At 45.7% G+C, this 40501-nt stretch carries 38 protein-coding genes and 1 riboswitch; of the genes, 20 read left to right on the forward strand and 18 right to left on the reverse strand.

Annotation, left to right across the window (positions count from 1 at the left end; translation table 11 throughout):
• Positions 1 to 118 (forward strand): DUF1107 family protein (locus IQR33_RS29835; RefSeq protein ID WP_193844280.1); only part of this gene is annotated, 118 nt, incomplete at its 5' end.
• Positions 119 to 188: 70 nt separating this feature from the next.
• Here IQR33_RS29835 and msrA read toward each other — a convergent pair.
• Positions 189 to 827, reverse strand: a complete 639-nt coding sequence (gene msrA, locus IQR33_RS29840; protein WP_017633451.1) for a peptide-methionine (S)-S-oxide reductase MsrA — start codon at positions 825 to 827, stop codon at positions 189 to 191.
• Positions 828 to 994: 167 nt separating this feature from the next.
• Between msrA and IQR33_RS29845 the strand changes: the two genes are divergently transcribed.
• From IQR33_RS29845 to IQR33_RS29860, 4 genes are read left to right on the forward strand one after another with little or no spacing between them, the layout of a single operon-like run.
• Positions 995 to 2707: an autotransporter assembly complex protein TamA gene (locus tag IQR33_RS29845; RefSeq protein WP_005383121.1), complete on the forward strand. Its 1713-nt coding sequence runs from the start codon at positions 995 to 997 to the stop codon at positions 2705 to 2707.
• The gene (locus IQR33_RS29850) at positions 2704 to 6468 is read left to right on the forward strand and encodes a translocation/assembly module TamB domain-containing protein (RefSeq protein WP_193837532.1); all 3765 of its coding nucleotides are present in this window, start codon (positions 2704 to 2706) and stop codon (positions 6466 to 6468) included. The genes IQR33_RS29845 and IQR33_RS29850 overlap by 4 nt, the downstream gene beginning before the upstream one ends.
• 44 nt (positions 6469 to 6512) lie before the next feature.
• Positions 6513 to 6860, forward strand: coding sequence for a gamma-glutamylcyclotransferase family protein (locus tag IQR33_RS29855; RefSeq protein ID WP_054576638.1), 348 nt, complete (start codon positions 6513 to 6515; stop codon positions 6858 to 6860).
• 49 nt (positions 6861 to 6909) lie between these two features.
• Positions 6910 to 7272 carry a DUF2799 domain-containing protein gene (locus IQR33_RS29860; protein WP_017633454.1) on the forward strand — a complete coding sequence of 121 codons (363 nt, stop codon included), beginning with the start codon at positions 6910 to 6912 and terminating at the stop codon, positions 7270 to 7272.
• A gap of 73 nt (positions 7273 to 7345) precedes the next feature.
• Here the strand turns inward: IQR33_RS29860 and ppa are convergent, their stop codons facing one another.
• On the reverse strand, positions 7346 to 7876 hold the full coding sequence (gene ppa, locus IQR33_RS29865) for an inorganic diphosphatase (RefSeq protein ID WP_005379635.1): 531 nt from the start codon (positions 7874 to 7876) through the stop codon (positions 7346 to 7348).
• Positions 7877 to 8003: 127 nt separating this feature from the next.
• On the reverse strand, positions 8004 to 9020 hold the full coding sequence (gene fbp, locus IQR33_RS29870; protein ID WP_005383114.1) for a class 1 fructose-bisphosphatase: 1017 nt from the start codon (positions 9018 to 9020) through the stop codon (positions 8004 to 8006).
• A gap of 312 nt (positions 9021 to 9332) precedes the next feature.
• Between fbp and mpl the strand changes: the two genes are divergently transcribed.
• The 5 genes from mpl (at position 9333) to thiQ (ending at position 14906) form a co-directional block, all read left to right on the forward strand.
• A complete protein-coding gene (mpl, locus tag IQR33_RS29875) occupies positions 9333 to 10691 on the forward strand; it encodes a UDP-N-acetylmuramate:L-alanyl-gamma-D-glutamyl-meso-diaminopimelate ligase (RefSeq protein WP_054576639.1) in 1359 nt (452 codons plus the stop codon).
• A 5-nt stretch (positions 10692 to 10696) separates the two neighbouring features.
• Complete coding sequence (locus IQR33_RS29880) at positions 10697 to 11335, forward strand: flavin prenyltransferase UbiX (protein ID WP_033906022.1); 639 nt, start codon at positions 10697 to 10699, stop codon at positions 11333 to 11335.
• A 37-nt stretch (positions 11336 to 11372) separates the two neighbouring features.
• Positions 11373 to 11509, forward strand: a riboswitch (TPP riboswitch).
• 72 nt (positions 11510 to 11581) lie between these two features.
• The gene (gene thiB / locus IQR33_RS29885; protein WP_193837533.1) at positions 11582 to 12574 is read left to right on the forward strand and encodes a thiamine ABC transporter substrate binding subunit; all 993 of its coding nucleotides are present in this window, start codon (positions 11582 to 11584) and stop codon (positions 12572 to 12574) included.
• 41 nt (positions 12575 to 12615) lie between these two features.
• Complete coding sequence (gene thiP, locus IQR33_RS29890) at positions 12616 to 14202, forward strand: thiamine/thiamine pyrophosphate ABC transporter permease ThiP (RefSeq protein ID WP_086046505.1); 1587 nt, start codon at positions 12616 to 12618, stop codon at positions 14200 to 14202.
• Positions 14202 to 14906: a thiamine ABC transporter ATP-binding protein gene (gene thiQ, locus IQR33_RS29895; protein ID WP_005379648.1), complete on the forward strand. Its 705-nt coding sequence runs from the start codon at positions 14202 to 14204 to the stop codon at positions 14904 to 14906. Before thiP ends, thiQ begins: the two co-directional genes overlap by 1 nt.
• Positions 14907 to 14924: 18 nt before the next feature.
• Here thiQ and IQR33_RS29900 read toward each other — a convergent pair whose 3' ends face one another.
• On the reverse strand, positions 14925 to 15872 hold the full coding sequence (locus IQR33_RS29900; RefSeq protein ID WP_005379650.1) for a LysR family transcriptional regulator: 948 nt from the start codon (positions 15870 to 15872) through the stop codon (positions 14925 to 14927).
• A 92-nt stretch (positions 15873 to 15964) separates the two neighbouring features.
• Here IQR33_RS29900 and IQR33_RS29905 point away from each other — a divergent pair, with 92 nt between their 5' ends.
• Complete coding sequence (locus IQR33_RS29905) at positions 15965 to 17041, forward strand: alkene reductase (protein ID WP_047101924.1); 1077 nt, start codon at positions 15965 to 15967, stop codon at positions 17039 to 17041.
• Between the two features lie 63 nt (positions 17042 to 17104).
• Here the strand turns inward: IQR33_RS29905 and IQR33_RS29910 are convergent, their stop codons facing one another.
• The 4 genes from IQR33_RS29910 to argR form a co-directional block, all read right to left on the reverse strand.
• Complete coding sequence (locus IQR33_RS29910) at positions 17105 to 17542, reverse strand: universal stress protein (RefSeq protein WP_005379654.1); 438 nt, start codon at positions 17540 to 17542, stop codon at positions 17105 to 17107.
• Positions 17543 to 17587: 45 nt separating this feature from the next.
• On the reverse strand, positions 17588 to 20167 hold the full coding sequence (locus IQR33_RS29915; RefSeq protein WP_005383099.1) for a TRAP transporter permease: 2580 nt from the start codon (positions 20165 to 20167) through the stop codon (positions 17588 to 17590).
• 291 nt (positions 20168 to 20458) lie between these two features.
• Positions 20459 to 21427, reverse strand: coding sequence for a TAXI family TRAP transporter solute-binding subunit (locus IQR33_RS29920; protein WP_054579268.1), 969 nt, complete (start codon positions 21425 to 21427; stop codon positions 20459 to 20461).
• A gap of 405 nt (positions 21428 to 21832) precedes the next feature.
• Positions 21833 to 22303, reverse strand: coding sequence for a transcriptional regulator ArgR (argR, locus tag IQR33_RS29925; protein ID WP_005379659.1), 471 nt, complete (start codon positions 22301 to 22303; stop codon positions 21833 to 21835).
• A gap of 359 nt (positions 22304 to 22662) precedes the next feature.
• Here argR and mdh point away from each other — a divergent pair, with 359 nt between their 5' ends.
• Complete coding sequence (gene mdh / locus IQR33_RS29930; RefSeq protein ID WP_005379660.1) at positions 22663 to 23598, forward strand: malate dehydrogenase; 936 nt, start codon at positions 22663 to 22665, stop codon at positions 23596 to 23598.
• 113 nt (positions 23599 to 23711) lie between these two features.
• Entirely contained in the window at positions 23712 to 23903 is a 192-nt protein-coding gene (locus IQR33_RS29935; RefSeq protein WP_005379661.1) for a hypothetical protein, read from the forward strand.
• Positions 23904 to 23996: 93 nt separating this feature from the next.
• On the opposite strand, the gene ispB is transcribed toward IQR33_RS29935, so the two are convergent.
• On the reverse strand, positions 23997 to 24968 hold the full coding sequence (gene ispB / locus IQR33_RS29940; protein WP_005383097.1) for an octaprenyl diphosphate synthase: 972 nt from the start codon (positions 24966 to 24968) through the stop codon (positions 23997 to 23999).
• Positions 24969 to 25224: 256 nt separating this feature from the next.
• On the opposite strand from ispB, the gene rplU reads away from it, so the two are divergent.
• From rplU to folA, 6 genes are all read left to right on the forward strand, one after another.
• Complete coding sequence (gene rplU, locus IQR33_RS29945) at positions 25225 to 25536, forward strand: 50S ribosomal protein L21 (protein ID WP_005383096.1); 312 nt, start codon at positions 25225 to 25227, stop codon at positions 25534 to 25536.
• A 20-nt stretch (positions 25537 to 25556) separates the two neighbouring features.
• Positions 25557 to 25814, forward strand: a complete 258-nt coding sequence (rpmA, locus tag IQR33_RS29950; RefSeq protein ID WP_005383095.1) for a 50S ribosomal protein L27 — start codon at positions 25557 to 25559, stop codon at positions 25812 to 25814.
• Positions 25815 to 26026: 212 nt separating this feature from the next.
• Positions 26027 to 27202, forward strand: a complete 1176-nt coding sequence (gene cgtA, locus IQR33_RS29955) for an Obg family GTPase CgtA (RefSeq protein WP_005383091.1) — start codon at positions 26027 to 26029, stop codon at positions 27200 to 27202.
• Between the two features lie 195 nt (positions 27203 to 27397).
• Positions 27398 to 28198 (forward strand): threonine/serine exporter family protein, encoded by an 801-nt coding sequence (locus IQR33_RS29960; RefSeq protein ID WP_005379664.1) that lies wholly within the window; start codon positions 27398 to 27400, stop codon positions 28196 to 28198.
• Positions 28198 to 28671, forward strand: a complete 474-nt coding sequence (locus IQR33_RS29965; protein WP_005379665.1) for a threonine/serine exporter family protein — start codon at positions 28198 to 28200, stop codon at positions 28669 to 28671. The genes IQR33_RS29960 and IQR33_RS29965 overlap by 1 nt, the downstream gene beginning before the upstream one ends.
• Positions 28672 to 28680: 9 nt before the next feature.
• Positions 28681 to 29160, forward strand: a complete 480-nt coding sequence (gene folA, locus IQR33_RS29970) for a type 3 dihydrofolate reductase (RefSeq protein ID WP_054579267.1) — start codon at positions 28681 to 28683, stop codon at positions 29158 to 29160.
• Positions 29161 to 29424: 264 nt separating this feature from the next.
• Here the strand turns inward: folA and apaH are convergent, their stop codons facing one another.
• The 6 genes from apaH to lptD form a co-directional block, all read right to left on the reverse strand.
• Positions 29425 to 30231 carry a bis(5'-nucleosyl)-tetraphosphatase (symmetrical) ApaH gene (gene apaH, locus IQR33_RS29975; protein WP_054579266.1) on the reverse strand — a complete coding sequence of 269 codons (807 nt, stop codon included), beginning with the start codon at positions 30229 to 30231 and terminating at the stop codon, positions 29425 to 29427.
• A gap of 15 nt (positions 30232 to 30246) precedes the next feature.
• Positions 30247 to 30627: a Co2+/Mg2+ efflux protein ApaG gene (apaG, locus tag IQR33_RS29980; RefSeq protein ID WP_005379668.1), complete on the reverse strand. Its 381-nt coding sequence runs from the start codon at positions 30625 to 30627 to the stop codon at positions 30247 to 30249.
• Positions 30628 to 30702: 75 nt separating this feature from the next.
• On the reverse strand, positions 30703 to 31512 hold the full coding sequence (gene rsmA, locus IQR33_RS29985) for a 16S rRNA (adenine(1518)-N(6)/adenine(1519)-N(6))-dimethyltransferase RsmA (protein WP_005379669.1): 810 nt from the start codon (positions 31510 to 31512) through the stop codon (positions 30703 to 30705).
• Positions 31509 to 32507, reverse strand: a complete 999-nt coding sequence (pdxA, locus tag IQR33_RS29990; protein WP_054579265.1) for a 4-hydroxythreonine-4-phosphate dehydrogenase PdxA — start codon at positions 32505 to 32507, stop codon at positions 31509 to 31511. The genes rsmA and pdxA overlap by 4 nt, the downstream gene beginning before the upstream one ends.
• Entirely contained in the window at positions 32497 to 33780 is a 1284-nt protein-coding gene (gene surA, locus IQR33_RS29995; RefSeq protein WP_005379672.1) for a peptidylprolyl isomerase SurA, read from the reverse strand. The genes pdxA and surA overlap by 11 nt, the downstream gene beginning before the upstream one ends.
• Before the next feature lie 59 nt (positions 33781 to 33839).
• Positions 33840 to 36185 (reverse strand): LPS assembly protein LptD, encoded by a 2346-nt coding sequence (lptD, locus tag IQR33_RS30000; protein ID WP_005379673.1) that lies wholly within the window; start codon positions 36183 to 36185, stop codon positions 33840 to 33842.
• A 266-nt stretch (positions 36186 to 36451) separates the two neighbouring features.
• On the opposite strand from lptD, the gene djlA reads away from it, so the two are divergent.
• Positions 36452 to 37306 carry a co-chaperone DjlA gene (gene djlA / locus IQR33_RS30005; protein ID WP_005383076.1) on the forward strand — a complete coding sequence of 285 codons (855 nt, stop codon included), beginning with the start codon at positions 36452 to 36454 and terminating at the stop codon, positions 37304 to 37306.
• 142 nt (positions 37307 to 37448) lie between these two features.
• Here djlA and IQR33_RS30010 read toward each other — a convergent pair whose 3' ends face one another.
• The 3 genes from IQR33_RS30010 to leuC all read right to left on the reverse strand — a co-directional run.
• The gene (locus IQR33_RS30010; RefSeq protein WP_005383074.1) at positions 37449 to 38231 is read right to left on the reverse strand and encodes a DUF547 domain-containing protein; all 783 of its coding nucleotides are present in this window, start codon (positions 38229 to 38231) and stop codon (positions 37449 to 37451) included.
• A 335-nt stretch (positions 38232 to 38566) separates the two neighbouring features.
• Positions 38567 to 39169, reverse strand: a complete 603-nt coding sequence (leuD, locus tag IQR33_RS30015) for a 3-isopropylmalate dehydratase small subunit (protein ID WP_005383071.1) — start codon at positions 39167 to 39169, stop codon at positions 38567 to 38569.
• 11 nt (positions 39170 to 39180) lie between these two features.
• Positions 39181 to 40501, reverse strand: a 1321-nt coding sequence (gene leuC, locus IQR33_RS30020; protein ID WP_228014221.1) for a 3-isopropylmalate dehydratase large subunit, incomplete at its 5' end; no start/stop codon positions are given.

Consider the following 40501-nt stretch of genomic DNA (forward strand, 5'->3'; position numbering starts at 1 on the left):
TGGGGTTGGCTGTTTTCAGTTCGACAATGGCAAAGTGTTACTACCTGACGTCAACGATCATAAAAGGCTCACCATCTTTAAAGAAGTCAACCAAGTGATAGCATCATTATCGGCTTAGTTAGCTTGGTACCCACTTAGATTTAGAAAAGAGCGACCATATCGGTCGCTCTTTTTGTTGCTGGTTAGGTTTATCCTTGGAGGCTTGGTGGGAAGCAAACTCCCGTTCCTCCGATGCCACAGTAACCATCAGGGTTTTTCGCCAAATATTGCTGGTGGTAGGTTTCCGCAAAGTAATACGGACCTGCTGGTTGTATTTCGGTGGTGATGTTCGCGCGTTGCTCTTCTTGCAGTGCTTGTTGATACAAGAGTTTCGATTTCTCTGCGCTCTCGAGTTGCTCCGTCGAATAAGTGTAAATTGCAGAACGATATTGAGTACCTAAGTCGTTACCTTGACGCATTCCCTGAGTTGGGTCGTGTTTTTCCCAAAAAACAGCCAGTAGCTTTTCTAATGAGATGACGCGTTCATCGAAAACGACTCGAACGACTTCTGTATGACCCGTTTTACCCGTACAGACTTCTTCATAGGTGGGATTGGGTGTGTACCCCCCAGCGTAACCGACCGAAGTAGATACAACGCCGTCGAGTTGCCAAAATACGCGCTCAGCGCCCCAAAAACAGCCCATTCCGAGCAAAATCTGTTGTTGGTGTGACGTCAGAGGCGCCTTTAGGTTAGATTTATTTACAAAATGATGATCGTCAATCTGCATTGGTTGATCTCTACCTGGCAAGGCATCTTCTATACTGATCAATGTTTGTTTGTTGAGCATGGTATTTGTCCTTCAATACGTGTCTTAAATTTGCGAACTTTTTCATTTCGTCTGTATCTGATGCTGTGATGACATAGACCGCGTTAAACCTATTAATATTACAGACTTAGAATCTAATTGGCGTTATCATTATTTACGTTTACTTAACCTCATTCAGCCATAAAAGCATGATAAAAAAAGCTCTCCCCACCATTGTTGGCCTGTTTGCCTTTTCTCATGGTGCCTATGCCGATGTTTCTTTGACTTTGAAAGGCATTGATGGCGCTTTAGAAGAGAATGTCAGTGCGTATCTATCATCTATTCCAGAGAAGGATTACTCCACTTCTCTGCGTTTTCAAGCGAGATTAGATCAAAGTATCACTGAAGCGCTTAACGCGCTTGGGTATTATCATGCAAAAATTTCATACTCTATTCCTGAAGCGAATGATGAGTTAATTGTGCTCATCAAGCCGGGCTTGCCAGTGAAAGTGAAAGTCATGGATGTGGTCATCACTGGAGAGGCCAAGGACGATGAAGAATTTGCAAAACTTATTGAGCGCTCTCCGCTCAAAGTTGGCCAAGTTTTGAATCAAGGCCAATACGACAGCCTTAAGTCAGGCATTCGTAACTTGGCGCTTCAGCGTGGTTACTTCAATGGTGAGTTTACGCTAAGTCGATTAGAGGTTATCCCTGATCTGAACGAAGCTAATGTCCGTTTGCACTACAGCAGTGGAATACGTTTCAATTTTGGCGACGTTTCTTTTATTGGCAACCACATCTGGGAAGACCGTGTCGCATCACTACAACCTTTTAAAGAAGGGGACCCATACAACGTTTCGAAGCTGGGCGAGTTTAACCAGAAGCTATCAAATACGGAGTGGTTTTCCTCAGTTTTTGTTGAGCCTGAATTGGATAGGCTTGATGATGGCCGAGACTTGCCAATTAAAGTGTCTTTATCTCCTGCTTCGAAGAATCAGATCGAGACGGGTATTGGTTACTCAACGGATGTCGGCGTTCGAGGAACGTTGAAGTGGAAGAAACCTTGGGTGAGCTCCCGAGGACACAGTTTCAACACTGCTTTATCCCTATCTAAGCCAGAGCAAACTGTGACTGCTTCTTACAAAATTCCTTTAGAAGATGTCGCTAACGATTATTATCAAGTTCAATATGGGCTTAAAAACCTAGACAACCGTGACACGCAGAGTATCGAGTCTAACCTTGCAGTGGAACGTCATTGGTTAGCAGACGGTGGTTGGCATAATACCGTTTATGTTCGTCATTTGTACGAGAGCTTTACGCAAGGTTTACAAGATGATGAATTCAACTTCGTACTTCCAGGTGCGACATTTTCTCGGACTAGGGTTCGAGGGGGCAATATGCCAATGTGGGGAGACAAGCAAAGCATCACTATTGAGTATGGTGATACCGCTATGCTTTCTGAAACTAGAGTGCTCCGCTTAATTGGCTCGACTTCTTGGATTCGTGGTATTGGAGAGAATCATCGTGGTTTGTTCCGCTTAGAAGGTGGTGCGAATATTACCGATGAACTTGAAAAGCTATCACCGTCGCTGCGTTTCTTCGCAGGTGGTGACAATAATATTCGTGGTTACGGCTATGAATCTATTTCACCTGTGGATGAGAGTGGTGCTTTGACGGGTGGTAAATACATTGTTAGCAGTACATTAGAATACCAATATCGTGTTTATGGAAACTGGTGGGCTGCAACGTTTTACGATATTGGTGATGCGTTTAATGAAACACCAGATTGGAAATCAGGTGCTGGTGTTGGTATCCGCTGGGCGTCTCCGGTGGGCCCTGTTAGTTTTGATTTTGCATGGGGGTTGGATGCAAAACCAGAACGAGAGTTTCGTATCCACTTCTCATTGGGGCCTGAGCTATGATCAAAATGATGTTTAAGTGGACCAAATGGCTGTCGCTCAGTTTGATTGGTCTATTGCTGTTGCTCATCATTATTGTCGCGACAGTTTTATTTACCCACCCAGGCCTCAAATTTGCCTTGTGGGGAGCCGAAAAAGCACTACCACAATTGCAGATTGAAAAAGTGCAGGGTTCATTGTTTCCTCGCTTCGAACTGCATAACGTCAGTTTTTTCGATGAGTCTTTGAATATCGACGCCAAAGTCGAGCGTTTAGCATTGGCAGTGAACTTCCGCTGTTTCTTTGACCCTAAGGTCTGTGTCGATGAGTTAAGACTGCAGGGGCTTGACTTTAAGATGCCAGAGCTACCGCCAGCAAGCGAGGAGCAAGAGGAAACACCACCACTGCGTTCTATCAGTACGCCAGTGCCAATTTTTGTTAATAAAGTCAGCTTTAATGACATCAATGTCAATGTGCTGGGCAATCAAATTGATTGGCAAACATTCTCGACAGCTTTGTCGATGCAGGGTGATCGTTTGGTGATCGCACCTACCGCGTTGAAAGACATTAATGTGGCTTTAGCACCAAGTGAGGCTGAACCTGAAGCGGCTGCCGAGGAGCCGAAAGAAACTGACGTTACGCCGCAAGATATTGTGTTACCCGAAGTATGGATTCCACTGACGGTTGAAGCGCGTCGTCTTGATATTCACAATTTCAAACTGGCGGGTGAAACGCCAGTGATCGTCAATCATCTTGGTTTGGTTGCAAGAGCAGGCGGTGAACGTGTTGATGTCAAAACGTTAGAGCTCGACATGCCAGAAGTGGAAGGCAAGTTGAGCACACAAGTGACGCTTTCTTCTAATTACCCTATCAAAGCGCAACTGGACGCGTTAGTGAAGCAAGCGGATGCGAAGGGACAAAAACTGTCGCTTTCGGTCTCGGGTTCGGTTGGTGATTTGTCACTAAATGCTACGCTTTCTGAGCTTGTACAAGCGGAGATCAAAGGTGATATTCAACTGCTTAAAACGCAGTTACCGTTTGATGTCGAGATTAAAAATGTACAGGCGCAATGGCCGCTATTTGGACAAAGCGATTACCAGGTTTCTGTACCAAGCTTGGCGGCAAAAGGCTCACTTGATGGCTACGAAGTCGCATTAGAAACCAAAGCTTCGGGCAAAGATATTCCCGCCGTTGATGTCGCACTAAACGGCAAAGGTACGTTAGAGCAAATTGACCTCGAAAGCCTTGTAGTGAAAACCCTGGGAGGCGAACTCTCTGGGAAAGTCATGGCCAATTGGGCCGCGCCAATCAACTGGCAAGCTGACTTGAACCTGAAAAATATTCAACCAGGTTTACAATGGAAAGAAGCTGAAGGGGATATCAGCGGTAACCTTTCGACTTCGGGATCGTTAACAGAACAAGGCGGTTGGCAAGTCAGTTTGCCTAAGTTAGACATCGACGGCATTTTGCGAGGGTATCCGCTGAATGTTGAAGGGCAACTTGAAGCGTCTGATAAGAACGGCAAAGGCGAAGACATCCAACTTACCACTCAGGGTCTAGCGCTTTCTCATGGTCCAAACCAACTCAGTGCAAAGGGTAAGATAGATAAGCAAATTCTGATGGATGTTGAGGTTAACTTCCCTGATTTTGCGAAAAGTGTTCCGGATCTTGCAGGTAAAATGCAAGGTAAAGTCGCACTACGTGGTAGCTTGAAAGAACCAGACATCAATCTTGCTCTCGCTTTAAATCAGATAAACTGGCAGCAACAGGCGAACGTAGAAACGATCACTTTAAAGGGTGATGTGAAGCCTCTGCCAGCACCAAAAGCGAACATAAGCCTTATTGCGAACAACATTACCTATGACGACATAAAAGTTGATAGTGCTGACCTTGAAGTCTCTGGGGATGAAAAACTGCATCAACTGACGCTCGATGTAGTATCTGACCTGGTGTCGACCAGTTTAGAAATTGAAGGGACATTCCAGCAGAAACCAGAAATGATTTGGGATGGGGCGCTGCGCCGCTTGACGCTGAGCTCGCAACAAGGCCCGTGGGCGTTGCAAAAATCGACCGCGGTGAAGGTCAATATCGACAAACAGATCGCGAACGTTCAAGCGCATTGTTGGTTGCAAGCGGAGTCGAGCGTATGTCTAACCGAAGACATTAGTGTCGGTAAGAGTGGCCAGGCGAAGTTAGCCATCAATGATTTTGATTTTGACCAAATCAAACAATTCCTGCCGTCAGAAACCAAGCTGCAAGGCTCGGTTAATGCACAGGCTTTTGCTAAATGGGCACCAGAGAAAAAGCCTGAAGTAACCTTAAGTGTCAATATGCCAAAAGGCCAAGTTGAACAAGCGCTTGAACAGCCAATTAAAGTCGGTTGGGAAAGCTTCAACTTTAAAGCAGCATTAGCGAAAGACAAGCTTGATGCCGAGTGGCTATTTGATGTGAAAGATAACGGTGACTTGTCTGGTAAGGTTTCTTTACTGAATGTCTCGTCTGAAAAGCCCACTATTGATGGTAAGGTTTCACTCTCTACGTTCCACTTGGATTTCTTGGCACCGTTGATTGGTGAGTACAGCTTGTTTAAAGCAAACATGAATACTGACCTAGCGATATCAGGTGACGTCATGCATCCGAAGGTGAATGGTCAGTTCTTGATTGACCAAATGAAGCTACAGGGTGAAGTCACACCGATAGATATAAACTCAGGGCAGGTCGTCATCAACTTTAAAGGCCATCAAGCGGACTTGGATGCCGGAATTCTAACCCCGGATGGTGAGTTGAACGTTACCGGTGATGCCGACTGGCAGGACTTACAGAACTGGCGCACTAAAGCGCGTGTATTTGCTAAAGAGCTCAATGTTGATGTGCCTCCAATGGTAAAAATCAAAGTTGAGCCTGACATGACAATAGATGTGACCCCTCAGCTTGCGAAAATTGAGGGTGATATTAATTTGCCATGGGGAAGAATTGTCGTCGAAGAGCTTCCACCAAGTGCAGTAGGCGTATCGAGTGATACCGTTATTCTCGATAAAAACTTGCAGCCAGTGGACGATGTGGCTGCGATGCCGTTTGATGTGGAAACGAACATCAACATTAAAATTGGTGATGACTTCCAACTTGCCGCTTTTGGCTTAAAAGGTGGGTTGAAAGGGAGCCTAAACGTGACACAAAAAGACAAAGGTCCGTTCATCGTTGGTGAAGTGAATGTTGTCGATGGTTCTTATCGTTCGTTTGGTCAGGACTTATTGATTAAAGAAGGTAAGATTCTGATGAATGGTCCACCAGATCAACCTTACTTGTCTATCAAAGCGATTCGTAATCCAGACAATACCCAAGATGATGTCATTGCGGGGGTACAAGTGTCAGGCCCAGCATCTGATCCGAGTATAGAAATTTTCTCAGAGCCCGCGATGAACCAAGCCAATGCACTTTCTTATCTACTTCGTGGTCAAGATATTGATGGTGAAGCCGGTGGTAATGCAATGACGACTACCTTAATTGGTTTAAGCTTGGCGAAGAGTGGTCGTGTGGTTGGTGAAATCGGTGAAGCCTTTGGCGTACAGGATTTACAGCTGGACACTGCTGGTTCGGGCGATGATTCGCAAGTGACGGTGAGTGGTTATATTCTGCCAGGTTTGCAGGTGAAATATGGTGTCGGCATCTTTAACTCCCTAGGTGAGTTCACTGTGCGTTACCGATTGATGCAAGACTTGTATTTAGAAGCGGTATCTGGTGTAGATAGCGCCGTTGACCTACTCTATCAGTTTGAGTTCGATTAAAGTGCTTTAACCTAAGCATACACAGTCATGACTAAGGAGTGGTTATGCAGCATTTGATTTTTGTCTACGGCACGTTACGCAAGGGAGAGTACAACCATCAGTATTTGCGCTCGGCGCAGTTTCTTGGTTTACATGAAACGGATGCTCAATTTGCAATGTATGACTTAGGCCCTTATCCAGCGTTGTCTGATGGGCAACGCTCGATTCAAGGTGAAGTGTATCTGATTGATGATGAAACCTTATCCGAGCTAGATAAGTTGGAAGATGTGCCAGTGGAATATCGCCGAGAGAGCATCGTTACGCCGTTTGGCCAAGCTTGGATCTACTTATATCAAGATACTGAGCAATTAACCGAAGAAATCGCTTCCGGCGATTGGTGTCAAAAGGTGTGAGCTATACTGACATTATCAATAGCAACGAGCTAAACACTAAGGAGTCACGATGAAAGCATTCGTAATTGGAGTAATGGCGTTGCTTCTTGCTGCATGCGCACAAACAACACTACCGACTTCGAATAATGTGACCGATTGGCAAGTGTTTGGTAAGCAGTCAGCTTTAGATGGATTACGGGAGTTATCTGAGGAGCGAATTGCGAAGCTGGATGATGTTAACCATGCGACGCCAGAACTGATAATGGCTTATCAAGCGGGTTACCAGCAAGGCAAACAAGAGTATTGTGAGCAAAGTGCTTATATGCTCGGTGTTATCGGGCGGCCGTATTTTGGCATTTGTGATGATGTTGACCCCTTCTTTCAACATGACTACGACGCTGGACGAATGTCTTCAGCAGGCGCACCTATCTAGTTGACACAGGTAAGATGAAAGCAAAAGAGCTGCCCTAGAGCAGCTCTTTTTAATTTTGTATCAGCAGTGATGCTTATTTTTTCTGAGCTCGCTCGTAAGATTCTAGGATTTCAGCTTTGGCGGCAGCAACATCTGCCCAACCATCCACTTTCACCCATTTGCCTGCTTCAAGCTCTTTGTAACGCTCAAAGAATTGCGTGATCTGCGCTTTCAGTAGTTCTGGGATATCGTCCACATCTTGGATGTGCTCGTACTCTTTCGAGATTTTTGAGTGGGGAACCGCAAACACTTTTGCATCTTCACCCGATTCATCTGTCATCTTCAAAACGCCAACAGGACGGCAGCGAATGACTGAACCTGGCATGAGTGGGTATGGTGTTGGTACCAATACGTCGACTGGGTCGCCATCAAGAGACAGGGTATTGTTCACGTAGCCATAGTTGCATGGGTAGAACATTGGTGCAGACATGAAACGGTCGACAAATACAGCACCAGAGTCTTTATCTACTTCGTACTTGATTGGATCTGCATTTGCAGGAATTTCGATCACGACATAGATATCTTCAGGCAGCGACTTGCCTGCTGGTACATGGTTTAAGCTCATTAGAATATTCCTTTTCATTAACGATGAGTCACACAAAAGCGGCTTCATCTGATGATAAATTCGCGTTTCACTTTAGCGACAAAAACGCGGCAGGTAAACACCTGCCGCGTTGGACAAAGGTCTGAAATTATTCTTCGTCGCGGTGCAGTTCAAGGAACTCTTCAACTTTGCGAACCATGTTCTTCGAACCCACAAAGAAAGGTACACGCTGGTGCAACTCAGTAGGCTTGATGTCCATAATGCGATTCACGCCGTCCGATGCAATGCCGCCAGCTTGCTCAATGAGGAATGCCATAGGGTTACATTCGTAAAGCAGGCGTAGCTTGCCTTGTGGGTGGCTTTGTGTGCTTGGGTAAAGGTAGATACCACCTTTCAGTAGGTTGCGGTGGAAATCAGCAACCAGCGAGCCAATGTAGCGAGAAGTGTATGGGCGACCGTCTTCTGGCACGTTTTCTTGGCAGTACTTGATGTACTTCTTCACCCCTTGAGGGAAACGAATGTAATTACCTTCGTTGATGGAGTAGATCTTACCATCATCAGGAATCATCATGTTTTCATGAGAAAGACAGAAGCTGCCGATAGATGGGTCGTAAGTAAAGCCGTTTACGCCGTTACCAGTTGTGTATACCAACATGGTGGAGGAGCCGTAAATCACGTAGCCCGCAGCCACTTGCTTGTGACCAGGTTGTAGGAAATCTTCTTCAGTTGGTGGAGTACCGATTGGAGAAACACGACGGTAAATCGAGAAGATAGTACCAACAGAGACGTTCACATCGATGTTAGAAGAACCATCAAGTGGGTCCATCAGTACTACATATTTGGCGTTTTGGTTGAGTTCTTTATTGAACGCAACTGCTTCGTCTTCTTCTTCACTGGCAACGCCACACACTTGATCACGAGCTTCAAGCGCGGCTTTGAACTTATCGTTCGCGTAAACATCGAGCTTTTGCTGATCTTCACCTTGGACATTTTCCGTGCCTACAGCACCAGTGATATCACCGAGACCCGCTGCGTTGATTTCGCGGTTAACGATTTTTGCAGCTAAACGAATGGAGGCTAAAAGGGATGATAGATCACCGCTAGCGTGGGGGAAATCCGCTTGTTTTTCGACAATGAACTCGCCTAGGGTGCGCAGTCCTGACATGGTTAATCCTTACATTTTCATTTCATTGGGGGTAGTGCGCAAGTGAGCATCTCTTTATGGATGTTAAACGATTGCGCTGGATGTAAGTTTAAGTCGCAGATCTTTTTAATGGTAATGAAGTAACTGTTTGAGATCTCAATTTATTTGTAGACTTGTTTGAGGGATTCATCAGTAAGCAAGAGGTTGTACAGTCTGTGTTCAACCTTGTCATATTTGTGAAAGGGACTGCAAGAAGAAGGCTAAAGTCACTCGCTTTTCAGGCGGTAATCGCGATAATGAAAGCATTAAAAAACGCATTACAAGGTTTAGTTTATGCACATTCATATCTTGGGTATCTGTGGCACATTTATGGGCGGCGCAGCGATTCTAGCGCGCCAATTAGGACATAAAGTCACTGGTTCTGATGCCAACGTTTATCCGCCAATGAGCACACTGCTTGAGTCTCAAGGTATTGAAATTATTGAAGGCTTTGACCCGTCTCAACTCGACCCTCAACCAGATCTTGTGGTGATTGGTAATGCGATGAGCCGTGGCAACCCTTGTGTCGAGCATGTGCTCAACACTAATATGCGTTACACCTCTGGCCCGCAGTGGCTCAACGAGTTTTTGCTGCATGATCGTTGGGTATTGGCGGTATCGGGTACACATGGGAAAACGACCACGTCGAGCATGCTTGCTTGGATACTTGAAGATTGTGGTTATCAACCGGGTTTCTTAGTCGGTGGGGTACTCGGTAACTTCGGAGTGTCTGCTCGTTTGGGTGAAAGTATGTTTTTTGTCGTTGAAGCGGACGAATATGACAGTGCTTTTTTCGATAAGCGTTCTAAGTTTGTGCATTACCATCCTCGCACTTTAATCATGAACAATCTTGAGTTTGATCATGCTGATATCTTCGATGATCTAGAAGCGATCAAGCGCCAATTCCATCATTTAGTGCGAACTGTACCGGGCAATGGATTGATCTTAGCGCCGAGAAAAGATCAGGCGTTAGCGGATGTATTAGAGCGTGGCTGCTGGACTGAAAAACAGTTCTCTGGTGAGAATGGTGGCTGGCAAGCGCACAAATTAGTGCTTGATGGCTCAAAATTTGACGTTGCGTTGCAAGGCGAGAAGGTTGGTACCGTCGAATGGAATTTGGTGGGTGACCACAATGTGGATAATGCGCTGATGGCAATCGCTGCTGCACGACATGTTGGAGTCACTCCGGATCTTGCTTGCCAAGCATTAGGGCGTTTCATCAATACCAAGCGCCGTTTAGAGCTGAAAGGTGAAGAACAAGGTGTGACGGTTTACGATGATTTTGCGCATCACCCAACGGCAATTGAACTTACTGTCGGTGGTTTGCGTAACAAGGTAGGTGAAAAACGCATCCTAGCTGTGTTAGAGCCGCGTTCTGCCACCATGAAGCGTGGTGTACACAAAAACACACTTGCAGAGTCACTACACAGTGCAGATGAAGTCTTCTTGTTCCAGCCAGATAATATCGAGTGGTCTGTGCAAGACATTGCCGACCAATGCAAACAGCCAGCGTTTGTCGATGCGGATATAGATAACTTTGTAGCCAAGATCGTCGAACGTGCGCGAGCAGGTGACCAAATTCTAGTCATGAGTAATGGTGGCTTCGGTGGTATTCACGGAAAACTTCTTGAGCAGTTAAAACAAAAAGCCTGATTGATATGCAAAACAAAACACAACCCTCTCACAAAAAAGCCATCACGTTGGCATTAACGGGGGCTTCTGGTGCTCCCTACGGCCTTCGTCTTTTAGAATGCTTGGTTGCGGCGGATTATCATGTCTACGTTCTGATTTCTTCGGCAGCTCGTGTTGTGATGGCAACCGAGCATAATCTTAAGCTGCCAAGTGGTCCAGAAGCAGCGCAGCAAGCATTGGTAGAGCACCTGAACTGCAATCCCGATAACATCACCGTTTGCGGTAAAGATGACTGGTTCTCACCGGTTGCGTCTGGTTCTGCTGCACCAAAGCAAATGGTGGTTTGCCCATGTTCTGCGGGAAGCGTTGCAGCGATTGCGCATGGTATGTCAGATAACTTGATCGAGCGGGCCGCTGATGTGGTAATGAAAGAGCGCGGGCAGCTGTTGCTCGTGGTTCGCGAAACACCATTTTCAACGCTACATCTGGAGAACATGCACAAACTGTCGCAAATGGGCGTCACCATCATGCCAGCAGCTCCAGGCTTCTATCATCAGCCAAAGAGTATTGAAGACTTAGTGGATTTTATGGTGGCGAGAATTCTTGACCACTTAGGTATTGAGCAAGGTTTGGTGCCTCGTTGGGGTTATGACCAGCGCTCGTGAGCTGATTGTGTAACCACTCAAATACCTTTACAATCCATCCAACTCATCGGGGAGCAAACCCATTTAGCATTGAGTCAATCAATGCATTGGGGCGCTGAGACCTAAGTGTTTAACTAGGGACCCGTATTACCTGAACCAGATAATGCTGGCGTAGGAATTGAGTCTGGATATTGGAAGTCCTTAATAGCCGCCTCAAACCCTGTGCCGCTCAACTTATTTCTCTGAAATACTCATGGAGAGCGAGCAGTGAAACCCACTCTAAATCTGATTGCCCTAGCTGCAATCACCTCTACTTCAGCGTTTGCCGCTGAAAACACATTAACCATCTATACCTACGACTCTTTTGCCGCAGATTGGGGGCCGGGTCCTAAAATCGAGCAAGCTTTTGAAGTAAAATGTGGCTGTGACGTTAACTTCGTAGCGTTGGACGATGGTGTGTCGATTCTGAATCGTCTTCGTCTTGAAGGCGGTAATAGCAAAGCGGACATCGTATTAGGTTTGGATAACAATCTGATGGCAGAAGCGAAGAAAACCGATCTGCTTGCCGAGCACAATGTGGATACGGCTAACACAGTGTTACCAAACGGTTGGAGTGACACGACGTTTGTACCGTACGATTACGGCTACTTCGCGTTTGTGTACAACAAAGAGAAACTGGCTAATCCGCCGAAAAGCATGAAAGAGCTGGTGGAAACGCGCGACGATCTGAAAGTGATTTACCAAGATCCGCGGACTTCAACGCCGGGCCAAGGCTTAATGCTATGGATGAAATCTATTTATGGCGACGATGTGACGCAAGCGTGGCAGAAGCTAGCGAGCAAAACCGTAACGGTCACGAAAGGTTGGTCTGAGGCGTATTCTATGTTCCTCAATGGTGAGTCCGATTTAGTGCTTTCTTACACCACTTCACCTGCGTACCACTTAATTGCGGAAAACGATTCGAAGTTTGCTACGGCGAATTTTGCTGAAGGCCACTACATGCAAGTTGAAGTAGCCGCTAAAGTGAAAGGGGCAAAAAATTCAGAACTTGCTGATCAATTTATGAGTTTCATTTTAAGTGATGAGTTCCAATCGGCGATGCCAACGGGTAACTGGATGTACCCAGTCACTGACGTTGAGTTACCTAAAGGTTTTGAAACTTTGAGTGTTCCAAGCAAGTCGTTGAGCTTTAGTGCTGATGAAGTGGCAAAAATGCGTAAGTCTTGGATTCGCGAATGGCAAAGCGCATTGACGTTTTAGCTGACGTTTCCATCCTCATCTGAATGAGATAGGTTTTACCTTTGAATTCTGTTCCAAAAATAGGTTTAGGGGTCGCGATGATCATCGCGACCTTTGTTATTTCTGCCCTAGGTGCTTTGATTGTTCAAGCCCCTTCACTTGATGTGTCTGTGGTATGGGGCGACCCGTACTATCAACATGTCACCAAGTTCAGTTTCTACCAAGCGTTTCTTTCCACATTGCTCAGTGTTGGCTTTGCCATTCCAGTAGCGCACGCACTTTCGCGTCGCCAATTTATTGGTAAATCATTACTGCTTAAGCTGTTTGCATCGACACTGGTTTTGCCGGTTTTGGTTGGTGTTTTTGGGCTGTTAGCGATTTATGGCAACAGTGGTTTGTTGGCGCAGTGGTTGCAAAGTTTCGACACTAAACTGCCATTCTCTATTTACGGTTTGAACGGCATTTTACTCGCCCATGTGTTCTTTAATTTACCTTACGCGGCACGATTGCTTCTGCAAGCCTTGGAGTCTATTCCTGCCGAGCAGCATAAGCTTTGCGCGCATCTTGGGATGAGCCATTGGGATAAGTTTCGCTGGGTAGAATGGCCGCGTTTAAGGCAGCAGCTTCCCCACGTTTGTGGGTTGGTGTTTATGTTGTGCTTTACCAGTTTTGCCACTGTAATGGCGTTGGGGGGCGGGCCAAAATCCACCACCATTGAATTGGCCATTTACCAAGCGATTAAGTTTGATTTTGATTTACAAGCTGGGGCGTTATTGGCGCTGTGGCAGATGCTGTTATGTGGACTGCTTGCTATTGGAGTGCAGAAGTTAACAAGGCCTGTTTCTATCAGTGCTGGAAGCACATCGGTACAGCAATATTTAACGAAGGATCATGGGTGGTCAAAAGCTTGGGATAGCTTTTGGATCATAGGTGCCTTTTTACTGGTAATACCGCCGTTATTGATGGTGTTACTGAGTGGCATCAACCAACAAGTTTGGACAGTATTAACCGATGAGCGTTTTTGGTCTGCGCTATTGAACTCCCTCAAAGTCGCCTGTGTCGCTAGCGCGCTTGCGGTCGCTGCAGGGGTGTCCATACTATTGACCAGTCGCCGTTGGCGGTTGCAGTACAAAAACACGCGAGCCGATCAGATTGAGTTAATCGGCACCATTATTTTGGTGACTCCAGGTCTGGTGATTAGCACCGGTTTATTCTTACTACTGCGCGCATTTACCGATGTTTTTAGCTTGGCATTTTTTGTCGTGATTTTGGTGAACGGTTTGATGGCTTTGCCTTACGTGATCAAAACGCTAGCGCAGCCAATGCTGCACATTGAACAACAGTATCAGTATGTATGTGCCAGCTTAGGCATGCGTGGCTGGCAACGGTTTAAAGTGGTGGAGTGGCAGGCGCTACGCAAGCCGTTTGCACATGCGTTTGCGATCAGCTTTATGTTTGCGATTGGCGATTTAAGTGCTATTGCGTTGTTTGGCGGACAAGAGTTCCGCACTTTACCTCTGTATTTATTCCAGCTGCTTGGCAGCTATCAGATGGACGCGGCTGCGGTGGTATCGGTGACCTTATTGTTGTTGAGTGTGGGCTGTTTTGCCTTGATTGAGAAAGTATTGAAAACGAAGGAGAGAGCGTAATGTTAGTGTTGGATGATGTGCAGTACACCTACCAACGTGAACTGTTTCGTTTTGACTTAACGATTGAGCAAGGACAGATTGTGTCGCTGATGGGACCAAGTGGGGCAGGGAAGTCAACCTTGCTGGCGTTGGTGGCAGGATTCATCCATCCTGACCGTGGTGATATTTGTGTTGATGGTGAGTCCATTGTGCGTAAAGAGCCTTATCTGCGTCCGTTCTCTATGTTGTTCCAAGAGCACAATTTGTTTGCTCACTTATCGGTGCGTGACAACATCGGTTTGGGCTTACACCCAGGGCTAAAGCTTACGGTGGACCAAAATCGTCAGATTGAACAAGCCGCGCAGCAAGTTGGTGTTGCAGAGTACCTCGACCGTTTGCCAGAGCATCTTTCTGGTGGCCAGCGTCAACGTGTTGCCTTAGCGCGTTGTTTTGTTCAGCCTCATCCCATGTGGCTATTGGATGAGCCGTTCTCGGCGCTTGATCCGGTGTTGCGTGAAGAGATGCTGAGCTTGGTAAAAAAACTCGCAGCAGAGCGGGGAATAACCGTATTGATGGTCACGCACCATTTAAGCGATGCCAAAGCGATTGCCAGCCACTTTGTGTTTGTGGCAGATGGTAAAGTGGAAGCCGCGGGTGATATGTCTGCATTGAGTGAACAGCATGCTAGTGAGAAGCTTGCGGCATTTATCCGAGCAGCATGCTAGTGCCTGATAGTTGCTAGGTTATGCTTCTCCGCAACACAAACCATGCCGAGGGCCAAATTCAAATTGAGATCTTAAGCTCATGATATGGTCAATCATTGCTTGTACACGCCGTGGGCGGTTTGCTCCAGGACGATAGACTAAATAAATAGGCATTGGTACCGTGTGCCATTGCGGTAACACTCTGACTAAGGTGCCACTTTCTAGCTCTTGCGTCATGTTCTGCACAGGTAAGTTAGCGATGCCTAGTCCTTTAAGTGCGCCTTTCAATATTGCTTCTACAGTTGTACTTGAGAAGTTACTGGTTATTGAAACATTGACGGTATTATCGTGTGAGATCAGCGTCCAAGGCCCTATTTCTGAAACATATTGATACCTCAAACAGTTGTGTTTTGTCAGATCTTCTGGCGTTTCAGGTACGCCGAACTCAGCTAAATACTCAGGGCTAGCAGCCAGGACTCGAGTGGTATAGCCTAATTTTTTTGCGATCAATCGATCATCAACTATCTGACCGACTCGAATTGCCATATCAAAGCCGTGTGAAAACAGATCAACAAAATCGTTCGATGCTTCTAACGCAATTTGTACTTTTGGCCATTGTTTTAAAAATGGCAAAAAGATGTGTTCCGCCATATACGCATCCAACGCTGGTGGCGCGGAAATACGCAGCCGGCCTTGGATCTGTTGTTCCATCTCCTGTACGTCATGGCCAATTGAGTGGAATTCCTCAACTAAGCTTGCAGCACGCTCTAAAACCATTTGGCCAGCTTCGGTGATCACTAACTTTCGGGTTGTGCGCTCTAGCAGTTTGGCTTCAAAGTGTTGTTCGAGTTTGGTTATGGCTTTACTAACAGTAGATTTTGGTAGGTTTAACTCCAGCGCGCACTTGGTTAAGCTCAGTAGTCGACAGCTTGTGACAAAGATAGAAAGCGTTCTAAAGTCAATTGTTTCTAAATTGCGAACAATCACTTTCAATTATCCATATTGTTTCAATATTAATCTGATTATAGTCTGGCACCTCATCCTTAGCCATCAAGTTATTGTCATTTGAGGTAAACACCATGTCCAACTCTGTAGACTTATTTTCTCCTATCGAACTCGGTCAATTAGCATTAGATAACCGTGCCATTATGGCGCCTTTAACGCGAGCTCGTGCTGGTGCGGACCATATTCCTAATGACCTTATGGTTGAATACTACGCTCAACGTGCGAGTGCCGGACTTATCATTGCTGAATGCACCATGGTGATGGAAGGTACGTCTGCTTTCATGGCAGAGCCGGGCATTTACAGCGAAGAGCAAATCGCAGCTTGGAAAAAGGTAACGGATGCGGTTCATGAGAGAGGCGGTAAGATTGTACTGCAAATTTGGCATGCGGGACGAGCTTGTCATCCTGATCTGAATGAAGGAAAAACACCTGTAGCGGCGAGCGCATTGGCCATTCGTGATGAATTAGTCCATACCCCTTCGGGTAAGCAAGCATATACGGTACCACGAGCACTCGAAGTGGATGAGATAGCTTCCATTGTTGCGGCGTTTAAACAAGGTGCAGAAAACGCCAAGAAAGCCGGCTTTGATGGGGTCGAGATACATGGCGCCAATGGTTATCTTATTGATAACTTCCTTCGTGACGGCTCAAATTTACGTACCGATGAATACGGTGGCTCGGTTGAAAATCGTGCTCGATTTTTACTTGAGATAGTGAAAGAAGTCGTTGAGGTGTGGGGACCTGGAAGAGTCGGTCTGCGCACATCTCCGCTAAATGGATTTAATGACATGAAAGACAGTGATCCAGTTGGCTTGATGCGTTACTTAGCAGAGCAACTTAATTCTTTCGATCTTGCTTATTGGCACGTGATGCGTGCGGATCTGAAAGGCGTACAAAAAGCAGATGTTCTCAAGCCAGCACGCGAAAACTATAAAGGTCACTTAATGGCGAACGTGGGCTACAGTGCACAAGAAGCGGCAACAGCAATTGCAGAAAACAAAGTTGATGTGGTCGCATTTGGCGTTCCCTTTATCGCAAACCCAGATTTAGTTGAGCGATTTAAGAAAAATGCACCTCTTAATGAGGCGAAACCAGAACACTTTTATTTGGGTGGAGCAGAAGGTTATACCGATTACCCAGTGATGGCATAACCCTTACTTGTTTAATATAAAAAGGACGCTAATGTTAGCGTCCTTTTTCGTTTCTGTATTTACTTAGCCTTGCGGTTTTACGACCATCACATTGATTGGAGAATATTCCACAACCTTACTCGCGACAGAGCCAAGCATTACTTTATTGATTTTAGAGCGCTTGTGACTTGGCATAATGATGAGATCTGCGCCTAAACGTTCTGCATAATCAAGAATGGTCGCGTAGGCCTTGCCTTCAGCAACATGCACTTGGTAAACCACATCTTCAGCAATATGCTCATTAGCGAAAGTTTTTAGTTGCTGCTTCACGTCTTGCTTCATTTTGGCCGCAGCATCTTTCGGAAAGTATGTGGCAACCATCGACATGTGAATACCAGGTAGTACCGTCAGAAGATGGATTTGAGCATTTGCTTGCTTTGCCTGCCAAACCGCTAGTTCAACCGCTCGGTCTGAAAAGCCTTGGTCATTTAGATCAACCGGAACAAGAATTTGTTTGTACATTCAATGTCTCTCATTAAGGCCCCTTTATCCTCGGGGCCAAATCGGTTATGCGCTCAATTGTTCCTTACGAGCACGACGTTTTTGGTTCATTGCAAGCACCAGCAAAATCATTAAGCATGGTACAAACACCCACTCTTTCATCGGACGGTCTGCATCCTGGATAACCCACTTGATTTCCCAATCAAAGTCGATACCTGCGGACTCTGCTGGACTACCAAATTCAACCATATCGACAATCATTTTGTTGTCACTTTCGGTCAGCATTAGACCCATAGATGAAATACGTGCGTCTGCTGTTGTCGCACTGTCTTCGAATGGAAGACGAACCGTTTTCTCAATGTAGTCGCCCTCAAGGTTTTCACCGGCAACACGTAACTCCAATGATTCTCCTACATTTAGTGTTTCCGTGATTTGAGCTACCTCAACGCCAGGAGAAAGAACTTTCGCTGGGTACAGCATGTCCCACCAAAAACCTGGACGGAAAAACGAAAACGTCAGTACTAATAATAGGACTGTTTCCCACCACTTGTTACGCGTGAACCACCACCCTTGAGTTGCCGCAGAGAATATCAGCATTGCAATGATCGATGAGATGACCGTGAGCGCCAAATGCCACCAAGAGTCGATCCCCATTAACAATAGCTGGGTATTGAACACAAACATGAACGGCAAAATAGCGGTTCGAATATCGTAAGTAAAACCTTGGATACCGGTACGAATTGGATCTGATTTCGCAATTGCGGCTGCTGCAAAAGCTGCAAGACCTACAGGTGGGGTATCGTCGGCCAAAATACCAAAGTAGAAAACGAATAAGTGCACCGCTATCAACGGAATAATCAAGCCATGCGCCGCGCCGAGCGTAACAATAACCGGCGCCATTAGCGTAGAGACCACGATGTAGTTCGCCGTTGTTGGCAGACCCATCCCCAGAACCAAGCTAATGATGGCGGTAAACAGCAGCATAAGAATGATACTGCCACCAGAGATAAACTCGACGAAGTCGGTCATCACTAGGCCGATACCCGTTAGTGTAACAACACCAACAACGGTGCCCGCTGCCGCGGTTGCAACGCCGATACCAATCATATTACGCGCACCAGAAACTAAGCTCTCGGCAAGATCGACAAAGCCATCTTTGGTTTGCTGAAGCATGTCACCTTGCTTTGACAGCAGTGCAATCAACGGACGTTGAGTAAGCAAAATGAAAATCATGAACACCGTTGCCCAGAATGCCGAAAGGCCAGGTGAGAAACGTTCGACAGTCAAACACCAAACCAATACGACGATAGGGAGTAGGTAGTGCAAGCCTGACTTAACGGTTGGGCCAGGATCAGGTACTTCTGTTAATTCTGCATCAATCTCAATTGCGCCATCTTGCACGTGATTTGCTGAGACTTTCACCAACCCAACGTACGCGATTAATAGTGCGACGGTAACAATTGGTGTCGCGGCATCACCAAAGACGTCCTTTGTCCAGCCCACTCCGTAGTAAACCAATGCGCTGATCACACACAATCCTAAGATTGTGCCAGTAAAGGACAGCAGACTTTGTACTAGTGTTGGGTTGTGGCGACGAGGAAGCCCTGTCATGCCTGCTTTACACGCTTCAAGGTGAACAATGTAAATTAAAGCAATATAAGAGATTAGCGCTGGAAGTAGGGCGGCTTTAATCACCTCAACGTAGGAGATACCGACGTATTCCACCATCAAAAATGCTGCTGCACCCATGATTGGCGGTGTTAACTGACCATTGGTTGAAGCCGCTACCTCTACCGCACCCGCTTTTGTGCCGGGAAAGCCAACACGCTTCATCAGTGGAATCGTAAAGGTGCCAGTTGTTACTACGTTTGCGATTGAAGAACCAGAAACCAGACCAGATAAACCTGATGCAACAACGGCCGCTTTAGCTGGACCACCTTTCATATGGCCAAGTAACGAGAAGGCAACTTTAATGAAGTAAGCACCAGCACCAGCGCGTTCCAGCATTGCTCCAAACAATACAAACAAGAAGACAAAAGAGGTAGAAACACCTAGCGCAACCCCAAATACGCCTTCTGTTGTTAGCCACAAGTGAGACATGGCCTTGTTCAAGCTTGCCCCTTTGTGCGCGATAACGTCAGGCATGTAAGGGCCTGCAAAGGTGTAAGTAAGGAAAACAGCAGCCACGACCATTAATGGTGGACCAAGTGCTCGGCGTGTTGCTTCTAAAAGGAGGATCATACCGATAACAGCAACAACGATATCAACCGTTGTCGGTGCGCCTGAGCGTCCTGCTAGCTCGGTATAAAAAAGGTATATATAGGCTGCTGAAAAGCTGCCAGCCAACGCGAGTATCCAATCAACAAGAGGGATATGATCGCGAGGAGAATTCTTCATCGCTGGATAAGCAGTGAAAGCCAAAAAGATCGCGAAAGTAAGGTGGATAGATCGCGCTTCCGTGTCGTTCAGTACGCCAAAATTGAAAATAAATGGTAACGGGGATGCGTACCATAATTGAAATAGTGACCAACACAGAGGAACAAACCAAAGGATTCGTCCTTGCATTCCCGAAGGGCTACGTGCACCTGTGTCTGCCTGAGCCACCATTTCTTGCACATCTTGTGACGGAGCTTGATTCGTCGCCATGTACTTTTTCCTTATTATTGATGGTCCTGTCTGATTTTTATCGAGAACCACACTTCGCCTCTATCAGTGTAGTGAATGGAGCGAAGTTTGCTTTCGAGTATTTTGCTGCCTGAACTCAAAGTGTTGATTGTTGGATACTCTGTTAGGCGGCGTTTAAGTTTTCTTGGGTATGAGCTCGCAGTTTTCAGAAGAAAACTGGCGAATGAAGCATACAGTTAGAACGTGCTACAACCTGTATGCTCAAACAGGCAGAAAATATTCTTTCCTGCCTGTATGTAGAGTCTGAGGAAATTACTTAATTAGACCCATTTCTTTGTAGTATTTTTCTGCACCTGGGTGAAGAGGAATAGAAAGACCAGCTTTCACCATGTCTTCTTTCTTCAGGTTTGCAAATGCAGGGTGTAGACGCTTGAACGTATCGAAGTTTTCGAATACCGCTTTTGCAACGTTGTAAGCGACATCGTCTGAAACATCAGAGGTCGTTACCATTGTTGCTGCAACACCAAAGCTGTTTACGTCTTTGTCTGTACCGCGGTACATACCAGCCGGTACTGAGCTAAAGGCGTAGTATGGGTTGTCGGCAACAATTTTATCGATTTTAGGGCCTGTTGCTGAAACTAGCTTCGCATCACATGATGTGGTTGCTTCTTTGATTGAACCGTTCGGGTGGCCGACCATGTAAATGAAGGCGTCAATTTTGTTATCACAAAGTGCCTGAGAGCGTTCAGAGCCTTTTAGCTCAGACGCCAATTTGAAGCTGTCGTTTGTCCACCCCATCGCTTCCATGACAACGCCCATCGTTGCACGGTCACCAGAGCCTGGGTTACCGATGTTTACACGCTTACCTTTCAGGTCTTCAACGTTTTCAATACCTGAATCTGCACGCGCAATGATGTTGAAAGGTTCTGTATGAAGAGAGAACATTGCGCGTAGCTTCTTGTACGGGCCTTGTTCTTCAAACTTGCTCGTACCGTTGTAGCCGTGGTACTGCCAATCCGATTGCACGATACCAAAATCTAATTCGCCTGCACGGATAGTGTTAACGTTGTAAATTGAGCCACCAGTCGATTCTACTGAACAACGGATGTTGTGGTCTTTACGACCTTTATTTACCAACTTACAGATAGCACCACCAGTTGGGTAGTAAACACCTGTCACAGAGCCAGTACCGATGGTAATAAACTCTTGAGCGTTAACTGCGCTTGCGCCCATTACGGCTGCAGCGATAGCGCCTACTTTGAGAAGTTTGTTAAATGCCATGAATTTCCCTTCCTTATATTCATTATTTACCCGGAAATAACCATAAATCACTTCTGGAGTTTCCTATTTGGAAACGGCACCTTTTTCAATCCAATCGTTTGAAAAAGCGAGCGAATCATAACAAAAAATTGGCAGAAAATTATCCAATTGTTAAATGTTATAGTTGATAAGTCTGAATTTTGTATCAGGGGATAGGATTCAATTTGTGATTTAATTCTTTTTATAACAATTACTTAATTAACGTTTAGTGACTGAAATGAAAAAGATCAATTGCGTGATGTTAATCACAAAATGGGTGGTTGAATAATGAGCGGAGTAAGCAAAAAATTTACATAAATTATGGGCTACAAAATGAGACTTCTTTTATAACCCACAATGAGTTAGCTGATTGAAGCTTTATAGAACTTAACCAGTATATTCGAACAGCTCGCACACTGATTTGAAGAGTTGCTCAGTCGTAATTGCCATGGTTGGCGTAATGAAAATGGTATCGTCACCCGCGACAACGCCAAGAATACCTTCGGATTTACCGAGTGAATCAAGCAAGCGAGCAATCAACTGTGCTGCACCTGGGCCGGTGTGAATTACCACTAACGCTGCATTACGATCGATGTCTAGTACCAGTTCACGCAGAGAGCTGCTGACTGTTGGGACACCTAGCTCAGCAGGAAGACAGTAAACCATTTCCATTTTTGCATTGCGCGTACGGACGGCGCCAAATTTAGTCAGCATACGTGAGACTTTAGATTGGTTGATACTCTCAAACCCTTGCTGTTTGAGTGCGTCAACAATCTCGCCCTGTGAGCCAAAGCTTTCTTCTTTTAACAGGGCTTTAAAGGCGCGAACTAAGTTGTCTTGTTTTTCTGAATTGCGCATAGTCATTACAAATCTCTTATTACGGGTCAGCAATTTTGCATATTCTCGCATATATATTCAGGCAGTGCCAAAGAGTCCCAGGATTATGTTAGATGCGTCACTGTAAACTATGAACCACATAGAATTCTTTAGCGCGCTGAAGTAGGGCTGTATCTGTTTTCTTGAATTCCTTGTCATTTCAACAGAATAAAAGAATAATCCAAGCCCCATTTGTAGCACGGTAACAGCGAGTTGCGCGAGGTCGCAAAGCTAGCGTTAATTGATTGTAATCAAGTTGTGATTCCGATAGCTTTATTTAAGTTGGTTACAAACTACCCTACGAATACGTTTATAAGAGAAATACTCTCAAGGAGAACTACATGAAAGTAGCCGTTATTGGTGCCGCTGGTGGCATCGGTCAAGCCCTGGCCCTTCTACTTAAGAACCGTCTTCCTGCTGGTTCTGATCTAGCCCTATATGATATTGCTCCAGTAACTCCTGGTGTGGCCGCTGATCTTAGCCACATCCCTACGCCAGTTTCTATCAAAGGTTACGCTGGTGAAGATCCTACTCCAGCACTAGAAGGCGCGGATGTTGTGCTAATTTCTGCTGGTGTTGCGCGTAAGCCAGGTATGGATCGTGCGGATCTATTTAATGTAAACGCTGGTATCGTTAAATCGCTAGCGGAGAAGATTGCGGTTGTTTGTCCGAAAGCTTGTGTTGGTATCATCACAAACCCTGTAAATACAACAGTGCCAATTGCTGCTGAAGTTCTTAAAAAAGCGGGTGTTTATGATAAGCGTCGTCTATTTGGTGTAACAACGTTGGATGTTATCCGTTCAGAAACGTTTGTTGCTGAGCTAAAAGACAAAGATCCAGGTGACGTTCGCGTGCCAGTTATTGGTGGTCACTCTGGCGTAACGATCTTACCTCTACTGTCTCAAGTAGAAGGTGTTGAGTTTACAGCTGAAGAAGTAGAAGCATTAACGAAACGTATTCAAAATGCAGGTACTGAAGTTGTAGAAGCTAAAGCGGGTGGTGGTAGTGCAACACTATCAATGGGCCAAGCTGCATGTCGCTTTGGTCTGTCTCTGGTTCGTGCTCTTCAAGGTGAAGAAGGCGTAGTTGAGTGCGCTTACGTTGAAGGCGACGGCGAACACGCGACTTACTTCGCGCAACCTGTGAAACTGGGTAAAGAAGGCGTTGAAGAAGTACTAAGCTACGGCAAACTCAGCGATTACGAAAAGTCTGCATTAGACGGTATGCTAGAAACACTAAATGGCGACATCAACATTGGTGTTGAATTCGCAAAGTAATCTAGAAAGCCTATATAAGAAGAAAGCCGATCATTTTGATCGGCTTTTTTGATCCTTGATTTCTCAACTTCGTAAAAATGGTCGAATAAAACCACGTAGTGAAGGAGAAGATGATGGAAGCGAGTCGAATCCGTAAAGGCATGGTTGTTGAGTGCCAACAAGGCGTCGGTACGATATTAGTGGTCGACCATGAAGCAGAGACGGTATTGTTGTCCAAACAAGGGACTGAACAGCAGCTCGCTGTTAGCTTTGATGAAATAGAAGATGATCCACAACTGCATGGCGGTAGTGACAGATATTACTAGCGTCTCGGGCGTCGTCATTAGGTATCAAACGTAAAAAAGGAAGAGCATGCTCTTCCTTTTAGCTATAAGCCTTGCGTTATGGGTAGCTATTGATTACTTCGTGCGTTGTACAGCGACATGAGCCAGAGTAACAAGCGCTTGTTTGTATTCAGACTCTGGCAACACTGATAGTTCTGCGATTGCTTTGTCTGCTTCTTCTAGAGCTTTTTGCGTTGTGTATTCCAGAGAGCCTGCTTCTTTCATGACCGCAAGAATTTCTTCTAAGCGATCCATGCCATTCGCTTTCTCAATCGCTTCACGAATCATGATGGCGTTTTCTGGTGTGGTATTACGCATAGCATGGAGTAGAGGTAAAGTTGGCTTGCCTTCGGCCAAGTCATCACCCACATTTTTACCCATGTCTTCGCCATCAGAAGTGTAATCCATGACGTCATCAATGAGCTGAAACGCAGTGCCTAGATACTTACCGTAATTTTGCATTGCAATTTCCACATGCTCAGGAGCGTCATTTAAGATCGCACCGATTTGAGTTGCGGATTCAAATAAGCGCGCAGTCTTAGAGTAGATGACTTGCATGTAGCTTTCTTCTGTCGTGTCAGGGTCGTTACAGTTCATCAACTGCTGTACTTCACCTTCGGCGATCACGTTTACGGCATTGCTCATTAGTTTAAGGATCTTCATGGATCCTAGTTCCGTCATCATCTGAAATGAGCGTGTATAGATAAAGTCCCCAACTAATACGCTAGCCGCATTGCCAAATGCTGCATTCGCAGTGGCTTTACCACGGCGCATGTCTGATTCATCTACCACGTCATCATGCAGCAAAGTCGCTGTATGGATGAACTCAATAAACGCAGCTGCCATTGTATGACCATTGCCTTGGTAACCAAGTGCACGGGCTGACAGTATCGCTAAAAGCGGTCTTAGACGTTTGCCTCCACCACTCACGATATAAAAACCGAGCTGGTTGATTAAAGAGACATCAGAATTAAGTTGGGCTTGAATTGTTTCATTCACTTTTGCCATGTCATCGGCAGTAAGCGCTTGGATAGTTTTAAAATCCATCGTATATCCGGCTGAAGTTAGACCCTGCAAGGCTTATTCGATTTATATAATTGTCGAATAATACACTAAAAAACGTTGATTAATACATTACTAAAGGGCATGATTGCCGCACTTTTCTTTGGCGATTAGCTTTTCGCCAATTTTTTCAAAATATGGCTTGTCATAGGAGCATCTATTCTGTAGAATCTGCGCCCTATTGATGATTAGTTTAGCGCACACCCTCAAGAAAGGCTGTGCGGAAAAAGCGGAGTAAAATATGTACGCTGTTTTCCAATCTGGTGGTAAACAACACCGTGTAAGCGAAGGTCAAACTCTTCGTTTAGAGAAATTAGACGTTGAAACTGGTGCAACTGTAGAATTTGATAAAGTTCTTCTTGTTGCTAACGGCGAAGACATCAAAGTTGGTGCTCCTCTTGTAGAGGGCGGCAAAATTGTTGCTGAAGTTGTACAACACGGTCGTGGCGATAAAGTTAAAATCGTTAAGTTCCGTCGTCGTAAGCACTCTCGTAAGCAACAGGGTCACCGTCAGTGGTTCACTGAAGTGAAGATCACTGGTATCAACGCTTAATCTATTAGGAGAGTTTAACAATGGCACACAAAAAAGCTGGTGGTTCTACTCGTAACGGCCGCGATTCAGAAAGCAAACGTCTAGGTGTTAAGCGTTTCGGTGGTGAATCTGTACTTGCAGGTAACATCATCGTTCGTCAACGTGGTACTAAGTTCCACGCTGGTAACAACGTAGGTATCGGTAAAGACCACACTCTATTCGCTCTTACTGAAGGTAAAGTGAAGTTCGAAGTGAAAGGTCCTAAGAACCGTAAGTTTGTAAGCATCGAAGCTGAGTAATTAGGTTTTTAACCAAATTACTTAATAGCTTTAAGCTGAATTCAAAAGCCCTGCCGAATCGGCGGGGTTTTTTATTTGTTGCAGTCGACATATCGAAGTTTCTCGCTAAGATCCTAAGCGATTTGAATCTGGGAGCTTAGATCTGTCATCTGCTAAAATTGTCGGATGACATAGTAAGATTTAATCCACGCACGAAGTAGTCGGAGTAAAAGATGAAGTTCGTAGATGAAGCGGTAGTAAAAGTTCAGGCTGGTGATGGCGGTAGTGGCGTTGTCAGTTTCTGGCGTGAAAAATTCATCACTAAAGGTGGCCCTGATGGCGGTGATGGCGGTGACGGTGGTGATGTTTATATCCAAGCCGATGAAAACCTAAATACCCTGATTGATTACCGTTTCCAGCGCTTCTACGAAGCTGAGCGTGGTGAAAACGGTCGCGGTGGTAACTGTACAGGTAAGCGTGGTAAAGACATCGTTCTTCGTGTACCTGTGGGTACGCGCGCTGTGGATATCCACACAAATGAAATCGTGGCGGAAGTTGCTGAACACGGTAAGAAAGTGATGATCGCAAAAGGCGGTTGGCACGGTCTAGGTAACACGCGTTTCAAATCTTCAGTAAACCGCGCGCCTCGTCAGAGAACATTGGGTACAAAAGGTGAAGTACGCGAAATTCGCCTTGAGCTATTGCTTCTTGCTGATGTGGGTATGCTTGGTCTACCTAATGCTGGTAAATCAACCTTTATCCGCGCAGTATCAGCAGCAAAACCGAAAGTCGCTGATTACCCATTCACGACTTTGATCCCAAGCTTGGGTGTCGTAAGTGTCGTACCAGAGAAAAGTTTTGTTGTTGCAGACATCCCTGGTTTGATCGAGGGTGCAGCAGATGGCGCTGGCCTTGGTATTCGATTCTTGAAGCACTTAGAGCGTTGTCGAGTGTTGCTGCACATGATCGATATTATGCCAATTGATCAGTCCGATCCGGTGCAAAATGCATTGACGATCATTGATGAACTAGAACAATACAGCGAAAAACTGGCAAGTAAGCCGCGCTGGTTAGTGTTCAACAAAGTTGATCTAATGCCTGAAGAAGAAGCGAATGAGAAGATCCAAGAAATCTTAGACGCACTAGGTTGGGAAGACGAGTACTTTAAGATCTCGGCGATCAATCGTAACGGTACTAAAGAGCTTTGTTACAAACTGGCTGACTTTATGGATAACCTACCTCGCGAAGAGGAAGAAGTGGCTGAAGAAGATAAAGTTAACTTCATGTGGGATGATTACCATAAAGATGCGATGGCGGGTAAAGACGTTATCACTGAAGATGACGACGACGATTGGGATGACTGGGACGATGAAGAAGATGACGGTCACGTTGTCTACGTTCGTGACTAATCAGAACGGTCAAACAATGCCTGTTTGCCTATAATTCATTAAGCCGCAATTATTTATTGCGGCTTTTTTTGTATCTAAATCATATTTAGGTGATGTGATTTACGGCACAATAACCGATACGTCGTGTTTTTTGAGGGTTAGTTTGGCCCTCGCGCGTATGAATGAGTAACACCCTAAAAGGAATTAGACTTATTTATGACTCTAGAAACCATACCGCCTAGAGAGTTGGCGGTATCTACTCAACGATCGATTTCTCGTCTTGTCGCCCAAGCCGGACAAATGCTACTTGCTCATGGTGCTGAAAGTACTCTTGTGAGCGATATTATGCGTCGTATTGGCCTTGCTTGTGGGGTGAATGAAGTTGCGGTAGCACTATCAGCTAATGCATTGGTTGTGACGACGGTAATGGATGGACACTGCATCACCACCACCCGAAGCTGTGCTGATCGTGGCATCAATATGCGCGTTATTACGCAAATTCAACGAATCTGTATCATGATGGAACGTGGTTTGCTCGATTCAACCATGGCGCAGAAAAAGCTGAACGCTATCAGTCCAGAGCGTTATAACCGCTGGTTGGTGGTGTTTATGATTGGCTTGTCTTGTGCGGCATTCAGTCATCTAGCTGGTGGTGATTGGGGAGTATTCATCATGACCTTTTTAGCTTCAGCTGGTGGCATGATCGTTCGCCAAGAAATTGGTCATCGTCATTTCAACCCTCTATTGAACTTTGCTGCGACCGCTTTTGTGACTACCTTAATTTCAGCACAGGCGGAAATTTACCAAATCGGTAATCTACCTACCGTAGCAATGGCATCGTCGGTATTAATGCTTGTACCTGGTTTCCCACTCATTAACTCTGTCGCAGATATGTTGAAAGGCCACATTAATATGGGCATTGCTCGATTTGTGATGGCTAGTTTACTAACGTTGGCGACATGTTTGGGGATCGTTGCTGCGATGAGTGTAACTGGAATTTGGGGGTGGGCTATCTAATGAGTTTATTTGATTTGATGTTTGGCCTTTTGAATGACATGTTTTTTGCGGCGATTCCCGCCGTAGGATTTGCATTGGTTTTTAACGTGCCACAAAGAGCCTTAGTGTATTGCGCTGTTGGTGGCGCGATTGGTCATGGTAGCCGCTACTTGATGATGCAGTTTGGCATTCCTATTGAGTGGGCAACCTTTTTTGCTGCGACGTTAGTTGGGATGATCGGTGTGTACTGGTCTCACCGTTTTCTCGCGCATCCAAAAGTGTTTACTGTGGCTGCTTTGATCCCGATGGTGCCGGGTGTGTTTGCGTACAAAGCAATGATCGCTATGGTAGAAATCAATCATGTTGGCTACTCACCCGAGCTTGTCGCAACCTGTATGGAAAACTTTCTTAAGGCCATGTTTATTATTGCAGGTTTAGCTGTTGGTCTTGCGGTTCCAGGGCTGTTATTCTATCGCCGCAGACCAATTGTATAAGGACCTAACATGATCATTAGTATGATTGCCGCGATGGCCGACAATCGCATCATTGGCAAAGACAATCAAATGCCTTGGCATCTTCCCGCCGATTTCGCTTGGTTTAAGCGTTGTACCATGGGAAAACCGGTTGTGATGGGACGCAAAACCTATGAGTCTATTGGTCGCCCTTTACCAGGTCGCTTGAATATTGTTATTAGCCGTGATGAGACACTAAAGATCGAAGGTGTCACTACCGTAACATCGATTGAGCAAGCTCTGGAAGTCGCAGGTGATGTGGAAGAAGTGATGATCATTGGTGGTGGTGCGATTTACACCACTTGTCTGCCTATGGCCAATAAACTGTATGTAACACACATTGAAGCGGCCATTGATGGTGATACTCAGTTCCCAGATTGGGGAGATCAATTTAAGGAAACTTACTCAGAAATGTATCAAGCCGATGAGAAGAACGCCTACAACATGCGCTTTACTGTGTTAGAAAAGTAATTCGAGATTAACACCGCGTAGTTAATACGGTAATGCCGTTCGTATAACAGCGAGCGGCCATCCCAACCTACCGTCATCCTGAAAAGCGACGAAAGAGCGAGATTCAGGAGCCTCTATACGAGTACTTTGTTGTCAAAGGTATTTCTATCTATTCGCCGCGCGAGGATATTAGATTCCTAGTCTCGTTAAGGCTCGTTGACCCTACAGGAGGTGTTAAGTGACAGGTATTCCTCCTACTATGGATTATCGACTGTTATTCAGTGTTTAACTTAACGCATCCTGAGTAAAAATTTTCTTATCTTCCCAACGGATCATGGTCAGTCTTCCGCCCCAAACGCAGCCAGTATCTAGCCCGATGACTTCGTTGTTCATATAACCTTGCAGTGCAGCCCAGTGCCCAAAGAGCACCGCTTTGTTTAAGTGGATACGTTTAGGCACCTCAAACCATGGAATAAGTTCGTTACCGGAAACTTGTTGCGGTGGCAATTTACAATCCATATCCAAACGACCATCAGGGAAACAAAAGCGCATCCGCGTAAAAGCATTGATAATATAACGGTATCGGTCCAAACCCTGTAGAGAGTCATCCCAGGAATCAGGTTGATTGCTGTACATGTTTTTTAATAGCCAAGGCAGCTCTTCACTTTGGATGATGCGCTCAACTTCACGGGCACACTTTCTCGCTGTTTTTAGATTCCACTGCGGTGATATGCCAGCGTGACACATCACGAACTCGTCATGCTCGGCCATTAGAGGTTGCTGAGCTAGCCATGTCAGTAGTTCCTCTTTGTCAGGGGCCGTGAAAATAGGTGCGGTTCTATCTTTGTCTTTGACCTTTTTTATCCCGTGAGCCACTGCAAGAAGGTGAAGGTCGTGATTACCAAGCACGACGATTGCGCTTGCGCCAAGTGACTTCACAAAGCGTAACGTTTCTAGTGATTTAGGCCCTCTGGCGACCAAATCACCAGCAAGCCAAAGTTGGTCTTTTTTCGCAGAGAAAGATACTTTTTCTAGTAGTCGCTGCAATTCATCAAAACAGCCTTGGATGTCACCAACAATATAGGTAGCCACTGAATCTCCAATTTACTAATTTAAAACATTTGGAACAGCCAAGCGAAATGGTTCAATTTCGGTGATGAACTCTTGCCCTTTTTCATCCAGCATTTTGTAGTGTCCTTGCATAACGCCGACAGGGGTTTCTAACGCTGTTCCGCTACTGTACGTGTATTCATCATTGCTTGGAATAAAGGGCTGCTGGCCTACCACTCCGTCACCTTCAACCGTCATTTGCTTGCCATTCGAGTCTGTGATTAGCCAGCGGCGGCTCACTAACTGTACGGTTTGCTGGCTAAGGTTTTTGATGGTGATGATATAAGCGAAAACGTAGCGTTGTAGCTCTGGGTTGGACTGTTCTTCGATGTATTTGGTGTGAACTTGAATTTTGATGCAAGGTTGAATGACGTCCATGTGCACTCCTCAGAAACGTAATATCCCAATAATAATAAGCCAAACCTACAAGGGTTTGGCTCATTGTTTGAGTTCTTAGTGCTGCGGGTTATCCGCAAGCCAGTTCGCCATTGCGACGAATTGTTCTAGCGTCAGGTTCTCTGGACGCATGCTTGGATTAACACCTAGCTCTTCTAGTACTTCTGTGCTTAACAACGATTTGTAGCAGTTACGAACTGTTTTACGACGTTGGTTAAAGCCTTCACGACAAACGCGATCGAGCAAACGCAGATCTTTCGCCGGGCATGGCAGCTCTTCGTAAGGCACTAAACGAACAACGGCAGAATCCACTTTCGGTGGTGGAACGAATGCCGTTGGCGGTACTTCCAGTACCGGTACCACTTTACAGTAGTACTGAGCCATTACCGTTAAACGGCCGTAAGCTTTGCTGCCAGGGCCGGCGGCTAAGCGGTTTACCACTTCTTTTTGCAGCATAAAGTGCATGTCTTGAATGTCTTTATGGAACTCAAAAAGGTGGAACATCAATGGTGTAGAGATGTTGTATGGTAAGTTACCAAAAATGCGCAGCTTGTTGTTTGGCTTCACTAGTTGAGTGAAGTCAAAACGCATAGCGTCACCCTCATGGATGGTCAACTTATCTGCCAGTTCAGGGTGAGTACGTAGGCGTTCCGCCAGATCGCGGTCTAATTCGATAACTGTGAACTTATCCACTTCACGACCTACTGGCTCAGTGATTGCACCAAGACCAGGACCGATTTCAACCAGGTTTTGACCTGGTTTTGGGTTAATCGCTGATACGATTCCATCAATAATGTATGGATCGTTCAGGAAGTTTTGACCAAAACGTTTACGCGCTTTGTGTCCTAAATGGACATCATTTCTCATTGTTTCTTCTCTACCAAATCTATCGCATGCGTGAGCGCTGTTCGGAAACTCCCTGTATCCGCTTGACCTGTCCCTGCCAGATCTAATGCAGTACCGTGGTCCACCGATGTTCTAATAAAAGGTAGACCAAGAGTAATATTTACTGAACGACCAAAGCCTTTGTATTTTAATACTGGCAATACTTGATCATGGTACATGCCTAAAACAGCATCAGCATCATTTAAATATTTTTCATTGAAAATGGTATCAGCCGGAAGAGGGCCGATCAGGTTGATACCTTTTTCTTGTCGAATTTTTTCCAGTGTCGGAGTGATGGTCTCGATCTCTTCACGACCTAAGCAGCCATCTTCGCCAGCATGAGGGTTAAGCCCGCAAACGTAGATGTTTGGTTGTGCGATAGCAAACTTTTCTACAAGGTCTTTATGAAGAATATCGATGATTTTTTCTAATCGCTCTTCGGTGACAGCTTTGGACACATAAGCTAAAGGAATATGTGTTGTAACCAGCGCCACGCGTAGTCCTTCCGTTGCTAGCATCATTACGACTAGCGGCGTTTGTGACTTCTCGGCGAAAAATTCAGTATGACCACTGAATGCAACACCTGCGCGATTAATCACCCCCTTATGAACAGGGCCGGTGACAATAGCATCAAATTCATCATTCATACAGCCTAAAGCCGCTCTTTCTAGCGTTTTTAGTACATAGTGGCCATTCGCTTCATTGAGCTCGCCTGCGACCGCAGGTTCCGATATTTGGATATGGTCAACGATAAGCGTGCCCGCTTTTTGTGCTTTAGGTGCTTCTTCTGGATTGTAATCAGACAGTTGGACTTCGATGCCAAGCTGCTTGGCTCGCTCCGTCAGCATATTCTTATCGGTACAGACGACAATTTGGTGCGCCCAATCTTCTTTCGATAGGGCAAGCACTAAGTCTGGGCCGATACCCGCAGGTTCCCCTGCGGTTACGACAATTCTACGAATTGTATTAGTTGTCATTGTTGTCATCCACGATTTCAACAAACGCACTTGCGCGTAGCTCTTGCATCCATGCGCCCGCTTCTTCATTAAATTTACGGTTAAATAGAATACGGTAAGCTTTGTTCTTCATCGCTGAGTCAGTGCGGTCAACTTGGCGACGATCCAACACTTCAACGATATGCCAGCCGTGAACGGTTTTGAACGGTTCGCTGATTGAGCCAACTGGCAGAGTTTCTACTTGGTGCTTGAATTCTGGCACGTAAAGATCTGGTGTTTGATAACCTAGTTCACCGTCTTGTGCTGCCGAGCCAGGATCTTGACTGTATTGTGTTGCCAATTGAGCGAACGTTGCTTCACCGGCTTTGATGCGGCGTACAAATTCATTCAGTTGCTTCTTCGCCCCTTCGTCGCTCAGAATCACGGTTGGTTTAATCAAAATATGACGCGCATTTACTTCCGTTACCGCAACCGTTTCTAGGCCTTTTACATCCTCTATTTTTAGGATGTGGAAACCAACGCCACTACGGAAAGGACCAATAATGCTGCCTTTGTTTTGCATCTTGATCTGATCAGCAAAGATGGTCGGCATCTCTTCTTTACGCATCCAGCCCCAGTCACCACCTTGTAAAGCTTTAGGACCTTTTGAGTAGGTGTAGGCCATCTCCGTAAAGTCTGCACCTTCGTTTAGCTTTTTCGCGAGCGCTTTAGCTTCTGCTTCTACAGCAGATTTTTCTTTATCGTCAGAGAAGCGCAGTTGAATGTGTCCAATTTTGTATTGAACAGTCGCATTGGTTTCTTGTGATAGTTGCTCAGCAAGGCTATCGACCTCTGCTGGAAGGATATTAATACGGCGACGAACCAGTGCATTGCGAGCTTCTGATGCGGCGATTTCCTTACGAATTTGTTCGCGGAATTCTGGGTAACTTAAACCTTCACTTTCTACAGAAGCAGCGAGTTGTTCTACCGATTGCTCATTATTACGTGCGATCTCTGCAATCGCTTGGTTTAAACGGTTGTCGTCAATACGCACACCAATACGGTCAGCTTCTTGGCCTTGCAATGTGTCAATGATAAGTTTTTCAACAACTTGTTCTTTTAATACGCTGGTAGAAGGTAAGCTCTTTCCACTTTGACGAGCGTTGGCTTGCAGCGTTTTCATCGCTGTTTCGATGTCGCTTTGTAGAACTACACCGTCGTTCACGATGACCGCAACCTTATCGATCTCTACTGGTGCTGCAACCGCTCCGCAAGAGAGTAGGGTCGTGAATAAGATTGATTTCCAAATTTTCATTTAAAATTCCGTCAGTATTTTTGAATAGGCGTCTTATTCATTTAAGACGCCTATTTTGATTAATTGTTCAGATAGAATGGGCGGCCGTACTTAATCGCGTTGTCAGAACCATCCAGTTCTTTGACAGCAGTGTCTTCACGCTGGTTGGTCGCAAAGCCTTGAATACCGAAGTTAACGCTGAAGTTATTTTCGTATTCAGGTGATGCCCCGGTGCTGCCGATAGCTTGGTCTTCCCAACCAAGCAATTGGTTTGAGTAAGTGACGCCAATGTACCAACAGTCAGATTGGTAACGTAGGCTCGCTAACCATTCTAGGTCCGCATTTTCATTGAGGTCGTAGTAGTATTGACCACTCGCAGACCAGTTCGGGTTGAACTCGTAGGCCGCTACAATACCTGCTTGAGAAATACCTTTACGAGTAATTGTGTCTAGGTTTTCGAGAATGATCGTATCTTCGATGTATTCACGCGTAACGTAGCGATAGTTACCCTGAATAAAGCCGCCGTTGAATTGGTATTCCAAGGTACTGTTTGCCAACTGCATGGAGCTCAAATCAATATCGTATTGAATTCCACCGTGATAGAACAAGTAATCGTTGTAGTTGAAATCAGCTTCAATCGCCCATGATGAGTAATTGGTTGTCTCATCCGGAAGATTTGGGCTGTTGCTCAGTTTGGTCTTTTTATCGAAGTAGTAAATCTGACCAAATGAAACGTTAAGACGCTCTTTATAGTCATCATCAAAGAAGCGAGTACTCGCACCGTAGCTTAACTGGTTCGCCGAGGCGATTTTATCAATGCCACTGTACTTACGACTGCGGAATAGCCCGTAGTAGTCGGTTTGTAGCAAGGTGGTATCGTAGTTGTAGATGTTGGTTTGATCTTCTTCAGGTACGTACAAGTACTGCAGCTGAGGCTCCAGTGTTTGGGTGTAGCCCTTGATCCAGCTTGTATCTCGCTCTAAGTAAAGTTGCGCATGCGTACGGAACTCAGGAATAACACGAGAAACTTCATCATCCAACTGGTTTTGCAAGTTTACATCAGTCAAACCCGTTAAGTCTTGAGAGTAATACGTAGAGAGCACACGCGCTTCTGTTGTCCACGTTGCCCATGAGTTTGAGAGTGGTAATGTAAGCCCTGGTTCAATGTGAACACGGGTCGCATTTGGTCGCGCAGCATCGCTGGTATCGAAGCGGCTCACTTGGCTCTTCACGTCAAAGTTAAGGTAGTCTCCCCACAACGGCGTGTAGTAGTTCAAGTCTAACTGAGGAAGCAGGCGATAAGGGCGGTTCTCTTCTTTCAATAAGATTTGGAAGTCACGAACGGTTAACGAGGCATCCCAGAAGTCAGAACGATATTGTACTTGTCCTTCTTGAACCAGTTGACCATCTTCACGGTTACCAATGTCGGAGTCGAGATCGAGGAAGTAATCAATATCACTCACTTTTGAGTAATCGACTTTGACTATCCACTGTTTATTGATGATACCGTCGTGTTTAACTTGGTAGCCCCAACGAGACTCGTCCTGATATTTGCGATCACTATTGAGGTATTCGCCTTTGATTTCCCCATTTCCCCAACCATCTGTTAGGTAGCGGAAATCAGTATCGAGTTTTGTACCACGTTGCTGCATATAGAGCGTGGTGAGTGTCATGTCATATTGAGGCGCGATGTTCCAATAGAATGGCACCTCGACTTCCATACCATCACTAGAACCATACGATAAAGAAGGAAAGAGGAAACCCGTTTTACGCGTATCTCCAATTGGCATGGTTAGATACGGCACATAGAAAACAGGCACATCTAACACTTCAAATCGAGGATGGTGCAGCGTCGCTGTCTCTTCATCTTGGTCAACATCGATGCCTGACGCAACCAATCGCCATGAATTATCGCCTTGAGGGCACGATGTGATAGAGCCGTCTTCGAGTTCATAAACCGACTGACCTGTGCGAGCGATATAGGCTGCAGTGCCTCGGCCTTGTTGGCAAAGGAACTGATAATCGGTGTTCTCAAGTGAAAACGTATCTTGATTAATGTCGTTAGTAACACGATCAGATCGAGCTTTGACTTGGCCGTCATTGAAAGTCACGTTGCCTTCGGCAACCACGACGTTGTCTTGTTGGTGCAGCGTTACGCTATCTGCGGTAATTTTCTTCTGGCCTTGGGTGACTTGTACATTACCTGAGTACTGAGCTTTGTCACCATTGATGGCTTGCAGGGTGTCAGCTTCTACCACTACTGGGGTATTAAGAGCGTCCTCCTCGCCACTTGTATCGACCAAACATTGATCTGTGGCGGGCATTTCCTGCACACTATCATGGATATTCGCTTCAGCTTGAGTGGTGGGTACAAACAAGGCGGTGCTGATAGAGGCCGCTAAAAATGTGCGGGAGAAATGTTGCATTGAATTGAACTTTCCTGTGTCACTACTACTCGATGGCTATAGGGCTTGTTGTACCCTAGCGTAATAGCCAAATGAATCAACTATAGTCGCATTTATCCCAGCGTATTGATTCACTGTGGCATAATGACGACAAAATAGCTGCAAAGATAAGCAGGCGAAATGGCCTAGCCGAAATAAAACTAATTCCATTATCATAAAGGAAATCGTTGCATCCGGCACTATAAGACCGCCGTCGTCGATAAAAATTCATTGATAGAGAACACATAATGCATATTTTTGGCAAAATTCTGGGTGCCTTTTTTGGCTTGTTACTTGGCGGACCGCTAGGTTTACTCTTTGGCTTATTTATTGGCCATCAATTCGATAAAGCACGTCGCTTGAGTCAAGCCGGGTTCTCTACTGGCGGCTTTGGAAAAGGGCCAAGTCAAGCTCAGCGCCAAGAAGAGTTTTTTAAAGCGGCGTTTGCGGTAATGGGACATGTGGCAAAAGCGAAAGGCCAAGTCACCAAAGAGGAAATCCAACTGGCTTCAGCCATGATGGACCGCATGAATTTGCATGGCGAACAGCGTCGCGCAGCGCAAGACGCGTTTCGTGAAGGTAAAGACAGCGACTTTCCGTTAGAAGATGTTCTTGTTCGTGTGAAAATTTCGACAGCTGGTCGCTTTGACTTGTTGCAATTTTTCTTAGAGCTGCAAATCTCGGCGGCCTTTGCAGATGGCTCGATCCACCCGAGTGAACGAAATGTACTACACAAGATTGCACGTGGTTTGGGTTTCTCTTCTGAGCAATTAGAGCGTCGTTTGCAAATGCAAGAAGCCGCATTTCGTTTCCAAAGCCAGGGCGGTTTTCATGGTCAGCATCAAGGCCAATCTTCAGGTGGTAGCTGGCAACAAGCTTCACAAGCGGATCAGTTGGCCGACGCGTACAAAATTCTGGATGTGTCTTCAGATGCAGACAGTAAAACCGTCAAGCGTGCTTATCGTAAACTGATGAACGAGCATCACCCGGACAAATTGATGGCTAAAGGCTTACCACCAGAGATGATGAACGTCGCGAAAGAGAAATCTCAAGAGATTCAAAACGCTTACGATCTTATTAAGAAGGTTAAAGGCTTTAAGTAGTCGGACGTTTTCTATCAAACATTTGGATGTAAAAAAGGGCACTCAGTGCCCTTTTTTTTCATGTCTTAGTCTTTGAGTTGCCGGTGTCTTTAGCTTTTGGCCTATTATGTCCCTAATGCTAATTGACCTCACATCCCCCAGTTTAGTTGGCTTGATTCAAGTCCCAATCGTATTCGTATTTCACTTTGCCAGAGAAGTTTTTGTATTGCGGTGCGTACTTTGCGATGTGTTTGAAGATTTGTTTTTCTCCACCAAAGTCCGTTGCAAACCAATCATAAATAGAAGACAGCTGTGCCGTGTTACCTTGGATAGATACGCCTTTGCTGCTGTTGATAAATGTTTTGGCGGCACTATCCAGTAGAGCTTGCGTGTTGTCAGCAGTGAATGCTTGAGATTGCAGATTAGGGCATCCTAGGCTGGCACAGTTAACCGCGTAATGCGTTCTTGGGTCATTCCAAATTGGACGCAAAATTCGATGTTCAATATCGTTTAAAGTTAGATCCTTCCCATTGACCACGACCACATCGTCTCCCCAAGGACCAAAGCTAAATAAACCACCTAGCTTGGTGATTGATTCGACTGGATAGTTATCCAAAATAAGATCTACCGTGATGGCGTTGTAAAGGTTTACCCAATAGGCATATTGCTCTGCTTGGTTGTATTGTAGAGGGTCTAGTTTTGCCAAACGCTGGATGTATTGTTTCAGCTTAGTTTTATCGACAGAGGAGACTTGGCTATAACGAAACAAGGTATTCTCGCCTTGTTCAACTAAATAAGTATCGAGCAGTTGTTGCCATTCTTGATGAGAAATTTGGGTTTGGTTGGCTTGATTCGATTGTTTCCAATATGGCCATAAGTCGGATTTAGGCGCGGACAATGTCGAGAAAGAAACCAGAGCACACAACAGCAATAACAGACGCTTCATAGAGATACCTTTGAATGAGATATTGTTGATAGTGTAGACCAGTTTAGTGCTTGTTTTCTTTCAGTAATCAGTGGCCTTTATTCGCTGTCATTCCGAGGAGCATAAGCGATATCAGGAATCTAATACCCACAAACTCTTGAGTAAAGACAGTATGAATCTGTACAGTGCGCTCTGGTAGTCGATCCTGAATCACGCTCCTTCGTCGCTGTTCAGGATGACGAATTTCAACAGAGGCGTTCGGTATTCTGTAAGCAAAGCGATATGAGATCAGTCACCCAAAACAAATCAAGGGCCGACAATTGCCAGCCCTTGATTTGTGTATTTACTAACGCGTCTTAACGCAAGAAGCTTGGAATATTCGCTTCGTACTCAGCAATCTTATCTTCGTGTTGAAGGGTTAGGCCAATGTTGTCCAAACCGTTTAGCAAGCAATGACGACGGAACGAATCGATTTCAAAACCATATTCTTTGCCGTTGGCACGAACGACATTCGCTTCTAGGTCGACCTCGACTTCTGCACCTTCATTTGCCTCAACAAACTGGAAGATTTCATCCACTTCTTGTTCAGTCAAACGAACTGGCACCATTTGGTTGTTGATCGAGTTGCCGTAAAAAATATCGGCAAAGCTTGGTGCGATCATCGCTTTGATGCCGTAATCCGCTAGTGCCCACGGTGCGTGCTCACGAGATGAGCCACAGCCGAAGTTTTCACGAGCCAGCAAGATAGACGCGCCTTGGTAGCGAGGTGCGTTCATCACGAACTCTGGATTTGGCTGTTCACCAGCATCGTCTAGGAAGCGCCAGTCATGGAATAGGTGCTTACCAAACCCTAGGCGGGAGACCTTTTGTAGGAACTGCTTTGGAATGATGGCATCAGTATCAACGTTCGCTGCATCTAGAGGAACAACTAAGCCTGTGTGTTGTTTAAAGCCTGACATTGGTTTGCTCCTTAGTCTAGTTCACGAATATCTACAAAGTGACCAGCAATTGCTGCTGCCGCTGCCATCGCAGGGCTCACTAGGTGGGTACGGCCATCACGACCTTGGCGGCCTTCAAAGTTACGGTTTGAAGTAGACGCACAACGTTCATGTGGGCCCAAACGGTCATTGTTCATTGCTAGACACATCGAGCAACCTGGTAGGCGCCACTCAAAGCCCGCTTCTTTAAAGATAACGTCCAAGCCTTCCGCTTCTGCTTGCGCTTTTACTTGCTCAGAGCCAGGAACGATCAGCGCTTGAACGTGAGGCGCGACTTTGCGACCTTTCGCTACTTCAGCGGCTGCGCGCATGTCTTCGATACGTGAGTTAGTACAAGAACCAACGAAGACTTTATCGACGTTGTAATCAGACAATGACTTGCCTGCCTCTAGGCCCATGTAAGCCAATGCTTTTTCTGCCGATGCTTTTTCTACTGGGTCGGCAAAGCTTTCTGGTGCTGGGATAGGTTGATCTACTGCGATCACTTGGCCTGGGTTAGTACCCCAAGTGACTTGTGGTCTGATATCCGCTGCGTTTAGTGTCACGACTGCATCAAACTGAGCATCATCGTCAGTTTTTAATGTCTTCCAGTATTCTACTGCTGCATCAAAGTCGGCACCTTGAGGTGAGAATTTACGGCCTTTGATGTATTCGAACGTGGTTTCATCTGGCGCAATCAAACCGGCTTTCGCACCTAGCTCTATCGCCATGTTACATACGGTCATGCGGCCTTCCATTGAAAGGTCAGTGATCGCTTCACCACAGAATTCAACCACGTAGCCTGTACCGCCAGCTGCTGTAGTTTCACCGATGATTGCTAGCACGATATCTTTCGCCGTGATACCCGGAGCCACTTTGCCTTTTACTTCGATCTTCATCGTTTTGGCGCGCGCTTGTTTTAGCGTTTGAGTTGCTAATACGTGCTCAACTTCTGATGTACCAATACCAAAAGCGAGAGAGCCGAATGCACCGTGTGTAGCCGTGTGCGAGTCACCACAAACAATGGTCATGCCCGGTAGGGTAATACCAAGCTCTGGGCCCATAACATGCACAATACCTTGGTATTTATGGTTGATGTCGTAAAGCGTAACGCCAAACTCTTCACAGTTTTTCGATAGCGTTTCCATCTGGATACGAGCCATCTCACCCGATGCGTTGATGTCTTTGGTGGTTGTCGAAACGTTGTGGTCCATGGTGGCAAAAGTTTTGCTGACCTGACGCACTTTACGACCTTTTTCACGCAAGCCGTCAAATGCTTGCGGAGACGTCACTTCGTGTACCAAGTGACGGTCG

Source organism: Vibrio sp. OPT46 (assembly GCF_015163535.1).
In the GTDB taxonomy this organism is placed as follows: Bacteria; Pseudomonadota; Gammaproteobacteria; order Enterobacterales; family Vibrionaceae; genus Vibrio; species Vibrio alginolyticus.

Excerpts from the sequence above, each read along its gene's own strand:
- IQR33_RS29910 (WP_005379654.1), bottom strand. The coding sequence starts at position 17,542 with ATGTACAAACAAATTCTTGTTCCGGTTGATCTAAATGACCAAGGCTTT.
- IQR33_RS29960 (WP_005379664.1), top strand. The coding sequence starts at position 27,398 with ATGACTCTAGAAACCATACCGCCTAGAGAGTTGGCGGTATCTACTCAA.
- mpl (WP_054576639.1), top strand. The coding sequence starts at position 9,333 with ATGCACATTCATATCTTGGGTATCTGTGGCACATTTATGGGCGGCGCA.
- ppa (WP_005379635.1), bottom strand. The coding sequence starts at position 7,876 with ATGAGCTTAAACCATGTACCAGCAGGCAAGTCGCTGCCTGAAGATATC.
- rpmA (WP_005383095.1), top strand. The coding sequence starts at position 25,557 with ATGGCACACAAAAAAGCTGGTGGTTCTACTCGTAACGGCCGCGATTCA.
- djlA (WP_005383076.1), top strand. The coding sequence starts at position 36,452 with ATGCATATTTTTGGCAAAATTCTGGGTGCCTTTTTTGGCTTGTTACTT.
- thiQ (WP_005379648.1), top strand. The coding sequence starts at position 14,202 with ATGTTAGTGTTGGATGATGTGCAGTACACCTACCAACGTGAACTGTTT.
- rplU (WP_005383096.1), top strand. The coding sequence starts at position 25,225 with ATGTACGCTGTTTTCCAATCTGGTGGTAAACAACACCGTGTAAGCGAA.
- folA (WP_054579267.1), top strand. The coding sequence starts at position 28,681 with ATGATCATTAGTATGATTGCCGCGATGGCCGACAATCGCATCATTGGC.
- surA (WP_005379672.1), bottom strand. The coding sequence starts at position 33,780 with ATGAAAATTTGGAAATCAATCTTATTCACGACCCTACTCTCTTGCGGA.
- ispB (WP_005383097.1), bottom strand. The coding sequence starts at position 24,968 with ATGGATTTTAAAACTATCCAAGCGCTTACTGCCGATGACATGGCAAAA.
- IQR33_RS29935 (WP_005379661.1), top strand. The coding sequence starts at position 23,712 with ATGGAAGCGAGTCGAATCCGTAAAGGCATGGTTGTTGAGTGCCAACAA.
- msrA (WP_017633451.1), bottom strand. The coding sequence starts at position 827 with ATGCTCAACAAACAAACATTGATCAGTATAGAAGATGCCTTGCCAGGT.
- IQR33_RS29880 (WP_033906022.1), top strand. The coding sequence starts at position 10,697 with ATGCAAAACAAAACACAACCCTCTCACAAAAAAGCCATCACGTTGGCA.
- pdxA (WP_054579265.1), bottom strand. The coding sequence starts at position 32,507 with ATGACAACTAATACAATTCGTAGAATTGTCGTAACCGCAGGGGAACCT.
- rsmA (WP_005379669.1), bottom strand. The coding sequence starts at position 31,512 with ATGAGAAATGATGTCCATTTAGGACACAAAGCGCGTAAACGTTTTGGT.
- fbp (WP_005383114.1), bottom strand. The coding sequence starts at position 9,020 with ATGTCAGGACTGCGCACCCTAGGCGAGTTCATTGTCGAAAAACAAGCG.
- IQR33_RS29915 (WP_005383099.1), bottom strand. The coding sequence starts at position 20,167 with ATGGCGACGAATCAAGCTCCGTCACAAGATGTGCAAGAAATGGTGGCT.
- IQR33_RS29845 (WP_005383121.1), top strand. The coding sequence starts at position 995 with ATGATAAAAAAAGCTCTCCCCACCATTGTTGGCCTGTTTGCCTTTTCT.
- mdh (WP_005379660.1), top strand. The coding sequence starts at position 22,663 with ATGAAAGTAGCCGTTATTGGTGCCGCTGGTGGCATCGGTCAAGCCCTG.
- cgtA (WP_005383091.1), top strand. The coding sequence starts at position 26,027 with ATGAAGTTCGTAGATGAAGCGGTAGTAAAAGTTCAGGCTGGTGATGGC.
- lptD (WP_005379673.1), bottom strand. The coding sequence starts at position 36,185 with ATGCAACATTTCTCCCGCACATTTTTAGCGGCCTCTATCAGCACCGCC.
- IQR33_RS29855 (WP_054576638.1), top strand. The coding sequence starts at position 6,513 with ATGCAGCATTTGATTTTTGTCTACGGCACGTTACGCAAGGGAGAGTAC.
- IQR33_RS29965 (WP_005379665.1), top strand. The coding sequence starts at position 28,198 with ATGAGTTTATTTGATTTGATGTTTGGCCTTTTGAATGACATGTTTTTT.
- leuD (WP_005383071.1), bottom strand. The coding sequence starts at position 39,169 with ATGTCAGGCTTTAAACAACACACAGGCTTAGTTGTTCCTCTAGATGCA.
- apaG (WP_005379668.1), bottom strand. The coding sequence starts at position 30,627 with ATGGACGTCATTCAACCTTGCATCAAAATTCAAGTTCACACCAAATAC.
- IQR33_RS29860 (WP_017633454.1), top strand. The coding sequence starts at position 6,910 with ATGAAAGCATTCGTAATTGGAGTAATGGCGTTGCTTCTTGCTGCATGC.
- IQR33_RS29920 (WP_054579268.1), bottom strand. The coding sequence starts at position 21,427 with ATGGCATTTAACAAACTTCTCAAAGTAGGCGCTATCGCTGCAGCCGTA.
- IQR33_RS29905 (WP_047101924.1), top strand. The coding sequence starts at position 15,965 with ATGTCCAACTCTGTAGACTTATTTTCTCCTATCGAACTCGGTCAATTA.
- IQR33_RS30010 (WP_005383074.1), bottom strand. The coding sequence starts at position 38,231 with ATGAAGCGTCTGTTATTGCTGTTGTGTGCTCTGGTTTCTTTCTCGACA.
- argR (WP_005379659.1), bottom strand. The coding sequence starts at position 22,303 with ATGCGCAATTCAGAAAAACAAGACAACTTAGTTCGCGCCTTTAAAGCC.
- IQR33_RS29850 (WP_193837532.1), top strand. The coding sequence starts at position 2,704 with ATGATCAAAATGATGTTTAAGTGGACCAAATGGCTGTCGCTCAGTTTG.